This window comes from Anaerosporomusa subterranea, from assembly GCF_001611555.1.
GTDB lineage: Bacteria > Bacillota > Negativicutes > Sporomusales > Acetonemataceae > Anaerosporomusa > Anaerosporomusa subterranea.
Window position 1 is genome coordinate 172,430 of sequence record NZ_LSGP01000026.1, and the last position, 57,671, is coordinate 230,100.

Below are 57,671 nucleotides of genomic sequence, written 5' to 3' on the forward strand. Positions count from 1 at the left end.
CCATGAGAACCGATGTCGCTGATAGCCTGGGTATATCAAAAGTCTCTGATCTTGTTGGCAAAGCATCTGAGTTAAGCTTCGGCTGTACGCATGAATTTCTAGAACGGCCAGATGGACTTAACGGATTGCAAGAGAAATATGGAATACAGTTCAAACAGGTGAGCGGTATGGATCCTGGTTTGACCTACGCTGCGGTACGCGACAAGAAAGTCGATCTTATTGATGGGTTCGCTACTGACGGACGGATTCCAGCTTTCAATCTGAAGGTGCTAGAAGATGATAAACAATTCTTCCCACCTTATTTTGCAGCCCCGATTGTTCGCGAAGATACTCTGAAAAAACATCCGGAAATTGCCGACGCATTAAAACTGCTGGCAGGAAAAATTGATGATAAGGAAATGGCGGCCTTAAACGCCAAAGTCGATTTGGAGAAAAAAGACGCCAAAGAGGTAGCTAAGACTTGGCTAAAAGAAAAAGGGATTATTAAGTAAACCATAAAGCAAAAGGCCATCTAAATTTAGATGGCCTTTTGCTTTATTTACGACTTTATCGTCCCATACTGTTTCTCAAGAAAGGGAATTAATCCGCCTGCGGATAGGACATCCATGACTGGTTCGGATAAGGGAGCAGTCTTGTACTGTTCACCTTTGGTGATATTGGTTATTATCCCTGACTCAAGATCAATCTCCAAAGCGTCTCCGTCCTGGATTTTATCAATATCCGGACACTCTAGCACTGGCAGGCCAATGTTTATTGCATTACGATAGAAAATACGAGCAAAAAACTTTGCAACAATTGCGCCTACCCCTGCCATTTTCAAAGCAATCGGCGCAGTCTCGCGGCTTGATCCAGGACCAAAGTTATCTCCTGCGACTAAAATGTCGCCAGGCTGAACTTTGGACGCAAACTGCTCATCAATTCCTTCCATAGCATGTTGGGCAATTACTTCCATTGATTTTTCCAGGTATTGCGGCGGAGAGATTAAATCGGTATTAATATTATCACCATACTTGAGAACATTACCTCGAAGTGTATGCATTAGAACCACCTCCTACAGATACTTGCGCGGATCAGCGATTTTTCCTTCGATTGCGGTAGCAGCCACAGAGGCAGGTGAACCGAGGAAGAGATCAGACTCTTTGTGTCCCATTCTGCCGACAAAATTGCGATTGGTAGAAGATATTGCCCGTTCGCCACGAGCCAGAATTCCACTGTGCAGCCCAAGACATGCGCCGCAACTGGGAGCCAGTATCATAGCCCCCGCGTCAGACAATGTCTCAATGATGCCTGTGGTAATGGCCTGGTGATAAATAGAGCGGGAAGCCGCTGAAACCAGAAAACGAACGCGTGGATGAACTTTTTTCCCCTTAAGGATTTTAGCTGCTTGTGCCAAATCGTCAAATCTGCCATTAGTGCATGAACCAAGGTATGCCTGATGAATCACTTCACCTTCAGCCTCACTAACATCCACTACTTTGTCTACTTCATGAGGCAGAGCAATTTGCGGGACAAGCTTGCTGGCGTCAAAAGAATAGCGCTCGCTATAGATCGCATCTGGGTCACTATATTGTGGATCTCCACGCTGAGCGCCGATGGCAGACAAATAAGCAAATACTTTCTCATCAGGCGCGATTAGGCCAGTTTTGGCACCTGCTTCCACGGCCATGTTGGTAATAGTCATTCTTTCATCAACCGTTAGGTTTTCGATCGCATTGCCGGCAAATTCCATTACCTTGTACGTGGCGCCTGCCTGTCCAATTTCTTTAATAGTGCGCAAAATAATATCTTTGGCAAAAACACCAGATTGCAATTTCCCGTTCCAGGTAAACAAGATGCTTTCAGGTACGCGCAGCCAAATTTGACCTGATACCAGTACACCCAACATCTCTGTCGAGCCAATGCCTGTACCAAAACAACCAAAAGCACCGGCAGTTGTCGTATGAGAGTCGGTTCCTACCATCAGTGAGCCGGGAATGTCAAATCCTTTTTCAGCTAGTACTTGGTGGCAGGGGCCAAGGCCTTCATAATACTTTCCAATTCCGTATTCTGACGCCCAGTTCCGCGTAAACTGCAGAATCTCTGCCTGCGTAATGTTGGCTGCAGGGGAATAATGGTCCGAAATTATAACCACTTTTTCCTTATCCCAGACTGTGTTCCCTAGCTTTTTAATTTGGTCTGCAATGACAACTCTTGGCCCCAATAGGTCGTCCATCATGGCGGTATTGATATTTGCCCATACAAAATCGCCAGGTTTGACAGCGAGTTTGTTAGAAGCCTTGGCAATGATTTTCTCTGCCATGGTCATGCCCACGAAAATTCCTCCTTTGTTGTTGGGCTGTTAGCCAAAAGTAGCAGAACGCCCAAGTTGTAGTTTGCATTTTTCACCAAAAACTATAGCTTTTGCTAGATGGATTCTTTTTCGAAGTGGCGAAATCCTGCTGTTTACAATAACAAGAAAGAACGCCATTAGGCGTTCTTTCTTGTTATTGTAGTTTGATATTATTCGTTGCTTACTTGTTCCTGCCGCTTTTCCATCTGTTTGCCGACAGTTAGCACAAAGAGCGTAATCAACAACGGACATAGCCAAGACGCAATACTGATCACTGAGGTGAGGTAGCTGCCGACAATTTTGTCGCTCATGACCATTGAACCGGCAGTCCAAGCCAAAATACCAGCACCTGCGTAAATCAGAACTGGATATTTTGTCATCAAACTAGATATCCATTTGCTGCCCCAGACAACGATTGGTATGCTGATGGCTAGCCCTAATATAACCAGAGTCATATTGCCATGTGACGCACCAGCTATCGCCAGTACGTTATCGACCCCCATAATCGCGTCAGCAACGATGATGGTTTTTATCGCTCCCCAAAAAGAGGAGGAAGCATCAATGTGTTCTTCAGAATCGTCTTTTTTCAATAACTTAATCGCTACCGGAATCAGCAATAGACCGCCTATTGCTTGCAAGTAGGGTGTTTTCATCAACCAAACTGCAGCAAGGGTCATTAAAGTGCGGATTAGGATCGCGCCAAAAGTTCCCCAGTAGATTGCTTTGTTACGCTGATTAATCGGCAGGTTGCGAGACGCCAAAGCGATGACAATTGCGTTGTCGCCGGCCAGAACCAAATCAATCGCGACGATGGAGAGTAGGGCGGTTAGAAAGTCCATGTCTAGCATTAGCAAAGTCCTCCTTAAATGTCAATGTAGTTCCAATAGAGCTGGTGTTTTTTGGCAATCAAAAAGACCTCTGCCAATTAGGCAAAGGTCTGGCTACACTGACGTGCTCAAAGCCGGTGGTTTCCCACGAATTGTCGACTTTGTTACAGGTTTCCCTGCTAGCTACTCCCCTTTGTACTATTCTCTATTGTACAATAATTATTACATCTAAATGCAGGCTTGTCAAGCGATGAGAACAGGAAATTTCAATGAGAAATGGTAGACAAAAACAAGAGATCGTACTATACTTAAATACATGATTTAAATAGAAATTTAAAATGCTAAAAAAAGGAGGGGCAAATGAAAATAGAAGTTCCAATCGATAAACCAACAGTCTGCAAAATAATTAAGGCGGCTGTTCCCCTATTTGCAATGAAGGGCGTTGCAGCAGTGTCGGTGAAGGAGCTGGCTGAAGCTGCAGGCGTAAATGTTGCGTTAATCTCCTATTATTTTGGCGGCAAAGATAATTTGTATGCTTTTGTTCTGGAACATCAGTTGGCCATACTCGATGATTCACTGAATGTTATTCAACAGGAAGAAGCGTGCCCGGTTGCTAAAATCAGGCGAATGGCGATAACCATCGCTCATCTACATAAAGAAAATCCATACTTGGACCGCTTATTTTACAGCGAAATGACTAACCCGACGAAATGGTTTGAACCCTTTATTTTGAATGCTGCCGATAAACTTCATTCGTTTCTCAAAGACTGCATCGTTGAAGCCATCTCTCGGGGACAATTTCGCTCTGATTTGCAGCCGGATTTTGCGGCTATTTCCTTGCTTAAAATCTTAAATCTCTCTTTAATTACTCTGCTTGTGTCAAAAGAGTTATTGCCTCCGGCCGATGACCCGATTGAAGTATACATAATACAGGCACTTGACATTTATTTACGTGGGGTATCAAATCCATAATACGCCCCAAACCAAAATACGAGGAGGAATAACAATTGTTTCCCATATCCACGATGAAACGCTCTTTTTTTAGCCTAGTTGCGCTGACTGCCACTCTGTTGGCGGTTGGCTGTGGCGGAAAGCCGGCGCAGGCGCCGCAGGCTGTTGAGGTTAAAGCTATGCAGGTCATTCAGCAAGATACACCGATTACCTATGAGTTTATCGGCCAAGTGCAGCCAAAAACCGAAGCGCAGATTAAGGCCAGCGTGTCCGGCAACATCGTCGCTAAACATGTGGCAGGCGGCTCGACGGTTACCAAGGGCCAACCGTTGTTTGAAGTCGATTCTCGTCAGTATGAAACCGCATTGCTTAATGCGCAAGCGCAACTGGCGCAGTCACAGGCGGCGTTGAGCAATTCCAAATTAGAAACTTTGCGGTATAAGCAACTGGCTGCGCAACAGGCGATTGCCCGTCAAATTCTTGATACCGCCGTCTCGACCGAACAGCAGCACTCAGCTGTTGTTGCGGCAAATCAAGCCAGAGTGCGGCAGGCGGAAAATGACATGCGGGATACGGTGATTGTCTCGCCGATTGATGGCCGCATGGATGTCAATGAGTTAGATGTCGGTAACTTTGTACAGGCAGGTCAAACCGTGATTGCCACAGTTTCCACAGAGGACCCGATGCTTGTACAGTTTAGCATGAGCGAAATGTTATATCTGCAGTTAGCTCAGCATTATGTTGATGGTAATGGGATGACTAACGGCTGGGGGAAAGACCTAAAGCTGGTTCTAAGCGATGGTTCGGAATATCCTCTGACCGGGCAAATTCAACAGGTTGATCGCGGCTTAACGAAGAATACCGGTTCACTTACACTTAAGGCTACTTTTGCTAATCCGAGAAAGTTGTTGCTTCCTGGCATGTTTGCCCGGGTAGTTGCTCAAGGCGAGGTACGCAAGAACGCTCTGCTGATTCCACAAAGAGCGGTTCAGGAACTGCTTGGCAAAACATTTGTCACTATCGTGGGAGAAGGCGATAAAGCTGAACAACGCGAAGTAAGGATGGGTGTTCGTGTTGGCAATCTCTGGTTGGTTGAATCAGGGTTGTCGGCAACTGACCGTGTCTTGGCGGAAGGGGCCGCCAAGACCCAACCGGGAATGCCGCTAAAAGTTATCATGATTGGACCGGACGATTTAAAGACTCCGGTTAAGCAGTAGGGGGTATACCGGTGGCAAGATTTTTTATTAATCGTCCTGTCTTTGCGATCGTCTTATCGATTATCATTACATTGGCAGGATTAATTTCCGCCGTAAACTTGCCGATTGCGCAATATCCACAGATTACGCCGCCGACAATCAGTGTTCGCGCCGCGTACCCTGGTGCCAACTCTGAAGTAATCGATCAGACGGTGGCGCAGGTTATTGAACAGCAGGTTAATGGCGTAGACAATATGGTTTCTATGAGTTCGACCAGTTCAGACTCTGGCTCCTATTCACTAAATGTAAAGTTTGAGCTGGGTACAGACCCTGACATGGCGTCTGTCCAAGTCCAAAACCGGATTGCCCAGGCGAATTCGTCTCTGCCGCAATCCGTGTTGAATGCTGGAATTACTACCAAAAAATCCGCCCAGGATATGGCGATGGTTTTTACTTTAACCTCGAAGAATGGGCAGTATGATTCAAACTTTTTAAAGAATTATGGCAGTATCTACATCGTTGAAGATCTCAAGCGCGTTAAGGGCGTCGGCGATGTCATGGAGTTTGGCTCAGACTATAGTATGCGTATATGGCTGCGCCCGGATAAAATGGCTCAGCTTGGCATCACCGCCAGCGAAGTTGCCAGCGCGATTAACAAACAAAATATCCAGGCGCCTGCTGGTACAATCGGGCAATCGCCTTCACCTGCTGAGCAGGAGTTTCAATATTCGGCCCGTGTTAAAGGTCGTCTCACCGAAGTCAGCGAGTTTGAAGAGATTATCATTCGCAGCCAGCCAGATGGTTCGGTTGTTCGAATCAGAGACATTGCCACAGTCAATCTTGGCTCCAAAGATTATAACGTTGATGCCTATAACAACGGCATCACATCGGCAGGATTTGCCATTCAATTGAGCAGTGATGCCAATGCTTTGGAAACAATCGGCAATGTCAAACAGGTTATTGCCGAAGCGGCTAAACGTTTTCCGCCCGATATGGATTACAAGGTTATTGTTGACAATACCAAGTTCGTACAAGCATCTCTGACAGAGGTGGCCAAAACGTTTGCAGAGGCTTTGCTATTGGTTCTTGTCGTGGTATTTCTCTTTTTGCAGAGCTGGCGGGCAACGCTTATTCCGATGCTTGCAGTCCCTGTTTCTCTCATCGGTACTTTTGGCGCGTTTGTTGCCCTCGATTTCTCGATAAATACTTTGACCATGTTTGCGATGGTTCTGGCAATCGGCTTGGTTGTCGATGACGCGATTGTTGTTATTGAGGCAGTTGAACAAAATATGCGTGCTCATGGCCTGAGCCCGCTTGATGCAACCAAACGGGCAATGGAAGAAGTATCAGGTCCGGTTGTTGCCATTGCCTTCGTGCTTGCCTCGGTATTTATCCCGGTCGCTTTCTTTGGCGGCACGATGGGAGTACTATACAAACAGTTTGCCCTGACGATTGCCATTTCTATGGCCTTATCAGCAATTGTTGCTCTATCGTTGACTCCGGCGCTGTGCGCACTGATGCTGAAACCTCATAACCCAGACGCTCACAGCGGCTGGCTGGGACGTTTCTTTGATAAGTTTAACATCTGGTTTGACCAGACAGTGGAGCGCTATGGGTTTAGCCTTGGGAAAATCGTTACCCGCGGACGCCTGTGTGCAGCTTCAGTTGTGCTGGTGCTCGTTTTCTGCGTCGTCTTAGCGAATCGCGTCCCGTCTTCGTTTGTGCCCAACGAAGACCAAGGCTATTTCCTGAGTTTGGTATCATTGCCGGAGGCGGCTAGTCTAAATCGCACCAACGCAGCAGCTCTCAAACTCGAAGAACAAATTCGTTCTCAATCTGGCGTTGAAAATTCAATGGCTATCGTTGGATTTGATATGCTGGATGGCGCAATGAAGCCTAACTCGGCAACCATCTTTACTGGATTGGCTTCATGGGAAGAACGTAAGGCTCCTGAGCTTGCGGTCGATAAGCAAATTCAGAGCGTATTCCAGAAAGGCGCTCACTTGCCTGAAGCAACCGTTCTTGCTCTTAATCCGCCTGCTCTTCCCGGCATGGGTTCTGTCGGCGGCTTCACGATGATGCTCGAGGATAGATCAGGCGGCAGTCTGGAAGCATTAGACAACGTGTCCAAGCAATTCCTTGCTGCGGCGCGTCAACGACCGGAAATCGGCATGGCTTACTCCACATTTAAGGCAAATACACCAGGATTCCGCTTCAACGTGGATCGTGATAAAGCCGAAAAGCTCGGTATTCCGGTTAATGATGTCTTTAGTACGCTACAGACTTTCTTAGGCGGCTTACAGGTAAATGACTTTAATCGCTTTGGCCGAACCTTTAAGGTCATCATGCAAGCAGAACCTAAGTATCGTAATGATATCGAATCAACCCGCAATTTGTTTCTGAAAAGCTCCAATGGAACGATGGTACCACTTAATACACTGATCATTCCGGAACCGCTCAACGCAGCGGCAACGATTAAACGGTTTAATGCTGTCCGGGCGCTGCAGATTAATGGTCAGCCGGCGCCTGGATACAGTTCAGGCCAGGCCATTGCAGCTTTGGAAGAGGTTGCTAAACAAGTACTGCCGACAGGTTACACGTATACATGGGACGGCCAGAGCCGGGAAGAAAAAGTCTCCGGCGGCAGAGCACCGATTGTATTCGGCCTGGCATTGCTGTTCGTGTTCTTGTGTTTGGCTGCCCTGTATGAGAGCTGGAGCATTCCATTCGCCGTATTGCTTTCGGTTCCTACAGGAATACTTGGCGCTTTCTTATTTCAGTATGTGCGTGGTTTGGAAAACAGCGTATATATGCAGATCGGTTTGGTCATGCTGATTGGTCTTGCGGCTAAGAATGCTATTCTGATTGTCGAGTTCGCAAAAGTGAGAACCGACAAAGGGATGCATCCGGTGCAGGCAGCTATCGAAGCATCTAAACTTCGGCTGCGTCCGATCATCATGACATCGCTGGCCTTCATCATCGGCTGTCTGCCGCTGATGTTTGCCAGCGGCGCAGGGGCAGCCTCCCGTAATGCTATGGGAACTGCTGTCGTCGGCGGTATGACGATAGCGACAGTACTAGGGTTATTCCTGATTCCCTGTCTGTTTGTAATGGTGGAAATGGTTAAAGACAAGCTCTCAAGGAAAAAGTCAGTAAGTGTACCGCAGAACCCTGCCTAATACAAGAAAAGCTCCATCCACACTAACGGATGGAGCTTTTCTCTGTGTCGTGTTAAATCCGGACGCGTTCCTGAAGTTTGCCTGCGATTAAAACAAACACTGTAACCAGTAGTGGTACCAGCCAGTCTGCCGAATTAAACAAAGACAGGAGAGCAGTTCCAATAATATTGTCATTCATTACCATTGTACCTGCCGTCCAGGCCAAGATCGCCGCTCCGACATAGATGAGAACAGGATATTTCACCATCCAGGCGGAAATCCATTTACTACCCCATATTACTATAGGTACACTGACCAGCAATCCAAGGATGACTAGTAGCATATTGCCATGAGAGGCGCCTGCAATTGCCAAGACATTATCGATTCCCATAATGGCGTCGGCGACAATGATGGTTTTAATCGCACCCCAAAAACTGGAGGATGCGTCAATGTGCTCAGATGGGGTCTCTTGTTTCAACAAATTGACGGCTACCGGGATAAGCAGAAGTCCCCCTAGCGCCTGCAGGTAAGGTATCCGTAATATCCACACGGCAATAAGCGTCATCAAGGCTCGAATAATAATCGCGCCAAACGTGCCCCAATAGATCGCTTGGGTTCGCAGCTTCCCAGGTAATTTCCGGGATGCGAGCGCGATGACAACAGCGTTGTCGCCAGCTAAAACCAAATCGATAGCAATAATCGAAAGCAACGCGGCAAGAAATTCTGCGTCAAGCATCAATTATTCCCTCCTGCGTTAGTTTTGGTCGCAAAGCAGATATACTATTCTATTACAAGGGTGAAGAGCATAAACCAATGTTTTGCTTTTCGCAAGTATTTAATAGAAAAAACAGCAGCCTGTCCTACAATGGACGGCTGCTGTTTCTTGACTTACACGTCTAGCGGCGGCGTCGGTGTGATGAGAACCTTGTCAACGCGGGTGCGGTCCATATCAACAACTTCAATGCGCAATTCATTCCATTGGATAGAAGCGGTCGGGCCAGGTATGTAACCTAAATAGGAAACCACAAACCCGCCGAGAGTGTGGAAGTGATCACGATCCTCGCCAGGTAACTCATCAAGATCAAATAACTCCTTGAATTCTTCGATGGGTAGCATACCATTGATCAGCCAAGAACCGTCTTCACGCTGCACAATGTCCGGATCTTCATCTTCGTCAAAAGATGGCATGTCACCAACAATTTCTTCAAGAATATCGTCTAAAGTAACCAATCCGGAAACACCGCCATACTCATCAGCCACCAGCGCAATTTCTGCACCCGAACTTTTTAATAGCTCCAGGGCTTTCAATGCACGCATATTTTTCGGAATATAGAGAATGTCGCGAGCCAAAGCGGTAATATCGAATGTGTTGCCTGCAATGTGTTGAATAAGTAATTCTTTGACAAAGACCACGCCGATAATCTCGTCAATTTTGCCTTGAGCTACAGGTAACCAGGAATGCTTGGACTCTAAGCAAGTTGTGAGGATAGTTGCCGACGGCGCATCAACATTTAACCATTCGATCTGGGTTCGTGGAGTCATTAATGCGCCAATGCGAATATCGTTAAGCAAGAAGACCTTATCAACCATGTCTTTTTCAGTTTCTTCAAATACACCAGATTCTGTGCCCTGGTTAATTAAAATGCGAATCTCATCTTCTGTAACCGGCGGTTCGGTTGACGGTTTGATCGAAAACAATCGCAAAATCACCTGGGTGGAAAAACTGAGGAAATTTACTACCGGTTTGGTGAATCTGGAAAAGACTGACATGGGACCGGCCAAGGCAATAGCTATTTTTTCTGGGAATGCCATCGCTAAACGCTTAGGGACCAGCTCGCCGACAATGAGCGAGGCATAGGTGATACCTGCGACGACAAGCCCTAGACTAATCGCGTCACTATACCTAGCCAGAAATGGGATCGTCTTTAGCAGTTGGCTTAACACTTGCGATAGGGCACCGCCACCGAACGCGCCAGTAAGAATTCCAATTAGCGTAATGCCGACTTGAACAGTGGATAACATATGATTCGGCTCTTTTGCCAATTGTAAGGCAATGCGGGCGCCGGCGACGCCATCGTCTTGCATTTGTTCAAGCCGCGATTTACGGGAAGAGACAATGGCCATTTCCGTCATCGAAAAAATTCCATTTGCCAGGACTAATATAGCGATGATTAGCAGTTCAAGTCCAATACTGGGTGTATCCAATGGGACAAATCACTCCTTGTTAGAAGTTCAAGAAATTCAGCTGCGTTTTATTAGCGCAGTAATCGTGAAGGTGCGTTAGCGCGAAGCCCCACGAAGCGCGCAAGCGTCGCAAAGTGAATTATTATAAAAACCTTTGTGCGTTTTGCAATCTTAGTGCTAATCGCTCTTGCTCTCAAAAAAAGGCCTCACCAGCAACTCTTCTTTATCGTTTACCCTTTTTCACAGGCTGATTCGTCGCTGGCTCGCTAATTTTTTGGCCTTTTAAGCCAACCAAAATGAACAGCGCTGTGCCGATAATGATGACTGCCAAGCTAGTCAACTGAGCGGATTTGAGACCCAAGGCCAAGGTTCCGTAGTCACCACGGAGAAATTCAAGAAAAAAGCGGGCTATCGAGTAGAGAACTGCGTAGGCGATAAAAACTTGACCTTTGGCGTGGTTCGTTGTACGCAGAATCAGCAGCAATACAAAAATGATGATGTCGATTTGTCCTTCCCAAACTTCCGCCGGCCAGAGCGGCTGATTACCGTAGACTTGATGCGCCAACGTCGTATCCGGATAGACAATGCCAAAATTGCTGCCGGTGGGGCGGCCAAAAGCATCCCCATTTAAGAGGTTGGCGATGCGTCCAATGGCTTGTCCCATGATAACTGCAGGCGCAGCGACAATGTCGGCAAAGGCCCAGGTGTCAATGTGGTGTTTCTTAGTATACCAATAGCCGACCAAGGTTCCCAGCACTACACCGCCTTGAATTGCCATGCCGCCTTGCCAGACAAAGGGGATCTCCAACAGATGATGCTGGTAATAGTCCCAATCAAAAAAGAATACATCCCACAACCGGGCCCCGATAATACCGGCCAAACCGCAGTAAATCCCCATGTCTGGCACATGCTGATGCCAACGCCCGTCCTGCTTGGCCAAAAAGTATGCAGTCGCGGTAGCCAGTATGATGGCAAGGCTTAAGACCAATCCATAACTTCGGATGGGGAAATCACCGATAAAAAATAAATACTGGTGCATAAATACCTCCTGTGTTCCGTATGATGCATAAATACAGTTTGAGCGTCTGTCGGCCTGCAGATGCAGGAATCGGTGAACTGGACGCGAATACCTGAGATAATGGCAACAAGTGATGAAATTTCGGTGGAGGGAATTCAATGAGAAAACGCTTTCTAGTTATCGCTGCGATCGCCTTAGTTCTGACGGCAGGCTTCTGGTACTTCATAAAAGATACGACTGGTCAGACGCCCGCAGCTCCCGAAACGGGGATTACCGTTGGCAAAACAGCGCCGTCATTTACCCTCCAGACAATAGACGGACAATCATTCAAGATTGGAAAAACAGGCAAGATTACGGTGTTGAACTTTTGGGCTACCTGGTGTCCGCCTTGCAGGGAGGAGATGCCGGAACTAGAGGTATTTGCAACAAAGCATAAAAATGAGATTCTCTTTGGCGCGGTTAATTTGCAAGAGCCGGTAGAAAAAGTAAGAGCGTATCTCGACCAGAATAATTACACGATGCCTGTGCTTTTAGATCCTGATGGAAAAGCTGGTAGCGAATTCCTCATTCGGGCAATCCCGACTACAATTATTTTGGACAAAAATGGAGTTATTCAATTTCGTAAATCAGGGCCGGTAACTGCGGATGAATTGGAAACGGTTTTAAAGGAAGTGCAAGCTAAGTCCTAGAGGAGGCGTCTGATGATTGAACAGAATATCACGCTGCTGACAGCGTTTGCAGCCGGAGTGCTGTCCTTCTTGTCTCCTTGCGTTTTACCTGTTGTGCCCACGTTTAGCGCGTTTCTCGCTGGAACCGGTCCAGATGCGGGCGGCAAAAAAGATCGGTTTTGGCTTAACGCTGCTTTCTTTCTAGTCGGCTTCACAATGGTTTTTGTTATTATGGGTGCGACCGCATCCTATTTTGGCCAAATATTGATCGAAAATCAACGCTTAATTCAAAAGATCGGTGCAGTATTTATGGTGCTAATGGGCTTGCAACTAAGTGGCTTTTTCTCATTTGATCTGCTAAATAGGGAATATCGTCCGCTACTGCAATACACTTTCCATGGCCCTCTCGGCGCTTTTTTGCTTGGTGTTGCCTTCACGATTGGCTGGACTCCGTGTACCGGACCAATTTTGGCGACTATTCTCATCTATGCCGGTACGGCGGCTACTCTGTCGCAAGGTGCTTTCTTGCTGCTAGTGTACGCAATGGGCTTTTGTCTGCCATTTCTAGGTTTGGCGGCAATTATTCGAAAATATGTATTTTCTCTTAGCTCGTTGTATGAATGGCTGCCGGCTATTCGCCGCGGTGCGGGAATCATCTTGATTATCGTGGGGCTGTTCATTTTCTTTGATTGGTTGCAGAAGGGATTGGGGATCATCTGGGGTTTCTTCTAATTAAGAATAAAACTATTTTGGCCTTTCGCCGCTACTGAAGGACGCTTCTCTCTTGAAAGGGTATAAAATTATTATAACGGAGTTGCCTCCTGTATGCAAACTTACCCAGAAAGGACGCTTACTGATGGACGCAAAAATTACGGTAATTGCCCCGTTCCCAGGTATGCAAGCAATTGCTCAAGAGGTAGTAGCCGAACGAATGGAAGAATGGCCGGCCGGCATTGATGTCAGGCTAGGTGATTTAAGCGTCGGCCTGTCTGAAGCGTTTGCGGCGATTCGTGAAGGCGCTGATGTCATCGTCAGCCGTGGCGGCACGGCTTCGCTGATTAGCAGTCAAGTCGAGACACCGGTCGTGGAAATCCCGATTACAGCGTTTGACATCTTGCGTGCTCTCAGGCAAATTGGCGATTACAGCAGTCCAGTCGGTGTAGTCGGCTTTCGTAATGTGATATACGGCTGTGAGGATCTTCACGACATCTGGGGAGTTGAACTAAAAGAAATCACGCTTGGCAATGAGGGCGAGGCCCAGGAGAAAATTGCCAAAGCTGCCCGAATGGGGATTCGGGCAATTATCGGCGATGCTATTTCGGCTAGATTGGCTATCCGCTACGGACTGGAAGGGATTTTAATTCAATCTGGTAAGGAAGCCATCTATAAGGCGCTGAGGCAAGCTCAACTGCTAGCCAATGTTAGGCGCAAAGAGCAGGAACGAGTAGAACTTCTCCAAACAATCATCAGTTCATCGACTGATGGTATTGTTGCTGTTGACGGCAAGTCGCGCATCACAATTTTTAATCCGGCTGCGGAGGACGTTTTTCAGATGCGGTCTGCTGATGTGCTAGGACGTAATGTTGGCGACGTTATTCCCAATACTCGGTTGCCGTTAATTGTGGCGCGAGGGCAATCGGAAATCGGCGAAATACAACGAATTGGCGCTCGCACCATCGCGACGAAGCGAATACCAATCAAACTCGGCGGCAAGGTGGTCGGAGCGATTGCAAATTTTCAGGATGTGACGCAGCTGCAGCGATTCGAGCAAACAGTGCGTCAGAAACTATATGATAAGGGATTAGTGGCAAAGGTCAATATTGATCAGGTAATAGGCTGCTCATCGTACATGACCCAAGTTAAGGAAAAGGCGCGGCAGTATGCCACGGTCGATTCCACAGTGCTGGTTACTGGCGAAACCGGCACCGGTAAGGAGATGCTCGCCCAAGGCGTTCATAATCTCAGTCGTCGCAGACAAGGTCCCTTTGTAGCGGTAAATTGTGCGGCATTGCCAGAAACGCTACTCGAAAGCGAACTGTTTGGCTATGAGGAAGGCGCCTTTACAGGAGCAAAAAAAGGAGGAAAATCCGGCTTATTTGAACTGGCGCATGGGGGAACAATATTTCTTGATGAAATCGGTGAAATGCCCTTGGCGTTGCAAGCGCGTATTTTGCGAGTGCTGCAGGAACGAGAAGTGATGCGATTGGGTGGAGATCGTGTTATTCCAATCGATATCCGGGTAATTGCGGCAACTAATCAAGATTTGCTCTGTCTAATTCGTGAGCGCCGATTCCGTAGCGATCTCTATTATCGTCTGGATATTTTGCGACTTCACATTCCGCCGCTACGTGAGCGAAGAGAAGACATTCGCGTGTTGGCGGATGCTTTTCTACATAAGCACTTCGCTCTTAACCCCAAGGTAAACTGGATAGCCGATGAGGCGTATGCTTTATTGGAGCTCCATCTATGGCCGGGAAATGTACGAGAATTGGCAAATATCATAGAACGAACTGTGCTGCTCACACCTGGCCAATATATTACGGCGGATGATTTTCGCGCTACGCTTGGCGTAACAACGCAACTAGTAGACAATATAGATTTGGGGGATACGCTTCAAACGCAAGAAATGGCTTCGATCCGTCGTGTTTTACGGGAGGAACAATATAATTACAGCCGGGCGGCTACCCGCTTGGGAATCAACCGAACAACGCTCTGGCGAAAGCTACGTCAATAATATAAACAGGAGAATGGATTGCTGCAAATTGCAACGGCGTAATGTTGCGATTTGCAGCATTTTTTAAAGTTATAATGGAAGAACTTTTGCGAAACAAGAGAATTTATGCCTTCTGGCAAGCTCCTATACAACTCTCGATAATATCGGCGGATTGGCATGCTTTATGCTAACAATATTGCGTGAAGTGTATTACTAGGTAGAACGTGGGTGAAATGCATGCCTCATATTGCTATTATTGCTGATGATTTAACCGGAGCTAATGATACAGGCGTTCAATTTGCTAAGTATGGACTGCGGACGCATGTTGTCATCGTCGCTGCTGGTAACAATGCATTGCCAGACGAAGCTGATGTCATTGTAATCGATACTGATAGCCGAGGACTCGATTCGCTGGCAGCCTATGAACGAGTAGTTTGGGCAGCAAAGTTGATCAAGAACAGCAATATCCCCATTATTTATAAAAAGGTTGATTCAACATTACGAGGCAACCTAGGCTCCGAAATCGACGCTGTACTCGATGTATTCGAATTCGATTGTGCAATCGTTGCTCCGGCTTTTCCACGCATAGGCAGAATTACAGTGGGAGGATATCATTTGCTCAATCAGATTCCGCTTCAAGCGACTGAAATCGCTCAGGACCCTAAATCGCCTGTGACAGATTCGCGATTATCAGCTATTTTGAGAACCCAAAGCCGATATCGAGTAGCTCATATTGAATTAGCTGATCTTCTAGCAGGCGAAGTCGTGATACGAAGACTTCTTGAGAAGTGCGTGGCAGACGGGGTGAAGCTGATTTCTTTCGATGCGACAGATGAGATACACCTTAAAGCCATCACGCTTGCAGTGTATAATTCAGGAAAACACGTTCTCTGGGTGGGTTCTGCCGGAATGGCAGAATGTTTGCCAATGCTTTATCAGTTGCCTGTAGTTCACTCTTGCCAGACGCCAAAAAGTAAGGGTTTGCCTGTGCTTGTTGTGGTGGGAAGCGTTAGTAGTGTGACTGCCGCTCAAATTGATGCTTTTTTAGTCCGTCCGGATACCGCACTCGTGACTGTGAATGGGAAGAACCTTATCGAGCAGCCGAATTTTGAGGTTTCCCGTTGTGTCGAAACGGCTCGTCAACATATACAAAATCACCAACACGTAGCTATTGTCTCGTCAAATGGTCGTGAATCAGTTGAGCTGGTGCGCGCCTGTGGTGGACAATTTGGGCTTGATTCCATGGCGGTAAGTGATTTGATTGCTGAAAAATTGGGGGAAATCACCCGGCAACTGGTTGGTGAAGGCGTGGAAGGGTTATTCATAACGGGCGGAGATACAGCCGTTCAAGTTTGTGTTGCCCTTGGAGCAAGTAGTATGGAAGTCTGCTCAGAGGTGGCCCCGGGAATTCCCTTCGGTCGGCTCAGTTCTGGACAATATGCGGGACTAAAAGTAGTTACCAAGGCGGGAGCTTTTGGCGACGAGCAGGCCATCAATAAAGCTGTGGACACAATACAAAGCAAATAAGGAGTTGGGACAAATGAAACCGCTAATAGCGATTACCATGGGTGACGCAACTGGCATTGGTCCGGAGATTATTGTTAAATCACTGCAAGATAAAGAAATATACAACATGTGTCGTCCAGTTGTTATTGGCGATATAGGCATCATGCGACGCGCTGTTGGTATCATCAAAGCAGAACTTCCCTGCTATGCGGTGACAGAACCTTGCACAGCTGGCCAAGAATATGGACGGATCGATGTGATTGATCTGAACAATCTACCTGCCGACTTGCCTTTTGCAGTAGTCGATCCCCGCGCCGGCAAAGCGGCCTATGAATATGTGGAAATGGCTGTGAAGTTGGCGATGGAAGATAAAATTGATGCAATTGCCACCGCACCGCTAAATAAGGATGCGATGAACCAAGGCGGCTGTCATTTCCCGGGACATACAGAGATTTTGGCGCATCTGTCGAACACCAAAGACTATGCTATGATGCTGACTGGTGGCGCCTTGCGGGTCATCCATGTGTCAACCCATGTTTCAATACGGCGCGCCTGCGAATTGGTTAAAAAAGAGCGGGTTTTACGAGTCATTCAATTGGCTGATCAAGCAATGAAGCTGATTGGTATTTTGAACCCGCGGATCGCTGTCGCTGGTCTTAATCCTCACTCCGGTGAAGGTGGTATGTTTGGCAATGAGGATATTGAAGAGATCATACCAGCTATCGAAGCAGCGAAGAAAATGGGATTGGATGTAACCGGCCCAGTGCCGCCTGATACAGTATTCTTCCGCGCCGCCCACCGGGGTCATTTCGATATTGTTGTTGTCATGTACCATGATCAGGGACATATCCCGCTAAAGGTTCTCGGTTTTGAGCAGGGAGTAAACATCACAGTAGGTTTGCCGTTTATCAGAACATCTGTTGACCATGGCACCGCATTTGGCAAGGCGGGCAAAGGAACGGCTGATCATCTCAGCATGATGGAATCCATCCGCATGGCGGCTCTTATGGCGCATGCCAGAGCAGAAGGCAAGGGGGAAGGTATATGTCGCAGGTAACCATACGACTTCCCTATGGTGACCGAGAAGTCGAAGCTACAATAGCCCGTGAACGTTTGCTGGGGGTGCTTTCGCCGCATGACGCTCTGCCTGTTGCCAACCTGGAACAGGAAATTCGTCGTGCACTGGCTGACCCTATTGGCTCGCCGCCACTACGTGAGTTGGTGCGCGGTAAACAAAAAGTCGTTTTGGTCGCAGATGATAACACCCGCCTGACACCGACAGCGGCGATTATTCCGATTTTGCTTGACGAGTGCAACGCTGCAGGCGTCCTTGATGAACACATCAGTATTGTTATTGCATTAGGGACGCACCGTTTTATGACTGAAGACGAAATACTGGATAAATTCGGTGAAGAAACGGTCAGACGGGTTATTATCAAAAATCACCCATTTCGCGACCCGGACAGCCTCGTGGACCTAGGCTGTACTCAGAATGGAACCAGTATTAGTATCAATAAGGAAGTGTATGAAGCAGACTTTAAACTGGGTATTGGCAGTATCGTGCCGCACCATATACCCGGCTATGCAGGTGGAGCAAAGATTGTTCAGCCTGGAGTGTCAGGAGAGCAAACTACGGCCGAAACTCATTTGCTGAGTGTGCAAGAGCCTCGCTCCCTACTCGGTGTGGTAGATAATCCGGTTCGGCGCGAATTGAACGTCATTGCCCGCCAGATTGGTCTCAACACGATCTTTAACACCGTTCTAAACCGCTCAGGCGAAGTCGTCAAAGCCTTTTTTGGCGATGTAGAGAAGGCCTTCTTGCATGGAGTAGAGGCTGCTGAAGCCGTATATGCCGTAGAATTAGCACAAGAGGCTGACATTGTTCTAGCCAGTTCACACCCTTGCGATCTAGAATTTTGGCAGGCGCATAAGACCTTGTATGCAGCTGACCGGGCTGTGCGCGAAGGTGGAATCATCATTGTGGCTACTCCCTGCTATGAAGGTATAGCCAAGACCCATGCAGATATAGCAGACTTTGCCGGTAAGAAGCCGGAGGAAGTAAAAATGCTGATGGAACAAGGATTCATCCACGATCACGTTGCTGCAGCTCTAGCAATGGCATGGGGACAGGTGAGACGGAGAGCCAGAGTATTCTTTGTCTCAGATGGCATCAGTCCACACGAAGTAAGAAAGCTCAGCTTTACTCCGTTTGCTACGATACAGGAAGCGCTTGATGCCGCCACAGCCATACTTGGTGATTCAGCCAGCATTGTGGCGTTAACTCACGCGCCCGACATGCTGCCGGTTATTACCGGGCAAGGGAGGCGGTAGTGTAACAACAGTCAGTTAATCCCTGAGAGCAGTCTAGGTATTCTCATGAAAAAGGAGTGAAAACCTATGAAAAAAGTGCTCGCGATTATGTTGCTACTGGTATTTATGGTCGTTATCGCCGGTTGCGGCGGCGACAAGAAAGCTGCTCCGGCAGAGGGGAAAACCGAGTTCAAGGCAACCATGAAGTTGACATCAACTCAATCTGCCACTCATCCGTATATGCTCGGTGGAGCCAAGTTTGCTGAACTGATTAAAGAGCGTACCAATGGGCGGATCACTATTACTTTATATCCTGATTCTCAGCTTGCTAAAGGCGAGCGCGAATGCCTGGAAGCATTACAACAGGGTACAATTGATATTTATGTTGGTTCGACCGGACCGGTCGGCGGCTTTAGTCCCTCTATGCTGATTACTGATTTACCATTTCTGTTCCGAGATGGGGCTCATGTGGATAAAGTACTTGACGGTCCGATTGGTCGGGCACTTCTCGATGACCTAGATAAATCCGGTTTGAAAGGGTTGGCTTTCTGGGAAAATGGTTTCCGGCATCTGACTAATTCGAAAACAGCAGTCAAGACACCGGAAGAGGGCAAAGGTCTCAAAATTCGCACTATGGAAAATAAAGTTCACCTTGCAGCGTTTAAGGCAGCTGGCCTAAATCCGACGCCGATGGCTTGGGGCGAACTTTATCCGGCCTTACAACAAAAGGTTATTGACGGTCAAGAAAACCCGGTGGCTGTGTTCAGTAGCGCAAAGTTCTATGAAGTGCAAAAGTACTTCTCTCTTACCGGTCATGTATATTCCCCGGCGCCAATGATCATCAGCATGAAGAAATGGCAAGCCATGCCTAAGGCTGATCAGGAGATATTCGCGAAGACCGCGCTTGAAGTTGCTGCTTATCAGCGTAAGTTAAACCGCGACAGTGAGGAAAAATCGCTAAAAGAGATGGAAGGTAAAGGTCTGGTTGTTGTCCGCGACGTTAACAAAGATGCCTGGATAAAAGCCATGCAGCCTGCGTTTGACGAATACGCAAAACAGTTCGGCAAAGATAAGGTTGACGCTATACTTGCGGTGAAGTAGCTGGTTTACGGGCCGGCGGCGTAAGTCGTCGGCCGCTCATAGTATGCGCGCGCAGAGATAGAATTGGGGTGAAGGTATGTACTGGTTTCAGAAGAGCAATCTCTTGGTGCTGAAACTGTGCCGGTGGGGCGTCATTGCGGCTATGGGGACGATTGCATTAGTCATACCCTACGAGGTTTTTGGCCGTTATGTCCTTGGCAAGATGTCTATTTGGTCAGGCGAACTTTCCACCTATGCTTTGGTGTGGGCTTCGATGATGGGGGCTGCTGTCGGTCTAAAAAAGGGTTATCAGGTTAGCATGAACTATGTCATTGAAAAACTGCCACTCAAAGTTGCGCGGATTGCTCAAGGAGTCGGCTATGCATTTATGTTTTTTTTCCTGACGACAATGATATATTATGGCCTTGAACAAACTGTAATTAATCACAGCCAAACCTCGCCTGGCATGGAAATTCCTATGTCTTTACCATATGTTGCTTTGCCGCTAGGCTTTTTTGCCATGCTGTTGATTAGCTTAGAAGAGTTTTTGCTGTTTCTTGGCGTTACAGACCGAATCGGCAATGGTAACGAAAAGAGTCCTGACCATGTGAGCGAGTCCATGTAGCGGGGAGGAAAGAACTATGCTGTTGATTTTTCTTATTGCCTTCATTATTTTGTTATCCCTTGGCATCCCGATCGCTATTGGTTTGGGTGGTTCGGCTATGCTATATGTCTTGCTGCAGGGTGATGTATCGCTTACCATGTTGACGCAAACTGCCTTCGGCGGCATGGCATCCTTTCCGTTGCTGGCTATTCCCTTATTTATGCTAGCTGGAAACCTGATGAATGAAGGCGGTCTGACACAAGACCTGGTGCGCTTCGCTCGTCTGTTGCTTGGACACATCAGCGGTGGATTGGGCATGGCCACAATCCTTGCCAGCGGGATTTTTGCCGCCATATCCGGCGCGGCTGTCGCTACAGCGGTTGCCATCGGCGTTGTTATGCTGCCAGCGATGAAGAAAGCAGGCTATGATGAAGATGTTGCTGCGGCTGTCACGGCAACGGCATCTTGCATGGGACCAATTATCCCACCTAGCATTCCGTTTATCGTCTATGGTGTCATCGCCAATGTATCCATTGGTGCCTTGTTTTTGGGCGGAATTATTCCCGGGATTCTGTTGGGAATTGGCTTGATGATCTATATGGGCATTGTGGCTAGAAAAAGGGAGTATCCCAAAGAACCCCGCGCTTCATTTAAAGAAGTCGTCATTGGTGCATGGAAGGCGCTGCCGGCGTTATTGATGCCTGTTATCATCATGGGCGGTATCCTTGGCGGTATATTTACGCCAACCGAGGCGGCTGGAGTGACTGTTATTTACGCGATTCTTGTTGGCGGTCTGTTTTATAAACGTCTGAAGATTAGCCGTATCCCAGATATACTTCTTGCTGCAGGTTTGGAGTCAGCTATGATCATGATGCTTTTGGGTATGTCAGAACCCTTTGCCTGGATTGTCGCAGCTGAACAAATGCCCCAGGCTATTATTGAAGCCATATCGCAAGTAAGCACATCCCCATGGGTGGTGTTGTTGCTTGTCAATATAGCGCTAATTTTAATTGGAATCCCAATGGAGACAGCGCCTGCCTTGACAATTGTTACCCCTGTACTTGCGCCGATGGCGGATAAACTAGGAATTGATCCGGTACATATGGGTTTGGTTGTTTGCTTTAATTTGGTGCTTGGTCTAATAACCCCGCCAGTCGGCGGCGTTTTATTCGCCATTTGTGGCACGTCTGGCATCTCACTAGAGAAATTGAGCAAAGCAATTTGGATTCCATTCTTAATTGGTATTGTCGTGCTACTATTAATCACCTACATCCCTTCGCTTTCAACATTTTTGCCCAACTTGTTAATGAGCCGGTAGTAAATACCTTCCCTCCTTGACTTTACCTGCCAGATTTTCTACAATATAAATAAGCCAAATATGGCGTAATGACAAGAAATGGAGGTTTTTATATGAGTGCCTTACATATTGAATCCGAAGCAGATTTTGATAAACTAGTTCTCCAGTCAGATAAACCTGTTCTTGTCGACTTTTGGGCGTCTTGGTGCGGTCCCTGCAAGATGGTTGCCCCGGAGGTAGAGGCAGTTGCTGAAGCTTATGCTAACAAAGCGGTTGTTTGCAAGGTCGATGTAGACGCGCAGTCTCAGGTCGCATCTCGCTATGCTGTCAAGAGCATTCCAACCTTGGTTATTTTCAAGAATGGCAAAGAAGTCAATCGGGTTGTGGGGTATCGCCCGCGTAAGGATTTGTCAGCATTGTTAGACACAGTACTCTAATGGTAAAACTCCCGGATTTCCGGGAGTTTTTTTATTTTATCCTAAATATTCTGTGCAAAAACTCCTTCATTTTGGTATGCTGATACCGTAATGGTTTCAGGTCAGAGGAGGGTTCTAAATTGAACGGACAAACTGGACATACAGTGTTAATTGCAGATGATGAGCCGAGCATTCGGGAAATTCTCGCTCTGTATTTTTCTAAAGAAGGCTTTACCGTCGTCGAGGCAATCGATGGCGCTGATACGATTATTAAAGTGCAGCAGGTAAAGCCTAATATCATCATCCTTGATCTTATGATGCCGGTGCTTGATGGGTTGGAGGCGTGTAAACAAATTCGTAAAATATCGCCTGTTCCAATCATCATGTTAACAGCAAGGGCGGAGGATGAGGATCGGATCATGGGTCTGGAATTAGGCGCAGACGACTATGTATCTAAGCCGTTTAATCCCCGCGAAGTAGTAGCCAGGGCCAAGGCTGTGCTAAGACGCGTTCCGGATGCCGGCTTTGTCGCCGCGTCTGTCCTTTCTTTTCCCTATCTGGAAATTAATATTGCCGAGTATACGGTAACGTCATATGGGCAAACCAGCGCCTTTACGGCGAAAGAAATGGAACTGCTGTGGCATCTTGCATCCCATCCCGGCAGAGTCTTTTCGCGTGATCAACTGCTGGAGGCGATTTGGGGCTATAGTTATTTTGGCGATACCCGGACGGTTGATACCCATATCAAACGCATCAGACAGAAGATCGGCGCTAGGGAGGACACTCCCTGGGATATCAAAACAATTTGGGGAGTGGGCTATAAATTTGAGGTGAAAGCATGAGGCAGTCGCTGCAAAAAAAACTGCTGTTTAGTTATATGGCAGTCATCGTAGCTCTGCTTATTCTTGTATCGGTCGGTGTATCTGTTCTGATTCGAGACTATTTTGTGCTGAGTAAAAAGCAGGAATTGCTCAACAAAGGGCAAGAATTGGTACGCATAGTGGAAGAATACAGTCAGGGAAAGCTCACAGACGCTCAATTGGTAGCGTATGTAAACAGTGTAGATAGTTTTCTTGACGCGCGAGTCTGGGTCGTTGACGCCGCTGGACGGGTTGTCGCGATCTCGACCCCGCCTCGGTTGCAGAATCACCACATGAGAGGGCCGATGGGGCATGGGATGATGGGTGGTCGTGAGCCCGGGAAGGGACAGGCTATGCCGTCCGCCGGTATGCTGCGCTCTGTTTTGGACGAGATGGCACCTGTCTTTCAGGGCCAGGAATGGACTCGCATATTTGAACACCCGTTTTATAATGAACAGATGTTGATGGCTGCTGTGCCGCTACGCAATAGTGATGGATCGGTGGCTGGAGCTGTGCTGCTACATGCACCTATCCAATCAATCAACGAATATATGTACAGGATATATCTTTATATTGGTGTCATTGGCTTAGTCGCTATACTGTTGGCCTTGGCTATTACGACTTGGTTATCGCGTGGTATCGTTCGGCCATTGCGACAAATGCAATTGATCGCCGGTGCGATGGCCAGAGGAGATTATCAGACACGCGTTTCAGTTACTAGTGAGGATGAAGTTGGGGAACTAGGCAAATCGTTGAATTCATTGGCGCAAGATCTTGCACACTTTGTCAGACAGACAGAGATGGTCGAAAAACTACGACGAGACTTTGTTGCCAATGTGTCACATGAACTGCGGACGCCGTTGACTATCATTAAAGGCTATAATGAAGCCATGCTGGATGAAGCGGTGACAGACCCCGTTACAATCAAAAAGTATCAACATTTGATCCGTGAGGAAAGTGAACGTCTCGAACGCCTAATCTATGACCTGTTAGATCTTAGCCGGCTTCAGTCCGGCCATCGCCAGGAACTGGAGCCGATCCCGCTGGCTGAATTGGCGGAGGCTGCTGCTGCTAAGTTCCGTGGACAAGCAACTGCTAAAGGTATAACTCTCAGTGTTGAAACCGAAGCTGTTATGGTCGCCGGCAATGGCGATAGGCTGACTCAGCTTATTGTCATATTAATGGATAATGCGCTGAAATTTACTCCTGCCGGCGGTTCAATTCGGTTAGTAGTGAAGGAAGTTCCAACAGGAGCTCAATTGAGCATCACAGATTCCGGTGTTGGAATTCCGACCGAGGATCTGCCATATATTTGGGAACGATTTTATAAAGTAGATAAAGCTCATAGCCGGACGGAGAGCGGAACCGGACTGGGCTTGGCTATTGCCAAAGAAATCATTGAACTGCACCAAGGAACTGTAGTTGTAAATAGTCGCCCCAACGAGGGAACAGTATTTACAGTGAGTTTTCCGGCTGAAGATCGGCTTGTGAAATCGTAGTGAGCCGGTGATAGGAGTTTCCTAGATGACGAACATTGCCATAGTAGGGATTGGCAACATATTACTTAGCGATGAAGGACTTGGTGTACGTGTTGTTGAAGAATTGCAGCGCGGCTATGTCTTTTCACCAGATATTCATGTTGTTGATGGCGGCACGTTGGGGCTGGATCTAGTCCAGCTCTTATCAGGCTGTGAGAGGCTAATTGTTGTCGACGCAGTGGCTGGTGGTCAACCGCCAGGTAGTTTGTATGTGCTTCACGGTGATGAAATTGCTGATTATTTCCGGGGAAAGATATCTCTCCATGAGGCGGGAATTCGGGAAGTGCTGCGTATGCTCGAAGTCATGGAGAAACCGCTGCCAGAGGTTGTGATTTTGGGGCTGGAGCCTGGTTCGATTGAGTGGGGATTTAGCCTTAGTCCGGCTGTTGCTGATAATTTGGCGCAGGCGGTTGACGCGATTGTTAGGCAACTAGGGGTTTGGGGAATCGCTGCCTTGCCAATAAAATGCCTGTAATGCTTAATGGGAAAGGGAGTTCAACGTGGCAGAAATTGCATTTATCATTCCTAGCCGGGAGATTTGCGCCGTGTTAGAGGATTTGCTCATAGGCAGTGAGGATATTGAGGTTGTCTACGCTCGCTTAGAAGAAGGGGTGATGGCCGCACGCAAGGCAGTTCTTGGCGGCGCCAGGGTGTTGGTCAGTCGTGGCCTGACTTATCGGCTGATTGCCGAACGTTTGTCAGACGTGTCGGTGATCGAGATACCCTTTTCCGGGTACGATTTACTGCGGGCGTATCAGGAGGCAGTCAAACTGTCCACTCAGGCGGCGGTCGTCGAGTCGCTCACAGTTCTTGAGGGGATGGCAAGCATTGAGGCTATTCTATCCGCCCCGGACGCGATCATTAAAGTTAACATCGATGACTATCCGGAATATGCATCAGCCGTAAGTATGGCGATTGACCTTCAAGCCGACTGTGTAATTGGCAATCAGGCGGTAGTCTTTGAGGCCGAACGGCGCGGCGTCAAGGGCGTTCTGCTGCGATCAGGGCACGAGGCGCTGCAAATTGCTTTAGAAGCAGCGCGTCAAATGCTGGCACTGCATGGCATCCGGGATGCTAACGCCAGGCAAACCGATGTTATCATCAATACAGTGGACTCTGGTGTGCTTGCTTTAGATGCACGTGGCGAACTTACGGCAGTCAACAGTGAAGCCAGGCGATTATTAAATATTGACGGCGATGCCGCCGGTGAGTGGGTTGATCGCATGCGTCAATACCTTAAACTCGGTGAAAAGCTGACAGGAAAAATCGAACGGATCGGCTCAATGGAACTGGTTGTCAACTATCTGCCTATTGTTGCCGGCGGTTCTGTAGTCGGTATAGTTGCCACACTGCAGGAATTGCGCCGACTGCAAGATATCGAGCATAAGACCAGACAGGAGATGTCGAGCCGGGGCCGGGTCGCTAAATATACATTTCTTGATATTGAGACTCGCTCGTCAGAAATGCAGCGGGCGCTTGAAGAAGCAAAACGGTTTGCCTGCTTTGACAGCACGGTACTCATACAAGGCGAGACAGGGGTTGGCAAGGAATATTTCGCCCATGCCATTCACCAAGCAGGTACTCGGCGCAAGGGTCCCTTTGTAGTGGTAAACTGCGCCGCAATTCCGGAGAACATTCTAGAAAGTGAACTATTCGGCTATTCAGAAGGTGCATTTACCGGCGCCAAGAAGGGCGGGAAAATGGGCCTGTTTGAGCAGGCGCACGGCGGGACCATCTTTCTCGATGAAATTGGGGAGATGTCCGAACTCTTACAAGCTCGTTTATTGCGTGTACTGCAGGAACATGAAGTATACAGGCTGGGCGATGACCGTATTATTCCGGTTAACATCCGAGTCATCGCCGCTACCAATCGTGACTTGCAGCGGATGGTACGGGAACGGAGATTTCGCGAAGACTTATATTATCGGCTGGATGTGCTGACTCTTGACATACCGCCGCTCCGTGAACGTACAGAAGATATTGCTTACTTTGTCCGCAACTTTATTCGCGAGTTTAGTAGCCAATACCGGACAGCGGTAGAAAGAATAGAACCTCAAGCCATGGAGCTGCTCACAGACTATGATTGGCCAGGTAATATTCGTGAACTGCATAATGTTGTCGGCAGATTGACAGCGTTGTCGCTAGGCAAGTCGATTACTACCCAGGACGTGTTGCGGGTACTGGCGAAACGCATGGATTTATCCGCTCCGCCGCCTGCCACCCGCAGCCTTAAAGGAGCGGAGGATGAAGCGATTCGTGAAGCACTGGCTAAAACCAACGGCAACAAACAAAAAGCCGCCGAGATTCTCGGCATCGGCCGGGTTACTCTCTGGCGGCGATTAAAAGAGCTAGAAGGTCAACAATAAGAAGCTAATGTTTCACAAGGTGTGTTCCAGTTTGGAACATACCTTTTCTAGTATAATTCCTTAGCGTATTCTTTTTCTTTTTACGGTTAATCATTCTCTGCGTGTGCCTTGTGAGGTGCTCCGCATATTCTGCGGTTCGGCGACTCCGTTCTTTATGGTTGTTTTCTCTGGCTTTATGGCATGCTTTTTGCATTACCTGTTGCCATGATCTCAAGTATGAAATGGAGGCCTCATTCATGGATAAAAGCCATCTTCAGCAATTAGTCACGATTGCCGGCGAAAAATCTATTCTAACTGCGAAATCCGACATTCTCTGTTATTCCTATGATTCATCGTTAGAGTCACAATTGCAGCAGTACCTGCCATCGGCGGTATTTATTCCGGATAAGGCGGAAGCGATTCCGCCAGTGATGAGCTTTTGCCACCAACATGCAATACCTGTCATTCCCCGCGGCGCCGGCACCGGTCAAGCGGGCGGTGCAGTCGCAAAATACGGCGGCTTGATTATCGACTTGTCGCGTCTGAACAGAATCATCGAGATAGATACCGATAACCTCCAGGTAATCGTTGAGCCAGGTGTCGTTCATGCGGATCTTAACCAGGCGCTTGCCCCGTTGGGATTTTCCTTTCCCCCTGATCCCGGCAGCACGAAAATGGCGACAATCGCTGGCATGATTTCATATAACGCCAGTGGTATGCGGGCGATGAAGTATGGAACAACTCGAGAGTATGTACTAGGTCTCGATGTCGTGCTGTCAGATGGCCGTGAAATTCGCACAGGTGGTGTTGCCTGTCGTTCGCTCAAGACAGTGTCCGGCTATGACCTGACTAAACTGTTTGTCGGAGCGGAAGGCACCCTCGGCATCATTACTCGGGCCAGGCTGAAGATCATGCCGTTGCCGGAGAAAAAAGGTATCGCGATTGCCGCCTTCAATCAACTCGGTGATGCAGGGCGGGCGGTTGTCGAGGTTTTCCGTAATAAGATTGTTCCTTCGGCAATTGAAATACTTGATAAATCGGCGATTAAGGCGGCGTGTTTGTATAAGCCGAGCATCAAATTGCCTACTGACGTTGCCGCCGTACTGTTCTTTGAAGTGGATGGACCAGCGGCTGCCGTTAGTTACCAGGCACAGCGGGTCGCCGAAATCTGCGCCCCGATTGCTGCCCATGTAGAGTGGACAGATGCGCCGGAACAGGTGAAAGTACTCTGGGAGGCGCGCGGCGTCGTTGGCGCCGCCAGCGGTCGGGTTCGTCCCGGTGCTACTCGGGTCTATATTGGAGAAGATATTTGCGTGCCAATTACCAATGTCGGCGCTGCACTTGAGGGAATTCAACGTATTGGTGAAAAATATGACACGATTATTGTAACCTATGGACACGTAGCAGATGGCAATTTCCATTCCGCTCCAGTCATTGACTTAGAGAGTGAAGAAGAAATCCGCCGCGTTCGCCTGGTTGCGAACGAAATTCATGAATTGGCGTTAATGCTGAACGGAACCGTGACCGGTGAACACGGTGTCGGCCTAGTTCGTGATCAATACATGGAACGCGAGCATGGCGCCGCGCTTGAGGTCATGAGGACCATTAAAAATGCCCTTGACCCGAAAAACATACTCAATCCGGGCAAGATGGCGCTTGGAGGTAGGTGACAGACATGGAAAATAATGCAGCGCTTAAACGGAAAGTTAGCCAATGCGTTCGCTGTGGTCAATGTCGCTTCGCCTGCCCGATCTTCCGAGAAGCGGGTATAGAGTCGACGGTTGCTCGAGGCAAATTGGCGCTCTTACGTGATTATCTGGAGGGAAAAGATGTTCCGATAGAGGAAATCTCAGCCATTCTCTCGAAGTGTCTATTGTGTAAGACCTGTTCCGCGCAATGCCCTAGCGGAGTGCATGCGGACGAACTGATTCTAGCCGGCCGAGAACTTGCTGTGGCGAAAGTCGGATTATCGCCGATAAAGAAAGCAGTATTCGCCGTATTGCGGCGACGCGCGGTGTTTGATCTGTGCTTAACCGCCGCTGGACTGCTTCAGGACTTAGGCATTAAACGAAATACAGACGGACGTCTCGGCGCCGTCCAACGATTTCCGATGCCAGGCTTAAGCAAGCGCCGGGTTATTAGTCCTTTTGCCGCGAAGTCGTTGCGTAAACAGTTGCCAGAAGCGGTTCACGTTACCAATGCCAAAGCTCGCGTCGCTTTCTTTACCGGCTGCATGGCTAACTATATCTATACAGACTCCGGCAAAGCGACAGTTGATATCCTGACCGCTAATGGCATTGAGGTTGTGTTGCCAAAATTGCAACATTGCTGCGGATTTCCCCTGTTTACATCTGGTGACGTAGATAGTGGCAAACTACTGGCCAGGCACAATATTGACATATTCGCCAGTCTGGAAGTTGATGCAGTCATTACCATCTGCGGTTCCTGCGGTAGCGCTTGGCGGCATGAATATGCGCGTTTGCTTGCTGATGAACCGGAGTATATGGAGAAAATTGGGCGGATTGCTAAGAAGACTTATGACATTGCTGAATACCTGACTGAAATCCAACCCATGGACCCTAACCTGCTGGGTGAAGTGAATCTGACAGTGACCATACATGACCCCTGCCACTTAGGACGAGGCCTGGGGGTGATCAAGCAGGTGCGTAAACTGATTACCGCCATTCCCGGCGTAAAACTGAAGGAAATGAAAGAACCGGATCGTTGTTGCGGCGCGGGCGGTAGCTTCAATTTGACCTATTATGAATTATCACGTGACATTAATAATCGAAAACTCAACGATATTGCCAGCACAGCTGCGGATGTCGTGGTCACTGGCTGCGGTTCGTGCCGTATGCATCTGATTGACGGACTGTGTCAGAGGGAAATGCCGCAAAACGTTCTGCATACTACGCAGCTCGTTGCTAAGGCACTAGCGGAAAAACAGAAGAAACAATTGGAGGAATCGGTGTGAAGCTTTTACTCAGTGCAGTATTATGGGAAAAGCAATGCAAAGAGGGTTTAAGTCAAACCGAACTCGTTGGCTGGGCAAAGGATTTGAATTTGGCTGGTGTGGAGTTCCGCCCGTTTTGGCGTGATCAAGAATCCGAGGTCGACCAAGTTGCCGCTCTCATCGCAAAAACAGGACTGACTGCAGTTTATGCGGCAAATGATGGAATTTTGGCGGTAGACCAAGCTCAGACAATTCAAGCGTTGGCAGCTCTACGACAGTCGTTGGCCATCGCAGTACGCCTTGGAGCGAAGGTATTACGGATGAATGTCGCAACCGGCGCATTTGATGCCAGCTTAGCAAAAACTGACTGGTGGCTGGCGGCCATGCGGCAGATTCTGGCCGATGCCGAAAAAGCCTCTATTTTGCTGGCTGTTGAAAACGGACCCAGCAAAGACAAGGGTGACGCAGGCCTGCTGGCAGACTTGTTAGTGACAGTTGGTTCGCCAAACTTCAAGCTCACCTTTGACACAGCCAATTGGCTGTACTCGGGTGTTCAGCCGGAAAAAGCGTTGGAACAATTCTTGCCGTACATTGGCTATGTGCATTTGAAAGATGCAGTTTCCGAGCAGGGAGTCATGAAACACAGCCATCCTGGTACTGGTTTGGTTGATGTGCGTGGTCTTTATAAACAGCTACTATCTAATGGTTATAATGGTTTAGCGGCGCTTGAATTTCCCGGTGGAGACGATCCGTTGGGGCGGGCTCGGATCGTGGCAGACTATCTGTGCGGATGATCCGCTACTAGGAAACCGTTGCAAAACCTCCATCTGCGTTGCACCGCGAGGGGTATGCCGCCAACTCTAGGTCGCTAAAACGCCAAGAGTTGCGCGATCACGACTGCGTTTGCTTGCTTGCTTACCTTTTGTACGCCGCGCGGCGCAAGCCTCGCTGTTCCTAGCAGCTGAAGCTTTTTCAACTAGTCTCATGATTTGTTGGATGTCTGTTGCTTTTGCAACAGACTCCTAATGACGATTTGAAGTTTCACTTAATTAACTCATGTATGTCTGGATAAAAAAATTATAAAAAAACTTATTTTCCCCTCTAGACAAAATAAAAAAATGTGATATTATAGATTTATAAATCTCAGATAGTAAGTGAGTCGCTGTTGACTCCCCTGTTTTATTACAGGGGAGATTTGTCTTTTTTTGAGACCTAGCGACTACATTATTTCCCGTAGGTGCAAAATAATATAAATAATTTGGAGAGGTGAGGTTTTTATGAGAAACGATTTAATGTACGTTATCCCCGCTGGCAGCCATACTTCTGAAGCGATTGTCGCGATACTCGATTGTCATCCCGAGATTAAATTTGTCTCACTCGTCGGTATTGACCTGGCTGGGAACGACACAGACGAGAAAATTCCTGTTAAAATTTTCAAAAAGGATATCAACGATTTCTTTACCGGTAGTGCAGTCCAAACTGATGGATCGTCTGTCGTCTTGACTGGTATCGCCTCCTTAAATAACGCCAAGGTTGATATGCTGGCTGATCCAACAGTCAACTGGTTTGTTGATTATAATTATGAACATATAGATATCCAGACCGGCAAGCCGGTCGGCACCTTGCGCATTCCCGCCTTCCTGGAACATGACGGAGTACGCGTTGATTCCCGCTCTATACTAGCCCAATCATTGCAGTACGTCTCTAAGGAACTGCTAACACTACTGAAAAGCGGCAAGAAAATCTCCGGACTTGAGCATGTTAATGGCGAAGACGTAGAGGAGATCATTTTTACCTCTGGAACAGAGTTAGAATTTTGGATTAAGACCCCGGCTGAGAAGGCTCCTGTTGAAGAACTGTCTGCCACTCAGGCTATGCAGGAGAACTATTGGGCTCGTACCCGTGGCGATGCCCGCACTGCCCTGGAAGAATCGCTGTTGATGATGGCGAATTACGGCCTGGAACCGGAGATGGGACATAAGGAAGTCGGCGGATTAAAGGCACAGATTGACGAGAGCGGCGCTGTTACTCACGTGGTCGAGCAATTGGAGATCGATTGGCGTTTCGCTAATGCCATGCAGGCTGCCGATAATGAGCTTCAAGCGCGCATTCTGGTGAAAGAGGTATTCCGGGAAAATGGACTGGAAGTATCCTTTAAAGCGAAACCGATTATTGGTGTTGCAGGTAATGGCGAACATACCCATGTCGGATTTGCTGCTAAAATGAAGAATGGTAAAATTGTCAACTTGTTCGCGCCAAATGACATGAAAGCTGATTTCATGAGCGCAGTCGGTTATGGTGCCATCATGGGTGTTCTGAAAAACTATGAAGCCATCAATCCATTCGTTTCAGCTACTAATGATTCGCTTAATCGTCTTAAACCCGGCTTTGAAGCGCCAGTCTGTATCGTAACTTCGCTCGGACACAACCCGGCGGTGCCGTCCCGTAACCGTACCATCCTGGCCGGTCTTGTCCGTGATGTCAATAACCCGTTAGCTACTCGTTTTGAAGTCCGCGCTCCGAATCCCTTCACCAACACGTACATCGCGCTCAGCGCATTCTATTTGGCGATGGTTGATGGCGTTAAGGCCGCTGTGAGTGCCGGAAAAACGACCGAAGAACTCTTGGCAGAGCTTTCAAAAGATGCAGGTACGCCTGGATTCTATCTGGAGAAAGATCGCGCCTACCGCAGCGAGCATGATGTATTTGAAGACTATAGCGCTGAAGAGCGGGATCGACTGTTTGGTAAACCGCCTGCAACCGTTTGGGAAAACATGAAGGGTATTGAAAAGTATCCGGATAAGGTAGCTGTTATCACTGCCGGTAATGCCTTCCGCAAACCTCTGGTCGATGCATTCGTGAATGGTGCGTTGTTGCGTTGGAAAACAGAATTAACTACTCGCATCATTCCAGAAAATCTTGACATGATCCGCGAGTACCAATGCCTGCATAATCAAACAACCGGTACCGATGTTGATGATGAGAAGTGGGCAAAGATCAATGCTCTGCGCGTATACCTAGCTAAAGATTCGAAGGCGCAAAAGAGTCTGTTCTGCCGCCTCAAATCAGCCCTGGCAGCCGGCGAGTATGACGCCGCTTCCGATATGCAAATTGAGATGTCCGCTAAAATGGAAGAGTTGAAGTCTATGTACAGCAACTACAAAAAGAACATGATTGACTGCTGCATAGAATAATTTACGATGGATGATATTGATCGACGCATCCTCGAATTGCTGCAAAACGATGGTCGCATGACGATGAAAGATTTGGGAGGGCAAATTGGCCTAACCAGTCCTGCGGCCATCGAACGTGTGAAAAAATTGGAAGAAAGCGGTATCATTCGTGGTTATGCTGCAGTCGTAGATGTCAAGAAAATAGGTTCATCGTTGCGAGCCTTTTTCTTAGTGAATTGCTCTTGTAGTTGTCGCCAATTTGCTGAATTTGCCGCCGCGCACGAACAGATTCTTTCTTGCCACCGCATTTCAGGCAAATATTGCTATCTAACTGAAGCTGTTGTGAATGGCATGGCCGAACTGGAAGAATTGCACGAACAATTGCTAGAACTTGGCTCTGTCGAAACCCTTATTGTCTTGTCTTCACCATTTGATCACAAGACAGTCCGGCTTCAGAACGCTAACCTGCCGAAAGCGGCAGGCAACGCTTAATAAGGAAGATAACAAACAAAACGGCCCATTCCCAACTACGAAGGGAATGGGCCATTCTTCTTTGATCAGGCTTTGAAAGCTACAAGCACGCTTTAACTGCGGCCATCACCTTATCATACTGTGGCTGTTCACTAATAACCGGCACATACTCCACATAGCGAACCACGCCTTCGCGGTCAACCACAACTGTGCCACGGGACAGCAGGCGTAGTTCTTCGATCACGAACCCATACTTCAAGCCGAAGTCCAGATCTTTGTGGTCGGATAGCGTTTTTACGGTGCTGATATCCTTGGCAGCGCAATACTTTTTCAATGCAAATGGCAAGTCAACACTGACAGACAGCACAACTAAACCATCAATTTTTGCTGCATCTTCATTGAACCAACGGGTCTGTATGTCGCAAACCGAGGTATCAATCGAAGGTACTACACTGATGACGACAACTTGTCCTTTGAGCTCGCTTAATGAAAATGGGGTCAGATCAGTAGTTAGAGCGGTAAAATCAGGGGCTTTTTCGCCCACTTTAACTTCGTGGCCGACCAAGGTAATCGGCTTCCCAGCAAAAGTAACAATTCCTTGACGTTTTTCCATTACTAACAGCCTCCTCAGAACTTTTGACTATATTTTACCATAGGAGTAAAAAGAAATCAATAACTATTATCCGTTAGAAATTAGTTACCTCGCCGCCAGGAATGGGGTAATACTGGCCGGAATTAACATCAAAGGTTTCACCTGGTTCAATCTCTGCCCGGTGCGAATAGCCGCGGAGCTCCCAATAACCAGTGCGGTACTTTTCGAGAAATTCAATCCGACACAACCATTTGCAGCTTTTATAGCCCCACAATTGAGGCACGACCATACGTAGCGGGCCGCCGTATTCAGGCTCTAACGCCTGTCCACCTGCTCCCCATGCCAGCAGAGCCTCGCCCTCCTCGAGATCCTTCAGCCAAACAACGGTAGTATAGTCGGCTGGACTGGCGAATAATACATAGCGTGCTTTCTCTTGTACCCCGATCGACTTAAAAAAGTCTCGCCACAAGATACCATTCCAGTCTGCCCGTACAGACCAGCCGCTAACCGAGGTTAAGCGGCGATTGACTGTCGCTATCGGGAATTGTTGCTTGAGCTCCGCCAAGCTAAAAGAAAGCGGTCGGTCGACCAATCCGCTTACCTCAAGCCGAAAAGTTGCAGGATCAATGTGTAATATTCCTTCAGCCGCAAAGATGGGAGTCTTTAGGTCAGCTAATATACTCATTGCTTATTCCTCCAATAAAGCCATCTTCCTTTTCGCAGCTTGTGCTTGCTGCTATACGCACTGGTAACTTCTGCCCCTCAGCGCACTCTGTGTACTCTGAGGTTCGTGATTTCCGTTACCCTAATTATCCCATGGTTTTTCTTACCACTATCATACCATAAAACAGCAGGAAAGGAGGTCGCGCGCGGCAAACTATATATAGACACGATGGAGGATTTATGAGAATTAGTAAAGACTGGCGACTATTAGCCCCGTTTTTTTCACAGCACTGGAAACGTTATGTTTTCGGCATTATGCTGTTGATCGTGGTCGATGCCCTGCAACTGCTTATTCCCCGTTTAATTGGCCAGGCTGTGGATGCAATCGCCGCTGACAGCAGTTCTCTGACTCAGGTGTTGCTTACGCTTTTGTTAATCGCTGTCATTATTGCTGGTCTCCGCTACGGGTATCGGGAATGCATTATGGGGGCCACCCGGCGGTTGGAATATTTCCTGCGGGAGATAGTGTTTAATCATGCTTTGCGCTTACCTTTAGAATATTATGATCGACAGGGCCCGGGCGCATTGATGGCATTATTGACGAATGATGCATCAGCGGTGCGTATGACTTTCGGCTTGGGCTGCATTCTCTTGATTGACGCTGTATTTATGGCAGCCTTATCGTTAGCTATCATGGGTAGCTCGATTAACTGGAATTTGACTTTGCTTGCGACTCTGCCACTGCCAGTCATTTTGTTGGTAGCTACCTACATGGGCAAAGCTGTGCATCAGTCGTTTCGCACAGTGCAGGAGAGTTTTTCCGCATTGACCGACTATTCGCAAGAAGTATTTGCAGGCTTTCGGGTCATTAAAGGGTTTGCGTCAGAAGAAACCGTCAGTCATCGCTTCGCTGCTTTGAGTCAGAAGAATATGGATGCAGGCATGAGATCGTCAAAAGTCCAGGCGGCGTATATTCCGTTGACTCATGCTCTGCCATTATTGTCCTATGCGATTACCTTATACTTTGGCGGTAGACTAGTGATTAATGGTGGAATGACCATTGGTGATATGGCCGCATTCCAAGGCTACTTGGGGCTGATCATCTGGCCAGTCATGGGATTGGGTTTTCTATTAAATACGTTGGAACGGGGAGCGGCCTCGCTCGCGCGTATCGCTAATATCCTTGATGTTCCTGCTGTGGAGGCCGACGAATGTGACGAGAATTGTGCCGAACTGTTAGATGCGGGCGTTGAGCTGCGCAATCTAACCTTTTCTTATCCCGCCGCGATTGCCCCTACATTATCAAATGTAAGTCTGCAGGTTGCTCCCGGGGCATTTGTCGGCGTGGTCGGACGAACAGGTAGCGGCAAATCCACTTTGCTGAAAGTGTTGCTTCGCTTATATGATGCCCCGCCAGATAGTGTTTTCATCGGCGGTAGAGAAATTCACGGAATAGGTTTTCGACCATTACGGACGGCAATTGGCTATGTACCGCAGGATAGCTTGTTATTTTCGCGCACCATCGGCGAAAATATTGCGTTTGACAAAAGCTATTCACGCCGCGAAATTGAGGAAGCTGCAAGGCTGGCTGTCGTTGACGAAGATATTGATGAAAAGCCGCAAGGCATGGAAACTGTCTTAGGTGAAAAAGGAACCAGGCTGTCAGGCGGGCAGAAACAACGCGTAGCCATTGCTCGCGCCTTGATAAAGAACCCCGCGATCTTGTTGCTCGATGACGTGTTTTCGGCGCTCGACTACCGGACCCAGGACAGTTTGCTTTCGCAGATGAAACTATTTCTTGACGGGCGGACCTCAATTGTTGTGTCCCAGCGGGTCGCGGCTGTACGCAACGCCGATTTGATTGTCGTAATGGACGCAGGCAGGATTGCCGAGCAGGGGACACACGGAGAATTATTGGCCCGGCAAGGTCTGTATTATCGGTTATACGAACAACAGATCGTGAATGGAGACGAATAATGGCTCGATATTTCCAGACAAAAGACTATGAGAGAACTGTACCAGTAAGTATGAAGCTTCTCAAGTTTTTATGGGGTATGTCGCAACCGATGCGACTGTATATGTGGGTTGCGCTTGTTGTTATGCTGCTGGCGACCGGCTTTGACTTGATCCGTCCCTATCTCATGAAGGTCGCAATCGACAGCCACATGCAAACCGGCAATATCGAGGGCCTTGCCCAGTTGGCAGCTCTATACGCTGCTAGCATTGGCGCAACTGCTATGTTTTCCTATATTCAAACTGTTCTGCTGCAATATATCGGCCAGACCATCATTCTTGGCGCCAGACAAAAGATATTTCGTCACCTGCTTTACCGCCCCTATGCTGAGCTGGAAGGACAGCCTGTCGGTCGGATGGTGACTCGAGTTACGAATGATACAGACGCATTAAAGGAATTATATACTGATGTCATTGTATCGTTTGCCAGTAATATTCTTACTCTGATTGGCATTATGCTAGTTATGCTAGCTCTCGACTGGCGGCTGGCTCTGGTTTCTTACGCCATGCTGCCACTTATGGTGGCTTCAACGTTATTGTACCAACGCTATGCCCGGCTTGCCTATCGCCTGGTCAGAGAAAAGACCGCATTGGTAAACAGCTTTGTGCAAGAAAATCTAAACGGTGCACCGATTGTCAAGGCGTTCGCCCGCTTCCAGATAACTGGGGAGGAATTTCGCAAATTGAGCGATCAGTATTTAGCCGCCGGTCTTAAGGAGATGCGGACTTTTGCGATATTCCGGCCGCTAGTTGACCTGATTTATACCCTAGCCGTGGCTATGGTACTTTGGCTGGGCGGCTGGGACGGGAAAACTGGTCTCGAAATTGGCGTCTTGGTTGCATTTCTTCGCTATGTGGAGAAATTTTTTTGGCCAATCAGAGACTTAGCTGAAAAATTCGGTTCCCTTCAGTCCGCATTAGCTGCGGCGGAACGAGTGTATGACCTGCTGGCCGAAGAGCCATCTCCTGAAATGACGCCATGTACTGAACCACTTGGTACCTTTCGGGGTAGTGTCAGTTTTGAGGACGTGTGGTTTGCCTACCAAAACGAGGACTGGGTTTTGCGTGGTGTAACAATCAATATAGAACCAGGCGAGTTTGCCGGTGTAGTCGGCTTGTCTGGTTCTGGGAAAACTACGCTAGTGAACTTGCTGTTGCGGTTCTATGAACCGCAGCGCGGCGTCATTCGCCTGGACGGAATCGACATCCGGGATCTGCCGCTGCCAGTAATAAGACGGAAAGTGGGCGTTGTTTTTCAAGATGTTCATTTATTTCAAGGCTCAATCGCAGACAACATTAGTCTATATCATCAAGAAATTAGCCGCAGTAGCGTCGAATCTGCTTCCCGTATAGCCAGTCTGCATGCAACGGTGGCCCAGATGCCACAGGGTTATGACACTCTGATTGGCTATCAAGGCGCTTTGCTATCGGCAGGTCAGAGGCAACTTCTCTCTTTAGCCAGAGCACTGGCTTCACAGCCCGATATTTTGGTGCTGGATGAAGCGACTTCGAATATAGATAGTCAGACCGAACAGCATGTTCAAGAAGCGCTTGCCGCTATATCTGAGCAACGCACGATCTTAGCAGTAGCCCATCGTTTGTCCACAATCCAGCAGGCAGACAAAATCTTTGTCATGTCTCGTGGACGAGTGGCGGAAGCAGGCAGACATGCAGATTTGTTGGCTAAGCGGGGATTATATTTCCGGCTTTATAGCAGTCAATAACATATGTTCCAAATTAATCGCATTCGCGGCAAATTGTATTGTCCTAGTAGCTCGTCGCACTTAAAGTTTGAGATTAGATTGCGAGGATTTTTTCGTCCTGCGAGGCGGAGAAGCCGCGCATATCGGACATATGCAAGGCGACGACAACGAAGCAGGACGGAAAAAGACCGCAATATAAGCCATATTTTTAAGTGCGACGAGTTACTAGTGCATTCTAGGCAGGAGGTTCCGTGTTAAGCGCAGAATGATTTCAATAAAATATTAAGCAAAAAAACCGAAATACAGGAGGGGATATTCATGGGAAAAGGCATGGCAAAGCACCTGACAAAACGCGCATATCACAAACATGATTCTGACTCCCTAAACCGTACAGCACTTCTGGTCGGAGGCGTATCGGCAGTGGTTATTTTACTCCTGATTATCGGTTCACGATTATTGTAAGCACGTTCATCTAAAGGAGAGAAATCAATGACAAATACATGGCTGCAAAAATGTATCGAAGACATCGCGAAATTTGGCGCAGGCGAGCGCGGCATGGACCGCTTGGCCTTCACTGAGTCTGACCGCCAGGCGAGGCAATATGTGATAGACCTAATGCTGGAAATGGGCATGACAATCCGCGAGGACGCATTTGGCAATGTGATCGGCCGATTGGAAGGGACCGATCCCCATGCCGCTCCAGTTGTGACCGGCTCACACATCGACACAGTTCCAGACGGTGGAAAATACGATGGAGTTGTCGGTGTGGCTGGCGCGTTGTATGCAGTAAAAAATCTACAAACACGCGGCCCGCTAACCCATCCGGTCGAAATTGTTGTCTTCATGGCGGAAGAATCTAGTCGTTTCGGCTTTGCGACAATGGGCAGCAAGGCAATGGTTGGGCAAGTTAACCAGACGCTTTGGAGCAAGGCAAAAGACAAAGATGGAGTGACTTTAGCTGAGGCCATGCGTACGTTTGGTCTCGATTTTGCTAATATCAAGAAAGCTGTTCGTAAACCCGGCGATATCAAGGCTTTCGTAGAAATGCACATTGAACAGGGACCTGTACTTGAGGCTACTGGCAAAAAGATCGGCGTGGTCACAGCCATTGCGGCGCCGACCCGCCTAAAAATCACTGTCAAAGGTTTTGCGGCTCACTCGGGTACAACACCGATGGAAGACCGCCAGGATGCATTAGTCAGCGCGGCTATGATTGTACTGGCTATTCAGGAGATAGCGCTGGAACAGTCGCGTCATGGCACCGTTGGAACAGTGGGAAATTTAAAAGTCCACCCGGGAGTAATGAATGTTGTTCCCGGCCTAGTGGAGATGTGGGTCGACATTCGAGGCGTCAACCATGAAAGCATTATCGAATGCCTACAAGATGTAAAAGATGCGATTTCGACAATTGCCGAAGGACAGGAAACGCCAGTAGCGATTGACATCCTTACCTCGGATAAGCCGGTTCAATTGCATGAGGAAGTCCGTACAGTCATTACCGAAGCCGCCAAATCCTGCGGCGCTTCCTATCAAGACATCCATAGCGGCGCCGGTCATGATGCGATGAATATCGCTCTGCTCGCACCCACAGGCATGATTTTCATTCCTTGCCGCCAAGGTATCAGCCATAATCCTGAAGAATACGCCGACCCGGAAGATATACAGATTGGCGCCGATGTATTGGTCGAGACCTTGTACCAGCTAGCGAAATAGGAACTATTTATGCAGATCAATGTATGCCTGACCCCAGGCGAATACGTAATCGAACAGTATAGAGACTGGAACGCTGTGGTCATTGATGTGTTCCGGGCGACCAGTTCCATGGCGGCGGCATTCGCTAATAAATGTGCGACCGTTATTCCGGTTGAAACGGTAGAAGAAGCGCTGCAGAAAAAGCAAACTCAACCAGATGCACTGCTTGCTGGTGAACGCAATGCGCTGAAAGTAAACGGTTTTGACCTAGGAAACTCACCGCCTGAATTTACCGCTGATGCAGTTCGCGACAAAACGATTATCATGTCAACAACGAACGGTACTGTTGCACTGGTTAAAGCCGCAGAGTCCGCTGCTGTATACACTGCATCGTTCGTCAACGCAGCCGCAGTTTGCCGTACACTGCGTGAACACAGCCGTGATACTGTTCTTATCTGCGCCGGTCGCAAAGGCGAATTCGCGTTAGAAGATGCCCTCTGTGCAGGACTGCTGGCAGATCGTCTGGCTGATTTGGCGGCTCTTAGTGACTCGGCTCAATTTGCACGCTCGGCTTACCGGGAAGTCAGTCCGCAGTTGTTGCAGCGTGTATCTGAATCGCGCCACGCTCGTTACCTATCCGAAATTGGCTTAGGCAAGGACGTTGCCTGGTGTTTGCAGTATGATATTTTTGATGTTGTCCCTTGCTTTAGTAAAGGAAAAGTGAGAGTTGTTCCGGGTTAGTAGCCATTCATCCCAATCTCCTGTCATTATTAAGGAAGACTCTTTTTGGAAGATCGCCTGCTTTCTCGTGTCATCGCGAGCAAAGCAAGGCGATTTTCTTCGTTTCCTCGCCTTTTCCCCACCCCTATAAAACCTTTCATGATTGCTGCGATGACGCCCTCACTGCCAAATACTGCTTGTATATGTTATGAAAACATTATGATATACTGAAGAGGCCAAAAAATATACACTCACCAGAAGGGAGAAGGTTATGCAAAAAATATTCGTCGCAGTACTCGCGGCTGCTATGCTGCAATTAGCTACCCCGGCCGCTCCGGTTTCCGCTGCATCATTAGAACAACGCCTTTTCGAGCTGGTTGCGCAGAACCCCAATCTCCTGCAACAAGCCATTGAAGTAAAACAAGACCTGGATCAAGGCAATAAAGATGCCGCGTTGAATAAAGTAGCCGCGGCTGTGGTCGCTAATAATAACAGTGAAGTTGTTTCTATGCTGGCAGATGGAACCCTAGTTGAAACCGTTAGCACCCAAGTTCGCCAAGGGGTCGAGGGTCGAGTCCGTCAACAAGTAGAAGAACAGGTTGTCCCTAAATTACTGCCATACCAGAGTCAAATCTCAACTGTGGCCAAGCTCCTCAATATACAGTCGCCGCTAACTCCGTCCACTGTTGTCGAAAGCGACACTCAGACTGGCGCACCAGACAACTATAAAAAGGTTGTCGATATGACTGCCACTGCCTATGCGCCCGGCTCTGAAGATAACGGCAAATGGGGAGATCTCACCTATATGGGTGGCACTGTCAAGAAAGGCGTCGCTGCAGTAGATCCAAGCGTTATTCCGATGGGAACTCGTCTTTGGGTTGAAGGATATGGTGAAGCCATTGCCGAAGACCAAGGTAGCGCGATTAAAGGCGACCGGATTGACCTGGCGTTCAACACCAGACCGGAAGCTTTGGATTATGGAATACAAAAAGTCAAAGTTTACGTGTTAAAATAAGCAAAAGAAGGTAGCCATAATGGCTGCCTTCTTTGTTTACTCAGCTTCAGCAATAAATATAAGGAACGGGGAACACTAGCGCCACGAGACGACACTAGCGTTACTACACGATAATCGAATAAGGGTGTTTTTGTGTCGCTCGTGTATCGCCAGTGCCGCTTGTGTTCAACGTACTATGGATACTCAGTTACACAGATCGTGTAGCGGTTCATCTCAGTTTTCCAGAAACCGTTTCGCTTCCGTTAGCGCCTCATCCAGCACTTCTTGCAGTTTATCCGGACTGGTCGTACCACCCTGCGCCAGGCGCGGGCTGCCGCCGCCTTTGCCGTTCAATTTGGCAAGCGCGGCTTTTAGCAGTTTACCCATATCCAGTCTGTCTGTATTTGTAGCGAAAACCAGATGCGCCTTGGCTGCACCTGGGCTGATGGCGGCGACGAATGCGGCCGCTGGGACAGTGGCGGTAAGATTTTTGGCCAGTTGTGCTGCGTCATTTGGTGGTGCATCTTGCAAGCAATGGGCAACCATGTGGATGTCTTTATATAGCGGAGCTGTTTGCAGTAAGGCGGCTGCCTGAAACTGACTAAGCTCTAAACGGACTGTAGTTAGCTCTTTCGTCAGAGAATCTATTTTAGCTAGACGCTGCACAAACGCTTCTGCTAATTCTTTTACTGGAACGGACAAATTGCTAGCCATTTCCTGAACCAAATGATGTTTTAACTGATAATCGGTCAACGCTCGTTCGCCGCAGACAAAGTCGACTCTGACTGCATTATTCTTTCTTTCCCAGCCCAGGATTTTAATCATACCAATTTCACCGGTAGATTTGACATGCGTACCACCGCAAGGACAGCAATCAATATTCCTGACGCTGACCAACCGTAGTTGGGCGAAATTCTTAGCTGGCGGCTTGCGTAGCTGATAGCGAACCAAGTCTTCAACCTTAACCCATTCGGCCGTGACTGGCATGTTTGCGTATAAAGCCAAATTCGCCGTTGCTTCCGCTTCGGCCATTTGTTCTGGCTTCAAATCGGCGATTGCTACATCGATCTGCGTCGAGTCTGTGCCTAAATGAAAACCAACCGTCGCTGCTTGGCACTTATCATCAAACACGGCAGATAGAATATGTTGTCCACTATGCTGCTGCATATGATAAAATCGTCTGGACCAATCAATTCTCCCAGTCACCGTTTCAGATGCAGGCGGCTGTTGCATCACATGGATGACAGATTCACCTTCCTCGCGAACAGCCGTGACCGGCAGGCCGTCGATGTCACCGATATCGCAAGGCTGGCCGCCACCTTCCGGATAAAATGCAGTCCGGTCGAGAACAATCTCCCAGCCGTCGGCAGTTTGCCGCGACTCGAGAACTACAGCTTGAAACTCTTGGATATACGCATCTTGAAGATAGAGCTTGTCTGTCATACTATCAGTCCTTTCTTATACCATTATAGCCCAAATCGGCAGCGCGAAAAATAGCTGAAGCCGGGATATCTTGGGCACTAGCCACATATATATTTCTGAACGAATCAGCAGTAATGAGGTGGCGGGGCTGTGTATATCACGCGCAAGAGACAGACGTTTTTTTGGTGCGGTGTTTTGCTAGTGGGAATTATTATCAGCATGATTGGCTTTGATTATATGGATGAGGTTGACTTTGCTGCTTTGCCTTCTCAGCCATCCGCAACGCCGACAGGTCAATTGAGTCTTATCATCAAGGTAAATGAACGCATTCTTGAAGTTCACCAAGATGGGCAGTTTTTTAAAAAATACCGAATTGCTGTCGGCAAAAGCGAGACACCTACCCCGATTGGTGAATGGAAAATCGTCTGGAAAGATTATAACTGGGGTACTGGGTTTGGCACCCGCTGGATGGGACTGAATGTTCCATGGGGAATATATGGAATTCACGGCACAAATAAGCCCTGGTCGATCGGGCAATTTGCCAGTCACGGCTGTATACGCATGCGAAACAAGGATGCCGAGGAACTATTTGAATGGGTGAATATCAATACTCCGGTACGGATCGAGGGCCGTAAAATCAAAGTCCAGCGTCAGCTAAAACATAAAACAATGGGCTCTGATGTGGTCGCTTTACAAATGAAGTTAAAAGAGCTTGGTTATCTTAGTACTCAGGAGCGAGCAGACGGCATCTTTGGCCGAGCAACTGATGAAGCGGTAAAACGCTTCCAAAACGAGCGCGGTTGGCCCGAAGATGGAGTTGTGAACAAACAGTTACTTGATATATTAGGACTATAAAAAGGAAAATAGCATGAGTTTGGCGTATTTAATAATGATATATCTATATAGGCAGATCTCTGATAACTAGTCGGACACTTTTTTTACTGCAACGAAAGGACTGTTTTTTCATGCATATAGCCGCTCGCAAAGGGCAAGCCGGAAAGGCTTCTGGAACTGATTCCAAAGATGCCCTGGATTTAGCCAAATTCAAAGAATATCTTGTAAACCATTATGATAGCAATCCCTTTGTCAACCTGTTAAAAATGAGCATTGCCGATGTAGGCGAAGGCAGGGTGGAAATCACCATGCCTGTCATTCATGATATTCATACTAATCTTTACGGAGTCGCTCATGGTGGCGCTCTTGCCTCTCTGGCAGATACAGCCATGGGAATCGCTTGCGCCACACTCAGAAAGCGAGTTGTCACCTTGGAATTGAACATCAACTATATACGTGGTGCTGCCGTTCAACCTGCTGTTAAGGCAATTGGCGTTGTCGTCCACAATGGTTCTCGCACAATCGTAACGGAATGCGAGATTCTCGACCAAGAAAATGCGTTGCTGGCTAAAGCCAGAGCAACGTTCTTTATTATCGGTCAGTTTGAAGGAGCTTAATATGCAAGATATTAGCATTCAATCCCATTCCGGAACACTTGCCGGCGTACTACATCCGGCGCCAGATCCTGAATCTGACGCTGTACTAGTTATTTGTCACGGCTTTCGCGGCAGCAAAGACGGCGGCGGTCGGGCGATCATGCTTGCAGACGCGGTGGCTGCCATTGGCGTAACCGTAGTTCGTTTTGATTTTACACCGCATGAAACCTTGACTCAACAAATTGCCGAAATTAGTAGTGTGGTTGAGTTTTGCCGTGAATGTATCGGAACACGGATATTTCTGTTAGGACGCAGTATGGGCGGCAGCGCTGCTCTCGCATTTGCGGCGCAGGATGGCGCAGTGGCGGGCTTATGTTTGTGGGCAACCCCTTGGAACCTAGATGAGACGTTTCAGCTTTCTTTAGGTGAGTACTATCATAAGCTGGCTCAGGGCGAAGGAGTCGTGCTTGAGGACGAATACGGGCGGGCTTCCCTAACCCCGAAATTAATTGAAGATATGCGACACTATGATTTGCTGAGCTGTGTGCGTGAGATTGGAAACACTCCGGTCCTAATTCTACATGGTGATAAAGATGAAATTGTACCACTGCGCCAAGCCAAAGATATCTACCAACTCGCGACTGGTCCCAAACGCTTGACAGTTATCGAAGGCGGCGATCATCAATTTACTTATCATTATGAACAACCGCAGCGTGAGCTACTTAACTGGCTCAAACAGACGATGAGTGGAACAAAAGAATAACTTTGCTAAATGTAGGCAACACTATCAGAAGGTTATGCAACAATTCTGATGAGTGGAGTGTGCACCAATGATATCAGGGAAGCTGATCTCTTTGCTAATTGCGGCCCTTTCTGGTGTATTAATGGCTGTACAAGGGTCGCTAAATACTTCTCTTAGCAAAACGATCGGTCTAATGGAAATGGCGTTTGTAGTCAATGCAACCGGCGCTGCTGCATTGGCGGCTACGCTTTTTTTGTTTCGTATGGGAAACGGCGACTTCGGTGTATTTAGCCATGCGCCTTGGTACTCCTTCTTAGGAGGCATTATCGGAGTTGCTATCATTTATCTAGTCGCGGCCAGCATTCCTGCTGTTGGCATGTGTAATGCGACAACCGCTATTATCGTCGGTCAAGTTCTTACAGCCATTCTTATCGACCACTTCGGAGCGCTCGGATTGCAGAAATATCATATTGGTTGGGAACAGTTTGTTGGATTAGGGCTGTTAGCTGTAGGGGCAAAGCTGTTAATGCGGTAACAGGAACAATCAGATGATTTCACAGGGTGTAACATATCTCGTTCATTTCTTTCAATTATCGTAGTAACAAAAGTTATTAGCAGGTGACAAAAAACATTTTATACGATATACTTATCTTTAGGATTTTTCGCCCATTCTGCAGAAGATATAAATATGCAGTTTGCAATAAGGAGGATCAGGAATGGATTTTAACTTTACTCCCGATCAGCTTGCTCTGAAAAAAATGACGCAAGAATTTGTCGCTAAGGAAATAACACCCTATGCTCTTGAGATGGACCACAACAACGAAATGCGCCCTGGCCTGCTAGAAAAACTCTTTGAGGCCGGCATTCTAGACATCACAGTTCCCGAAGAATACGGCGGACCGGGAGTAGACGCCCTTTCCATCGCTTTTGTTTATGAAGAATTGGGTAAAGGCTGCGCCGGAGTAGCTACCTCGGCGGCGGCAAACGCACTGGCCTCCTATCCAGTGTTGCTGATGGGAACCCATGAACAAAAAGAACTTTTTTATTCGTATATTACTAATGGTAAACTCGGCGCATTTGCGTTGACCGAGCCGGCAGCTGGCTCTGATGCAGGTGCAGTCGCAACCACAGCTGTCAAGGACGGCGACGACTACATTCTTAATGGTACCAAATGCTTTATTACCAACGGCGGCACAGCCGATGTCTTTGTCATTTTCGCCAATACCCGCAAATCTGCCGGTATCCGCGGCCTAACCGCGTTTATTGTTGAAAAGAAAACCCCTGGTTTCTCAGCTGGCAAAAAAGAGGACAAGATGGGCATTCGCGCCTCGAATACCTGTGAGCTTATTCTTGATAATGTGCGCATTCCCGCAGCCAATCGCCTCGGCCGCGAAGGCGAAGGCTTCAAAATCGCCATGAAGACCCTTGATGCTGCCCGGCCTTTCGTTGGTGCTGTGTCTGTTGGTCTCTGCCAGGCAGCCTTTGACGCCGCAGTCAAATATTCAAAAGAACGCCAACAATTTGGCAAGCCTATTGCCTCATTCCAACTCGTCCAGGCAATGATCGCTGACATGGCCATGCAACTCGAAGCTGCGCGTCTGTTAGTTTACAAAGCCTGCTGGATGAAAGACCAAAATGTAGAATACACCAAAGAGTCTGCTATTGCCAAATGCTTTGCGGCCGACGCTGCTATGAACATTACCACCAATGCTGTCCAAGTCCTCGGCGGCTACGGTTATAGCAAACATTACCCTGTAGAGAAATACATGCGTGATGCCAAGATCATGCAGATCTATGAAGGCACTAATCAGATTCAAAGATTGGTTATCGCGAACAACATTCTTTACTAGAATGTCTTGACAAGCTAGGTTCACCATAATATAATAGTTTATGTCGCTAGGGGTTATAGCTCAGTTGGTTAGAGCGCTTCGTTGACATCGAAGAGGCCAGCGGTTCGAGTCCGTTTAACCCCACCAGTAAAATCAAGACTTCGCAGTATTTTGCGAAGTCTTTTTATTTACCTAGACGTGTAACGCACTTTAATGAACTGGTGGATAATGGTAGTATAATCGTAAGAATATACTAATGTTGTAGGAAATATGTAAAATAATATCGTCGAAATTAAATAATCTTATAAGAGGATTAAGATTGGTAGCGCATGGTGTGGGGATTGCCATTTGTTACATTACCATATTTAAAATAGGAGGTTTATAATGCAAGGCTTAATTGATGTAGTCCTAGAATATATAGAAAAGGAAAAGACTAGCTATGCTATTTTCATTAATGGACGGTGGGGTACTGGGAAAACCCATTTCTGGGATAAATCATTAAAACTGGCAATAAAGGAAAATAAAAAGAAATCTCTTGACCCTATATATGTATCCCTCTATGGGATTGCTTCTGTTGAAAAAATTTCGGAGAAGATATTTTATTCAATACATAATGTTAAGTCTGCAGCAGATTGGGTGAATGCCGCTAAGTCGGTTGCTGAAAAGTACAGTGGTATTTCGTTCAAAGTACCGTATGATAAGATGATTGACTACTCTAAATATGTTGTGTGTTTTGACGACCTAGAGCGAGTTAATATGGATATTAAAGAAGTATTGGGATATTTTACGAGTTTAGTGGACAGGCAGTCAGCAAAAATTATAATTATTGGCTATGAAGAAGAATTAGAAAAACACTTCTTGACAACAAATATTGAAGCAAAGATGGAAGTTGCCTTATCTACACTTAAAGATGACGAACGCCAAGATAAAAATAAGTTAATAGCTAAAACAAGAGAGTTGTTTAATGACTATAGCGTTTTTAAAAGGATTAAAGAAAAGTTGATTGGAAAGACCATTGAATTTACTCCAAATTTTGATGGCGTGATAAAGGAAATCACATCTGAATACAACGGCAAATACGGAGAATTTTTGAAAGATAATATAAGCCTAATTCTTGATACATTTATTGTAAGCGAAACTAGAAACTTACGAATACTAAATTATGCTTTAGATGATTTTCAGAAGGTTTATCTCCATATTATTACCAATCATAAGTCGGTCTCGGCTGAATTATCGGTAGATATGCTTAAATTCTATCTGTCATCCGCATTTGAGATTATGACAGGAGTCTATACAAGGGACGATTATAATAGCTACACGTCAAATAGCTATTGTGTCCTTGAACTTTCTGAAGAACAGATGGAAAGCATATCTGATAAAAAGGGGGAGCAAACAAAGGCGAAATCTCTAGCCCCTTTCTTACAGAAGTATTATCCAGCTTCATACAGCGAATATCCTTTTTACCCATCAATTTGGGGAATGATTTTCAATGGAATTTTTGACAGTGTTCAATTCGACAAAGAAATTGAGACTAGATACTATCCGCAGAGTGAAGAGGATATAGTTGAAAAGTTCTCAAGTTCTTACTGGGAATTTTCGGATGAAGAATTTGCAGAAACAGCAAACTCTATCTTAAGGCGTATTGAAATGGGCGAGGTACATTTTTCGCAGTACCCTAAATTGTTTTTTGCTTTTGAAGCTTTAGTCAAAACAAAATCAGTGCCACTGACAATTGAGGAATTAAAAACTCTTTTTAAGACAGGTATGGACATTATCGGTAGAAACGAGTGCATCCCAGTTAGTTTCGATACGAACTTTGAATTGTTTGATAAGAATGTTACTGGAAATTATAAGGAGATAAAGAACTATGCTTTTGGAATAAACGAACGTCTTGAAGGAAAACAAGTACATGCTACAATAAATGAATTAGAAACTTTACTTAAAACAAACGTAGATGAATTTTGTAGACTGGTTGGCTCAAAAGAAGGGGAATATAGTCTGCTGAAAATATTTAAGTTTTTATCTGTTTCTATTATTATGGAATTTGTTAAAAATGCAGAAAATAAGGATTTAATCAAATTTAGGAATGCAATGGAACGAAGATACGGTTTTTCGAATATAAGTGATTATTATATGGAGGAAACTGAGAATCTACTAAAACTTAAAACTGAGATAAGTGCATTACTTATAGAGCGTCAGCAGTCGGGTATATTCTCGCTAAAGGTACACCTCATACTGGTATTGTTAGACACAATTTCATCTGTGATTAGTCGACTTGACCGTGCATAATCATAGTGGTAACACAGCAAAATTGCCTAGCCGCAGCACGTCTACATTCGTAAATTTAGATTGAAATCATGTAGTTTACGGCAGAAATAAAAAAGCCCACGAAGCCATATACTATACGCATCGAAGGTCATTTTGAATGTAAGTCTTGGAATTACCTTGTTTGCTTGACATCGAAGAGGCCAGCGGTTCGAGTCCGTTTAACCCCACCAGTAAATCTAAGGCTTCAAGGCAGAATGCTTTGAAGCCTTTTTTGTGTTCATTTAGGCAATCGGTAAAGTAAGGGGCAAGTGATTGACCGTAAAAACGCGAAAGGCGTTATGCGCATGCGCGAAGGGGACTGAGCGAGTGCCGCTAAAGCCGCGTTTGTGTCGCTAGGCCGGTTCATATACCCTTTGACGGCGCACGTAGTACGCATGGCATTTTCGCGGTTCAAGGTCGTCTTCTCTCCGACTAAAGACTACATCAGTGGTCTTTCCGCTAGTCCATTTTTGGCTTGAATTTTATCGCAGCAAGTGGTAGTCTATACATGGTTACGTTTCCCGCAAAAAAAAGTCGGTATTGTGCTGCAAACTGAACTGGGAAACAAGGGATGTCTAAATTACGACTTATATCCTAAAGGGAATAAGAGCGGAGGGAAAAAAGAAATGGAAAACAGAGAACAAGCACGTCCTATTATGCGCACAAGGCAACTTACCGTTGCCGGTATGCTGGCATCAGTCAGCGCTATCCTCGGCCTTACTGGCTATGGTTTTATCCCCTTGCCGACAATTAAAGCGACGATAATGCACATTCCAGTTATTATTGGCGCTATTTTGGAAGGTCCTGCCGTAGGTATGATGGTTGGCTTGCTGTTTGGATTGTTCAGCGTCTTCCAAAACATGACAGCACCGAATATCTTATCATTTGCACTGCTTAACCCGTTAGTATCTGTTGTTCCTAGAATCTTAATCGGGTTAATGGCATATTATTGCTACAAGCTGGTTCCGTCACGCAATGAATCGGTTCGCATCGGCGTTGGCGCCGCAGTGGGATCTCTAACGAATACGATTGGCGTCATGGGGATGATTTATTTATTATATGCCGCTGACTTTGCAGCTGCCCGGGGGCTCAACTCTGACTCAGTGCATACAGTCATTTGGGGAATTATTCTGGCAAATGGCATTCCAGAAGCGGTTATTTCTGTTCTGATTACGATACCGGTAGTGGTTATGCTAAAAAGGTCTACTGGACGTCGATAGGACAGATATGGCGTTATGTTGACCGGGACTTCTTAGACGCGATTAACTGACAATCAAGCTATTGATTCGATACCCTGCCTTGTTTTCAAGGTGGGGTTTGTTTTTTTCGCAGCCTGCAAGACTCGCCCTCTAATGGTGTCTTAGTGGAGAAAAAGGAATATGGATGAGGGCTCACGGTTATATTATGAAGGCGATTTGAAGAACGGTAGTCGGACGAGGGGAGTTGCTACGTATGGAAAGTCTGATGGAGGAGCTCGTGCGCTTTGACTGTGAGCAAACACTGGAGCGCTTCGTTTATGCCGAGGAGCATGCACAATGAGATTGCCAAACCATATTGGTATTATTCCGGATGGAAATAGACGATGGGCAGAATCTAAAGGATTGTCTAAAGAAAAAGGATATGGACCAGGGATCAATCCGGGTCTGACCCTTTTTAAGCTATGCCAGCAGGCTAAAATTAAAGAAATTACCTATTATGGGTTTACTGTGGATAATACCAAAAGACCGACTGAACAAAGAATTGCATATACTGATGCTTGTATTAAAGCAGTAGAAATACTCTCCAAAGAGAATGCGGATTTGCTGGTACTTGGAAATAGTGATTCGCCAATGTTTCCGAAAGAATTACTTCCATTTACTGCCCGAAGGACCTTTGGCGAGGGGGGGATAAAGGTAAATTTCCTCGTGAATTACGGGTGGGAATGGGACCTGAACTCCTTGAAGATGGCTGAACCAACGCAACGAAACATTATAAATTGTGTAAAGTCTGCTGAAGTATCTAGGGTGGATCTGATTATACGTTGGGGAGGGAGGCGGCGGTTAAGTGGTTTTCTACCTGTTCAATCCATTTATGCTGACTTTTATGTAGTGGATGATTACTGGCCGGATTTCAAACCGGAGCATTTTTTCCAAGCATTGCAGTGGTACAAGGAGCAGGATATCACACTAGGCGGTTAGTGCAGATCGTTGCCTACATCATTTAACGAACATTTTAAAGGTCCTCGACCGAAGGGTAGGGGGCGTTTTCTTTTGCCTGCCTTCCCTATTCTGAGGCGGCTAGCTGAATAATACTCCATCACGACATTATCCCCGAGGCATATGATATACAGAATATCCATGTATGAAAAGAGGGATAGCGTGATGCAAAAGATCATGACAGTTTGCGGCTCAATCGCACCAGAACAGCTCGGTTTCACCTCTATGCACGAACATATTCTTTCAGACTGCTCGATGTTTCGAAATAGGGTCAGAAAACCCTGTTTTGTTCAAAATCGCCACATTGTAAAACCGGAAGACAAGCTGACTCTGGCAAATCGCTCTGCTTTGCGTCATGATATCGTGTCATCGTTAGACAATATGAAGCTGGATGACGAACTGACGATGACTGCTGAAGTTGCTGATTTTATAGCCGGTGGCGGTGATTCAATTGTTGAAGTGAGCGCACCTGGGATTCGCAGTACAGCAGCTGACCTGATCGCTATTCAACGGATAGCTGAGCGTACTGGGGTTAATATTGTGGCTTCCACGGGCTTATATGCGGAAGATACCTGGCCCGTTCTGTACCGTATCATGACCTATGACCAATTTGTACGATTCTTGCAGCGCGAGATTGACCAAGGCATTGGCGATACGGGAATCTTACCTGGGCATATTAAGGCCGCCTATGAGGTGTACACTCCGCAATTAGCCACCTATTTGCGAGCGGCAGCTTTCGTAGCCGGTGACACAGGCCTATCGCTGCAAGTTCACCTAGGTCCAGACGTCACGCCTGATGAGGTCCGGCAGAACGTGGCGCAGCCGCTTCTTCAAGGCGGCTGTATTCCGGAAAAGACGATTCTGTGTCACGTTCAGTATCTGATGGGTGTTCTTTCACTGGAATACCTTGTGAACAATCCTGGCCACGTACCCTTTGACATCAGTCTGCTCAGAGAACTGCTTTCTCAGGGCTTCATTCTTTCCTTCACACCGTTAGGCTTTGAGGCAGATAACGAATCATTGGGGCTTGCCCATTACCCCGATTGGTATGCGTTGTCAGGCATGATGGCTTTGATTAAAGAGGGCTACGCCGGCCAATTAGTCATCGGCAACGATGTATTTACTAAACTGGCTACCCGTCGCGGCGGCGGGGAAGGCTATCGGCGCCTTGCCGACTTTGTTGTGCCAGCACTAAAAAAGTGCGGCGTTTCCAGCGAAGACGTCCACAAGATTATGGTAGAGAATCCGGCCCGGATTCTGGCTTTTTAGCGTGGTTTTCTATTTATTACCGCTTACTTTTGATAACGTTTGTTCCTGAACTAATTATAAACATGTGTTCTGAGAGGCGAAGCGAGTGAACCGTACAATGATAATGCCGTCTTTGTCTATAAATGTCATGTGTAGCATGATATCAGTAGAGAGTACCCACGTTGCGAAAGCGTGGGTAATTATTTTGGCTCTTGCCTTAACAAGCACGATTGGGAATACTATAGATGATCATCCACTATGTAGGGCATTCCATACCCTGAGCTTGGGAACAGGACAATTGACGTTCCTTGTCGAAAATAGGAAAATGTACAGAGTATTCCCGACTATCGGGGTATTGACATACAGAAGGTGGAGTGACAAACGTGAATAATGCGTTCGCCCACTACACGGAGGCACTGATTCATTTTAGTGTACGGTGATTTATTCAAGGGGGGAATAGATATGAACGAAAACGGCGCAATGGTGGTCTTCAGTGGCGGTCAAGATAGTACAACCTGTTTGTTTTGGGCGCTGGAACGATTTAAGAATGTTGAGGCAGTAACATTTGATTATAATCAACGGCATAAACTAGAGATCGAATGTGCCAAGAACATTGCCAAAGAATTTGGCGTGCAGCATACGATTCTAGATATGTCGCTGCTAAGTCAGTTGACAGCTAACGCTCTGACTCGTGAAGATATTGCAATTGCCAAAGGCAGCGATGGAGAGTTGCCCACGACATTTGTTGATGGGCGAAACATGCTATTTCTCACGTTCGCTGCAGTGCTGGCAAAACAGAAAAATCTCAGGCATATAGTGACAGGAGTCTGCGAGACAGACTTCAGCGGATACCCCGACTGTCGAGACATTTTTGTCAAATCACTCAATGTGACCTTGAATTTAGCCATGGACTACCAGTTTGTGGTACATACGCCGCTGATGTGGATCAATAAGGCGCAGACTTGGGAGATGGCGGACGTCATGGGTAAACTTGATTTTATCCGAGAAAAAACGTTAACCTGTTATTACGGGATTCTGGGGAGCGGGTGCGGGCAATGCCCGGCCTGTGTTTTGAGGAATAATGGGTTACAAGAATACTTAATCTCAAGGGGAAGATAACATGAAAATAAAAGCAAAAAAGGGATTCCATTTTGATGCCGCTCACTGCCTGCCTGGGCATAGCGGTAAATGTGCTTCGATGCATGGACATACCTACCGACTGGAAGTTGTCGTTGCGCGAAAGGACGGCGGGATTATTGCTGATGGATCAAGTGAGGGAATGATTATCGATTTTGGCGATCTAAACCGAATCGTCAAGGAAGAAATCCTTGATAAGGTTGATCACCAATGCTTGAACGATCTGTTTGACTTCCGCACCACGTCAGAGAATCTCGCAGCCCACTTCTTTACTATCTTGAATGAGCGACTACATGCAAACGACATTGTCCTAGAACGAATCCTCTTGTGGGAAAGTAACACTTCGTGTGTTGAGGTTGAACGATGACGATTGTCAGGTATCCGATCGTCGAGGTTTTCGAGAGCCTTCAGGGCGAAGGGACGCATTCGGGTATCGGCGCGACATTCGTCCGGCTTGCAGGATGCAACCTACGCTGTTCGTGGTGCGATACGACCCACTCTTTTGCTGTTGATAAAGCAACGACGTACACCACGGGTGAGTTAATCGAAGCCTTTTCGTTCAAACAGCCGCTTGTCGTAATCACCGGCGGCGAACCCACTCTTCACGATCTGGGACCGCTGGTGCGCGAGCTTCATAACCGGAAAAAGTATGTTTGTATCGAAACGAATGGAACAAACCCCATACCTATAGAATGGGGGATAAACTGGATCACGGTATCGCCAAAACCGCAAAGTGGATACACGATCACATGTCCGGCGGATGAACTGAAATATGTGGTTGATGATGAATTCAAACTCGAGTTTATCCGATTCGATCTTGTGAAGCAGGGGCGAGTATTTCTTCAAATCGAGAGTGGTCGCCTAGAATCCGCAAAAAAGGCCTACGATATGATCATCAGGAATCCGGACCTGCATTTGCGCTTGGGGGTTCAACTACACAAGGTGGTTGGATTTGAGTAAGACGAATTGTATAAAGAATCATGGATCGTTCAGTTGATAAGCAATGAGAGGCTAAAACTCTTGTGTTTATCTTTCTGCCTGTCGCAGACCAGTGGTGACAATGTCCTATGTAACTAGGTGTTGGCCGCTCAGTGGCCAACACCGCCCCGGCTTCGATAAAACAAAAGGCTCTTTGCTTGCAGATTTTCTGCAGCCAGAGGGCCTTTCCTGTTGCCGGGGTTGCATGCGACAGCGCTTCACTCGAGGGTACAAGACATATTAAGGTGGTGTGTATATGAAGCAGGCTGAATAGTTATTGCTGGAAAATATTTCATCAAAGCATTACCTCTGTTTACAGGATTTATCATTTGTTCGGCGAAAAAGGATAATATTGAACAAAAAGTCTGTTATAACTTCTGCCTTTGCTGAGCGGCGCGGGAAGCTTGAAGGGTAGCAAGGGACAATCGTGAAAGGCGGTTAAGTACTGAACAAAGGAAGCGAGGCAAGGTCTATTGGAGAATCAAAAACGAAAACAGGCGGAAATCGTTCTTCTTATCATTATTGTTATCTGGGGGATTAATACTCCAGTAATAAAGATTGGCCTTATGGCGGTGGAACCGCTCGCTTTCAATGCCATGCGGTTACTTATTGCCGCTGCATTATCTTGTGTGGCGTTGTTGTTGTCAAAAACATACAGACCAATAACTAGGAAAGCGTGGAGGCAAATAGCCGCGATAAGCGTATTAGGGTATTTCATGAACCAAATCCTGATTGTATTTGGCATACCTCAAACGACCGCGGGAAACGCTGCATTGATGTTAGCAACTCTGCCGGTGGACATAGCGTTAATAAATCGCATACTTAAAATTGAACCTATATCTCGGAAAACGGCCATAGGAATTTGCATTGGGTTATCCGGCGTATTTCTTGTTGTGCTAGGTTCCGATAAGGAATTGAGCTTGTCCGGACAGCATCTTGCGGGGGCCTTACTCATTCTGTCAGGCCAGTTTTGTTATGGGTATTATACAGTGCTGTTCAAGCAGATGAATGATGAGTATTCAATCTACCAGATTGGCGCATGCGTTATGACTGCCAACGCGTTACTATTCTGTTTGCTTGCATTGCCGAACCTGTCCCAAGTCCAGTTCACCAGCATTCCCACTTCGGCATGGTTTAGCATTATCTTCTCCGGGATCTTTGCTTTATCTCTAGCAAACATTGTCTGGATCTGGACAGTCGGGATTCTCGGTAGTACGAAAGCAGCATTGTATCAAAACCTTTGTCCCATAGTGTCTATTGCCTTTGCATGGGTCTATTTAGACGAAGGCTTTGGGACTTTGCAATGGATTGGCGCAGCAGTAGCTTTCCTCGGGCTATATTTAACGCGAAATTTACCATCCAGGCGGTGTCTGAAACTAAGGACAGACGAAATTTAATCCCCCGTACCGCGAAGAATGGCTACCCTGGTGGCTTGATTGTCGGCGGTCTGCTTGGCCATCTGATTCCTGGAGAGTTGTTTCAATCTGCATATAAAGAGCAGGGACTGCATGCCAAAATCTGTCCCGCTGATTACCTGGTCGAGCCACGACGGAGGGTGAAATGTGAATAGAGCGACCCACGTTTTTATGCACGTGGGTCGCTCTATTGTGGGGAACGACAAGAAAGGACCTACTAGCACGAAAGGCGCGACGGAGAACTCTAGAATTTTGGTAAGACCGGAGTTAGCGATGCCAATCATTATCAACACAGTGCGAGAGGGACGATGCGCATCGAAAGCCCGAACAGGGATTAGTGTCTAATAGAAAGGTAGGTCGCAAGGCCAAGGGTAGAGCCAACGACGAGACTGGTGATGAATCCCACACTAAGCATATTCGCTGGTAGAAAGAGAAAAGAGTAGCCGACAAGTCCAATCGCTATCCCCCAAAGGATATGGGCATACAACTTTTTCATTGTGTTGTTTATCAGACCTGTTATCAACCCGATAGCAGTAGTGATGAAAACAATCGGAGACAAAACGACGTCCCAAATACAGCCGTTCCAGATTAGAAAATACCCTGCCATGATCATACCAAGAATAATACCAGTGATACTGCCGACAATAGACTTCTTCGTACAAAAGCCTCCTTTGCAAATATGAATTACCATAGTATATAATATGCATGATCAAGATAGATGCAATAGGCGGCTAGAATTGGCTAGCCGATTCCCTCTAGTCGATATTGGGATACGGCTCTCAAAGCGTTAACCGTTCGAATGACGGCGCACTGAAGGTGTTTTCGGCGAGGTAGCAGTGACATTCGGAGATTTTCTCATGCGCCAAGCCTTTAGGGAAGCACGACTTATAAACTGATTTTAACAGGAGGTGTAAGCCAATGACTAAAAAATCAATAGTTGCTTTAGTCACGCTCTTTTTATTGGTGTTCTTTGCTAACATGGCTATGGCGAAGG

At 47.2% G+C, this 57,671-nt stretch carries 53 protein-coding genes and 1 tRNA gene (2 of these 54 running past the window's edge); 44 read left to right on the forward strand and 10 right to left on the reverse strand.

Going from position 1 to position 57,671, the window contains the following annotated elements; genetic code table 11:
- A protein-coding gene (locus AXX12_RS17655; RefSeq protein WP_066245586.1) for a glycine betaine ABC transporter substrate-binding protein crosses the window boundary here: on the forward strand, nucleotides 1-491 show its 3' portion. The gene continues 406 nt to the left of window position 1, outside the view; only the last 491 of its 897 coding nucleotides appear in the window; its start codon lies beyond the left edge, outside the window; it ends in the stop codon at nucleotides 489-491.
- Between the two features lie 47 nt (nucleotides 492-538).
- Here AXX12_RS17655 and AXX12_RS17660 read toward each other — a convergent pair whose 3' ends face one another.
- The 3 genes from AXX12_RS17660 to AXX12_RS17670 all read right to left on the reverse strand — a co-directional run bounded on the left by AXX12_RS17660 (nucleotide 539) and on the right by AXX12_RS17670 (nucleotide 3,177).
- Nucleotides 539-1,039: a 3-isopropylmalate dehydratase small subunit gene (locus tag AXX12_RS17660; protein WP_066245588.1), complete on the reverse strand. Its 501-nt coding sequence runs from the start codon at nucleotides 1,037-1,039 to the stop codon at nucleotides 539-541.
- A 12-nt stretch (nucleotides 1,040-1,051) separates the two neighbouring features.
- The gene (locus AXX12_RS17665; RefSeq protein ID WP_231881949.1) at nucleotides 1,052-2,305 is read right to left on the reverse strand and encodes a 3-isopropylmalate dehydratase large subunit; all 1,254 of its coding nucleotides are present in this window, start codon (nucleotides 2,303-2,305) and stop codon (nucleotides 1,052-1,054) included.
- 194 nt (nucleotides 2,306-2,499) lie between these two features.
- Nucleotides 2,500-3,177, reverse strand: a complete 678-nt coding sequence (locus AXX12_RS17670) for a TerC family protein (protein ID WP_082816966.1) — start codon at nucleotides 3,175-3,177, stop codon at nucleotides 2,500-2,502.
- A 339-nt stretch (nucleotides 3,178-3,516) separates the two neighbouring features.
- Between AXX12_RS17670 and AXX12_RS17675 the strand changes: the two genes are divergently transcribed.
- From AXX12_RS17675 to AXX12_RS17685, 3 genes are read left to right on the forward strand one after another with little or no spacing between them, the layout of a single operon-like run.
- Entirely contained in the window at nucleotides 3,517-4,128 is a 612-nt protein-coding gene (locus tag AXX12_RS17675; RefSeq protein ID WP_066245593.1) for a TetR family transcriptional regulator, read from the forward strand.
- Nucleotides 4,129-4,163: 35 nt separating this feature from the next.
- Nucleotides 4,164-5,324 (forward strand): efflux RND transporter periplasmic adaptor subunit, encoded by a 1,161-nt coding sequence (locus tag AXX12_RS17680; RefSeq protein ID WP_331711630.1) that lies wholly within the window; start codon nucleotides 4,164-4,166, stop codon nucleotides 5,322-5,324.
- An 11-nt stretch (nucleotides 5,325-5,335) separates the two neighbouring features.
- A complete protein-coding gene (locus tag AXX12_RS17685) occupies nucleotides 5,336-8,482 on the forward strand; it encodes an efflux RND transporter permease subunit (protein ID WP_066245597.1) in 3,147 nt (1,048 codons plus the stop codon).
- Between the two features lie 52 nt (nucleotides 8,483-8,534).
- Here AXX12_RS17685 and AXX12_RS17690 read toward each other — a convergent pair whose 3' ends face one another.
- The 3 genes from AXX12_RS17690 to lgt all read right to left on the reverse strand — a co-directional run bounded on the left by AXX12_RS17690 (nucleotide 8,535) and on the right by lgt (nucleotide 11,684).
- Nucleotides 8,535-9,197, reverse strand: coding sequence for a TerC family protein (locus AXX12_RS17690; protein WP_066245599.1), 663 nt, complete (start codon nucleotides 9,195-9,197; stop codon nucleotides 8,535-8,537).
- 152 nt (nucleotides 9,198-9,349) lie between these two features.
- Nucleotides 9,350-10,666 (reverse strand): hemolysin family protein, encoded by a 1,317-nt coding sequence (locus AXX12_RS17695; RefSeq protein ID WP_066245601.1) that lies wholly within the window; start codon nucleotides 10,664-10,666, stop codon nucleotides 9,350-9,352.
- Between the two features lie 202 nt (nucleotides 10,667-10,868).
- On the reverse strand, nucleotides 10,869-11,684 hold the full coding sequence (gene lgt, locus AXX12_RS17700; protein WP_066245602.1) for a prolipoprotein diacylglyceryl transferase: 816 nt from the start codon (nucleotides 11,682-11,684) through the stop codon (nucleotides 10,869-10,871).
- Between the two features lie 137 nt (nucleotides 11,685-11,821).
- Between lgt and AXX12_RS17705 the strand changes: the two genes are divergently transcribed.
- The 19 genes from AXX12_RS17705 to AXX12_RS17800 all read left to right on the forward strand — a co-directional run bounded on the left by AXX12_RS17705 (nucleotide 11,822) and on the right by AXX12_RS17800 (nucleotide 33,618).
- On the forward strand, nucleotides 11,822-12,352 hold the full coding sequence (locus tag AXX12_RS17705) for a TlpA family protein disulfide reductase (RefSeq protein WP_066245603.1): 531 nt from the start codon (nucleotides 11,822-11,824) through the stop codon (nucleotides 12,350-12,352).
- Between the two features lie 12 nt (nucleotides 12,353-12,364).
- Nucleotides 12,365-13,063, forward strand: coding sequence for a cytochrome c biogenesis CcdA family protein (locus AXX12_RS17710; RefSeq protein WP_066245606.1), 699 nt, complete (start codon nucleotides 12,365-12,367; stop codon nucleotides 13,061-13,063).
- A gap of 124 nt (nucleotides 13,064-13,187) precedes the next feature.
- The gene (locus tag AXX12_RS17715; RefSeq protein WP_066245724.1) at nucleotides 13,188-15,065 is read left to right on the forward strand and encodes a sigma-54-dependent Fis family transcriptional regulator; all 1,878 of its coding nucleotides are present in this window, start codon (nucleotides 13,188-13,190) and stop codon (nucleotides 15,063-15,065) included.
- A 216-nt stretch (nucleotides 15,066-15,281) separates the two neighbouring features.
- Complete coding sequence (locus AXX12_RS17720) at nucleotides 15,282-16,571, forward strand: four-carbon acid sugar kinase family protein (protein WP_066245607.1); 1,290 nt, start codon at nucleotides 15,282-15,284, stop codon at nucleotides 16,569-16,571.
- A 13-nt stretch (nucleotides 16,572-16,584) separates the two neighbouring features.
- Complete coding sequence (gene pdxA, locus AXX12_RS17725) at nucleotides 16,585-17,607, forward strand: 4-hydroxythreonine-4-phosphate dehydrogenase PdxA (protein ID WP_066245609.1); 1,023 nt, start codon at nucleotides 16,585-16,587, stop codon at nucleotides 17,605-17,607.
- Entirely contained in the window at nucleotides 17,595-18,881 is a 1,287-nt protein-coding gene (locus AXX12_RS17730; RefSeq protein WP_066245611.1) for a nickel-dependent lactate racemase family protein, read from the forward strand. The genes pdxA and AXX12_RS17730 overlap by 13 nt, the downstream gene beginning before the upstream one ends.
- A 66-nt stretch (nucleotides 18,882-18,947) precedes the next feature.
- Entirely contained in the window at nucleotides 18,948-19,961 is a 1,014-nt protein-coding gene (locus AXX12_RS17735; protein WP_066245613.1) for a TRAP transporter substrate-binding protein, read from the forward strand.
- Between the two features lie 76 nt (nucleotides 19,962-20,037).
- Nucleotides 20,038-20,565 carry a TRAP transporter small permease gene (locus AXX12_RS17740; protein WP_066245617.1) on the forward strand — a complete coding sequence of 176 codons (528 nt, stop codon included), beginning with the start codon at nucleotides 20,038-20,040 and terminating at the stop codon, nucleotides 20,563-20,565.
- 16 nt (nucleotides 20,566-20,581) lie between these two features.
- Complete coding sequence (locus AXX12_RS17745) at nucleotides 20,582-21,862, forward strand: TRAP transporter large permease (protein ID WP_066245619.1); 1,281 nt, start codon at nucleotides 20,582-20,584, stop codon at nucleotides 21,860-21,862.
- Nucleotides 21,863-21,954: 92 nt separating this feature from the next.
- Entirely contained in the window at nucleotides 21,955-22,278 is a 324-nt protein-coding gene (gene trxA / locus AXX12_RS17750; RefSeq protein ID WP_066245621.1) for a thioredoxin, read from the forward strand.
- 119 nt (nucleotides 22,279-22,397) lie between these two features.
- Nucleotides 22,398-23,099 (forward strand): response regulator transcription factor, encoded by a 702-nt coding sequence (locus tag AXX12_RS17755; protein ID WP_074431399.1) that lies wholly within the window; start codon nucleotides 22,398-22,400, stop codon nucleotides 23,097-23,099.
- On the forward strand, nucleotides 23,096-24,616 hold the full coding sequence (locus AXX12_RS17760) for a sensor histidine kinase (RefSeq protein WP_066245622.1): 1,521 nt from the start codon (nucleotides 23,096-23,098) through the stop codon (nucleotides 24,614-24,616). The genes AXX12_RS17755 and AXX12_RS17760 overlap by 4 nt, the downstream gene beginning before the upstream one ends.
- Before the next feature lie 25 nt (nucleotides 24,617-24,641).
- Nucleotides 24,642-25,130 carry a HyaD/HybD family hydrogenase maturation endopeptidase gene (locus tag AXX12_RS17765; RefSeq protein WP_066245623.1) on the forward strand — a complete coding sequence of 163 codons (489 nt, stop codon included), beginning with the start codon at nucleotides 24,642-24,644 and terminating at the stop codon, nucleotides 25,128-25,130.
- A gap of 25 nt (nucleotides 25,131-25,155) precedes the next feature.
- Nucleotides 25,156-27,021, forward strand: coding sequence for a sigma 54-interacting transcriptional regulator (locus AXX12_RS17770; RefSeq protein WP_066245625.1), 1,866 nt, complete (start codon nucleotides 25,156-25,158; stop codon nucleotides 27,019-27,021).
- Nucleotides 27,022-27,257: 236 nt separating this feature from the next.
- Nucleotides 27,258-28,670: an FAD-binding oxidoreductase gene (locus tag AXX12_RS17780; RefSeq protein WP_066245629.1), complete on the forward strand. Its 1,413-nt coding sequence runs from the start codon at nucleotides 27,258-27,260 to the stop codon at nucleotides 28,668-28,670.
- A gap of 5 nt (nucleotides 28,671-28,675) precedes the next feature.
- Nucleotides 28,676-29,974, forward strand: a complete 1,299-nt coding sequence (locus AXX12_RS17785; RefSeq protein WP_066245632.1) for a (Fe-S)-binding protein — start codon at nucleotides 28,676-28,678, stop codon at nucleotides 29,972-29,974.
- Entirely contained in the window at nucleotides 29,971-30,747 is a 777-nt protein-coding gene (locus AXX12_RS17790) for a sugar phosphate isomerase/epimerase family protein (RefSeq protein ID WP_066245633.1), read from the forward strand. The genes AXX12_RS17785 and AXX12_RS17790 overlap by 4 nt, the downstream gene beginning before the upstream one ends.
- A gap of 483 nt (nucleotides 30,748-31,230) precedes the next feature.
- Nucleotides 31,231-33,147 carry a type I glutamate--ammonia ligase gene (locus AXX12_RS17795; protein WP_066245635.1) on the forward strand — a complete coding sequence of 639 codons (1,917 nt, stop codon included), beginning with the start codon at nucleotides 31,231-31,233 and terminating at the stop codon, nucleotides 33,145-33,147.
- A 6-nt stretch (nucleotides 33,148-33,153) separates the two neighbouring features.
- Nucleotides 33,154-33,618, forward strand: a complete 465-nt coding sequence (locus AXX12_RS17800; protein ID WP_066245637.1) for an Lrp/AsnC family transcriptional regulator — start codon at nucleotides 33,154-33,156, stop codon at nucleotides 33,616-33,618.
- A gap of 79 nt (nucleotides 33,619-33,697) precedes the next feature.
- Here AXX12_RS17800 and tpx read toward each other — a convergent pair whose 3' ends face one another.
- Complete coding sequence (tpx, locus tag AXX12_RS17805; protein ID WP_066245640.1) at nucleotides 33,698-34,210, reverse strand: thiol peroxidase; 513 nt, start codon at nucleotides 34,208-34,210, stop codon at nucleotides 33,698-33,700.
- A 73-nt stretch (nucleotides 34,211-34,283) separates the two neighbouring features.
- Nucleotides 34,284-34,874, reverse strand: a complete 591-nt coding sequence (locus AXX12_RS17810) for a molybdopterin-dependent oxidoreductase (protein ID WP_066245642.1) — start codon at nucleotides 34,872-34,874, stop codon at nucleotides 34,284-34,286.
- Between the two features lie 218 nt (nucleotides 34,875-35,092).
- On the opposite strand from AXX12_RS17810, the gene AXX12_RS17815 reads away from it, so the two are divergent.
- The 6 genes from AXX12_RS17815 (at nucleotide 35,093) to AXX12_RS17835 (ending at nucleotide 41,995) form a co-directional block, all read left to right on the forward strand.
- Nucleotides 35,093-36,829 carry an ABC transporter ATP-binding protein gene (locus tag AXX12_RS17815; RefSeq protein WP_066245643.1) on the forward strand — a complete coding sequence of 579 codons (1,737 nt, stop codon included), beginning with the start codon at nucleotides 35,093-35,095 and terminating at the stop codon, nucleotides 36,827-36,829.
- Nucleotides 36,829-38,589 carry an ABC transporter ATP-binding protein gene (locus AXX12_RS17820; RefSeq protein WP_066245645.1) on the forward strand — a complete coding sequence of 587 codons (1,761 nt, stop codon included), beginning with the start codon at nucleotides 36,829-36,831 and terminating at the stop codon, nucleotides 38,587-38,589. The genes AXX12_RS17815 and AXX12_RS17820 overlap by 1 nt, the downstream gene beginning before the upstream one ends.
- 297 nt (nucleotides 38,590-38,886) lie before the next feature.
- Nucleotides 38,887-39,030, forward strand: coding sequence for a hypothetical protein (locus AXX12_RS19500; RefSeq protein WP_156478715.1), 144 nt, complete (start codon nucleotides 38,887-38,889; stop codon nucleotides 39,028-39,030).
- Nucleotides 39,031-39,057: 27 nt separating this feature from the next.
- Nucleotides 39,058-40,281 carry a Zn-dependent hydrolase gene (locus tag AXX12_RS17825; RefSeq protein WP_066245646.1) on the forward strand — a complete coding sequence of 408 codons (1,224 nt, stop codon included), beginning with the start codon at nucleotides 39,058-39,060 and terminating at the stop codon, nucleotides 40,279-40,281.
- A 9-nt stretch (nucleotides 40,282-40,290) separates the two neighbouring features.
- Entirely contained in the window at nucleotides 40,291-41,001 is a 711-nt protein-coding gene (locus AXX12_RS17830) for a 2-phosphosulfolactate phosphatase (protein ID WP_066245649.1), read from the forward strand.
- 250 nt (nucleotides 41,002-41,251) lie between these two features.
- On the forward strand, nucleotides 41,252-41,995 hold the full coding sequence (locus AXX12_RS17835; protein ID WP_066245651.1) for a 3D domain-containing protein: 744 nt from the start codon (nucleotides 41,252-41,254) through the stop codon (nucleotides 41,993-41,995).
- 213 nt (nucleotides 41,996-42,208) lie between these two features.
- On the opposite strand, the gene AXX12_RS17840 is transcribed toward AXX12_RS17835, so the two are convergent.
- Entirely contained in the window at nucleotides 42,209-43,417 is a 1,209-nt protein-coding gene (locus tag AXX12_RS17840; RefSeq protein WP_066245653.1) for an alanyl-tRNA editing protein, read from the reverse strand.
- Between the two features lie 129 nt (nucleotides 43,418-43,546).
- Here AXX12_RS17840 and AXX12_RS17845 point away from each other — a divergent pair, with 129 nt between their 5' ends.
- The 14 genes from AXX12_RS17845 to AXX12_RS17910 all read left to right on the forward strand — a co-directional run bounded on the left by AXX12_RS17845 (nucleotide 43,547) and on the right by AXX12_RS17910 (nucleotide 56,659).
- Nucleotides 43,547-44,251, forward strand: coding sequence for a L,D-transpeptidase family protein (locus AXX12_RS17845; RefSeq protein ID WP_066245655.1), 705 nt, complete (start codon nucleotides 43,547-43,549; stop codon nucleotides 44,249-44,251).
- A 110-nt stretch (nucleotides 44,252-44,361) separates the two neighbouring features.
- Entirely contained in the window at nucleotides 44,362-44,847 is a 486-nt protein-coding gene (locus AXX12_RS17850; RefSeq protein WP_082816968.1) for a PaaI family thioesterase, read from the forward strand.
- Between the two features lies 1 nt (nucleotide 44,848).
- A complete protein-coding gene (locus AXX12_RS17855; RefSeq protein ID WP_066245657.1) occupies nucleotides 44,849-45,589 on the forward strand; it encodes an alpha/beta hydrolase in 741 nt (246 codons plus the stop codon).
- Nucleotides 45,590-45,656: 67 nt separating this feature from the next.
- Complete coding sequence (locus AXX12_RS17860; protein WP_066245658.1) at nucleotides 45,657-46,103, forward strand: DMT family transporter; 447 nt, start codon at nucleotides 45,657-45,659, stop codon at nucleotides 46,101-46,103.
- Between the two features lie 181 nt (nucleotides 46,104-46,284).
- Entirely contained in the window at nucleotides 46,285-47,418 is a 1,134-nt protein-coding gene (locus AXX12_RS17865) for an acyl-CoA dehydrogenase family protein (RefSeq protein WP_066245660.1), read from the forward strand.
- 49 nt (nucleotides 47,419-47,467) lie between these two features.
- Nucleotides 47,468-47,544 (forward strand) — tRNA-Val (locus AXX12_RS17870).
- A 237-nt stretch (nucleotides 47,545-47,781) separates the two neighbouring features.
- A complete protein-coding gene (locus tag AXX12_RS17875) occupies nucleotides 47,782-49,686 on the forward strand; it encodes a P-loop NTPase fold protein (RefSeq protein WP_066245662.1) in 1,905 nt (634 codons plus the stop codon).
- A gap of 644 nt (nucleotides 49,687-50,330) precedes the next feature.
- Nucleotides 50,331-50,924, forward strand: coding sequence for an ECF transporter S component (locus tag AXX12_RS17880; RefSeq protein ID WP_066245664.1), 594 nt, complete (start codon nucleotides 50,331-50,333; stop codon nucleotides 50,922-50,924).
- A gap of 315 nt (nucleotides 50,925-51,239) precedes the next feature.
- Nucleotides 51,240-51,881: an undecaprenyl diphosphate synthase family protein gene (locus AXX12_RS17885; RefSeq protein ID WP_066245665.1), complete on the forward strand. Its 642-nt coding sequence runs from the start codon at nucleotides 51,240-51,242 to the stop codon at nucleotides 51,879-51,881.
- Nucleotides 51,882-52,064: 183 nt separating this feature from the next.
- Entirely contained in the window at nucleotides 52,065-53,168 is a 1,104-nt protein-coding gene (locus AXX12_RS17890; RefSeq protein WP_231881950.1) for a phosphotriesterase family protein, read from the forward strand.
- A gap of 441 nt (nucleotides 53,169-53,609) precedes the next feature.
- Nucleotides 53,610-54,266 (forward strand): 7-cyano-7-deazaguanine synthase QueC, encoded by a 657-nt coding sequence (queC, locus tag AXX12_RS17895; protein WP_066245669.1) that lies wholly within the window; start codon nucleotides 53,610-53,612, stop codon nucleotides 54,264-54,266.
- A 1-nt stretch (nucleotide 54,267) separates the two neighbouring features.
- The gene (gene queD, locus AXX12_RS17900; RefSeq protein ID WP_197470782.1) at nucleotides 54,268-54,651 is read left to right on the forward strand and encodes a 6-carboxytetrahydropterin synthase QueD; all 384 of its coding nucleotides are present in this window, start codon (nucleotides 54,268-54,270) and stop codon (nucleotides 54,649-54,651) included.
- Nucleotides 54,648-55,244, forward strand: coding sequence for a 7-carboxy-7-deazaguanine synthase QueE (locus tag AXX12_RS17905; protein ID WP_066245670.1), 597 nt, complete (start codon nucleotides 54,648-54,650; stop codon nucleotides 55,242-55,244). Before queD ends, AXX12_RS17905 begins: the two co-directional genes overlap by 4 nt.
- A 491-nt stretch (nucleotides 55,245-55,735) precedes the next feature.
- Nucleotides 55,736-56,659, forward strand: a complete 924-nt coding sequence (locus AXX12_RS17910) for a DMT family transporter (RefSeq protein WP_082816970.1) — start codon at nucleotides 55,736-55,738, stop codon at nucleotides 56,657-56,659.
- Nucleotides 56,660-57,011: 352 nt separating this feature from the next.
- On the opposite strand, the gene AXX12_RS17920 is transcribed toward AXX12_RS17910, so the two are convergent.
- Nucleotides 57,012-57,368, reverse strand: a complete 357-nt coding sequence (locus tag AXX12_RS17920; RefSeq protein ID WP_066245674.1) for a hypothetical protein — start codon at nucleotides 57,366-57,368, stop codon at nucleotides 57,012-57,014.
- Nucleotides 57,369-57,595: 227 nt separating this feature from the next.
- On the opposite strand from AXX12_RS17920, the gene AXX12_RS17925 reads away from it, so the two are divergent.
- A protein-coding gene (locus AXX12_RS17925; protein ID WP_066245676.1) for a hypothetical protein crosses the window boundary here: on the forward strand, nucleotides 57,596-57,671 show its 5' end (the start). The gene runs 455 nt beyond the window's last position; the window shows 76 of its 531 coding nt (coding positions 1-76); the start codon lies at nucleotides 57,596-57,598; the stop codon falls past the right edge of the window.

What these genes read in the sequence shown, in the direction of transcription:
- AXX12_RS17660 (WP_066245588.1), bottom strand. Translation starts at nt 1,039, where the DNA reads ATGCATACACTTCGAGGTAATGTTCTCAAGTATGGTGATAATATTAAT.
- AXX12_RS17665 (WP_231881949.1), bottom strand. Translation starts at nt 2,305, where the DNA reads ATGACCATGGCAGAGAAAATCATTGCCAAGGCTTCTAACAAACTCGCT.
- AXX12_RS17670 (WP_082816966.1), bottom strand. Translation starts at nt 3,177, where the DNA reads ATGCTAGACATGGACTTTCTAACCGCCCTACTCTCCATCGTCGCGATT.
- AXX12_RS17675 (WP_066245593.1), top strand. Translation starts at nt 3,517, where the DNA reads ATGAAAATAGAAGTTCCAATCGATAAACCAACAGTCTGCAAAATAATT.
- AXX12_RS17690 (WP_066245599.1), bottom strand. Translation starts at nt 9,197, where the DNA reads ATGCTTGACGCAGAATTTCTTGCCGCGTTGCTTTCGATTATTGCTATC.
- lgt (WP_066245602.1), bottom strand. Translation starts at nt 11,684, where the DNA reads ATGCACCAGTATTTATTTTTTATCGGTGATTTCCCCATCCGAAGTTAT.
- AXX12_RS17705 (WP_066245603.1), top strand. Translation starts at nt 11,822, where the DNA reads ATGAGAAAACGCTTTCTAGTTATCGCTGCGATCGCCTTAGTTCTGACG.
- AXX12_RS17710 (WP_066245606.1), top strand. Translation starts at nt 12,365, where the DNA reads ATGATTGAACAGAATATCACGCTGCTGACAGCGTTTGCAGCCGGAGTG.
- AXX12_RS17715 (WP_066245724.1), top strand. Translation starts at nt 13,188, where the DNA reads ATGGACGCAAAAATTACGGTAATTGCCCCGTTCCCAGGTATGCAAGCA.
- AXX12_RS17720 (WP_066245607.1), top strand. Translation starts at nt 15,282, where the DNA reads ATGCCTCATATTGCTATTATTGCTGATGATTTAACCGGAGCTAATGAT.
- pdxA (WP_066245609.1), top strand. Translation starts at nt 16,585, where the DNA reads ATGAAACCGCTAATAGCGATTACCATGGGTGACGCAACTGGCATTGGT.
- AXX12_RS17730 (WP_066245611.1), top strand. Translation starts at nt 17,595, where the DNA reads ATGTCGCAGGTAACCATACGACTTCCCTATGGTGACCGAGAAGTCGAA.
- AXX12_RS17735 (WP_066245613.1), top strand. Translation starts at nt 18,948, where the DNA reads ATGAAAAAAGTGCTCGCGATTATGTTGCTACTGGTATTTATGGTCGTT.
- AXX12_RS17740 (WP_066245617.1), top strand. Translation starts at nt 20,038, where the DNA reads ATGTACTGGTTTCAGAAGAGCAATCTCTTGGTGCTGAAACTGTGCCGG.
- AXX12_RS17745 (WP_066245619.1), top strand. Translation starts at nt 20,582, where the DNA reads ATGCTGTTGATTTTTCTTATTGCCTTCATTATTTTGTTATCCCTTGGC.
- trxA (WP_066245621.1), top strand. Translation starts at nt 21,955, where the DNA reads ATGAGTGCCTTACATATTGAATCCGAAGCAGATTTTGATAAACTAGTT.
- AXX12_RS17760 (WP_066245622.1), top strand. Translation starts at nt 23,096, where the DNA reads ATGAGGCAGTCGCTGCAAAAAAAACTGCTGTTTAGTTATATGGCAGTC.
- AXX12_RS17765 (WP_066245623.1), top strand. Translation starts at nt 24,642, where the DNA reads ATGACGAACATTGCCATAGTAGGGATTGGCAACATATTACTTAGCGAT.
- AXX12_RS17780 (WP_066245629.1), top strand. Translation starts at nt 27,258, where the DNA reads ATGGATAAAAGCCATCTTCAGCAATTAGTCACGATTGCCGGCGAAAAA.
- AXX12_RS17785 (WP_066245632.1), top strand. Translation starts at nt 28,676, where the DNA reads ATGGAAAATAATGCAGCGCTTAAACGGAAAGTTAGCCAATGCGTTCGC.
- AXX12_RS17795 (WP_066245635.1), top strand. Translation starts at nt 31,231, where the DNA reads ATGAGAAACGATTTAATGTACGTTATCCCCGCTGGCAGCCATACTTCT.
- AXX12_RS17800 (WP_066245637.1), top strand. Translation starts at nt 33,154, where the DNA reads ATGGATGATATTGATCGACGCATCCTCGAATTGCTGCAAAACGATGGT.
- tpx (WP_066245640.1), bottom strand. Translation starts at nt 34,210, where the DNA reads ATGGAAAAACGTCAAGGAATTGTTACTTTTGCTGGGAAGCCGATTACC.
- AXX12_RS17810 (WP_066245642.1), bottom strand. Translation starts at nt 34,874, where the DNA reads ATGAGTATATTAGCTGACCTAAAGACTCCCATCTTTGCGGCTGAAGGA.
- AXX12_RS17815 (WP_066245643.1), top strand. Translation starts at nt 35,093, where the DNA reads ATGAGAATTAGTAAAGACTGGCGACTATTAGCCCCGTTTTTTTCACAG.
- AXX12_RS17820 (WP_066245645.1), top strand. Translation starts at nt 36,829, where the DNA reads ATGGCTCGATATTTCCAGACAAAAGACTATGAGAGAACTGTACCAGTA.
- AXX12_RS19500 (WP_156478715.1), top strand. Translation starts at nt 38,887, where the DNA reads ATGGGAAAAGGCATGGCAAAGCACCTGACAAAACGCGCATATCACAAA.
- AXX12_RS17825 (WP_066245646.1), top strand. Translation starts at nt 39,058, where the DNA reads ATGACAAATACATGGCTGCAAAAATGTATCGAAGACATCGCGAAATTT.
- AXX12_RS17830 (WP_066245649.1), top strand. Translation starts at nt 40,291, where the DNA reads ATGCAGATCAATGTATGCCTGACCCCAGGCGAATACGTAATCGAACAG.
- AXX12_RS17835 (WP_066245651.1), top strand. Translation starts at nt 41,252, where the DNA reads ATGCAAAAAATATTCGTCGCAGTACTCGCGGCTGCTATGCTGCAATTA.
- AXX12_RS17840 (WP_066245653.1), bottom strand. Translation starts at nt 43,417, where the DNA reads ATGACAGACAAGCTCTATCTTCAAGATGCGTATATCCAAGAGTTTCAA.
- AXX12_RS17850 (WP_082816968.1), top strand. Translation starts at nt 44,362, where the DNA reads ATGCATATAGCCGCTCGCAAAGGGCAAGCCGGAAAGGCTTCTGGAACT.
- AXX12_RS17855 (WP_066245657.1), top strand. Translation starts at nt 44,849, where the DNA reads ATGCAAGATATTAGCATTCAATCCCATTCCGGAACACTTGCCGGCGTA.
- AXX12_RS17860 (WP_066245658.1), top strand. Translation starts at nt 45,657, where the DNA reads ATGATATCAGGGAAGCTGATCTCTTTGCTAATTGCGGCCCTTTCTGGT.
- AXX12_RS17865 (WP_066245660.1), top strand. Translation starts at nt 46,285, where the DNA reads ATGGATTTTAACTTTACTCCCGATCAGCTTGCTCTGAAAAAAATGACG.
- AXX12_RS17875 (WP_066245662.1), top strand. Translation starts at nt 47,782, where the DNA reads ATGCAAGGCTTAATTGATGTAGTCCTAGAATATATAGAAAAGGAAAAG.
- AXX12_RS17880 (WP_066245664.1), top strand. Translation starts at nt 50,331, where the DNA reads ATGGAAAACAGAGAACAAGCACGTCCTATTATGCGCACAAGGCAACTT.
- AXX12_RS17885 (WP_066245665.1), top strand. Translation starts at nt 51,240, where the DNA reads ATGAGATTGCCAAACCATATTGGTATTATTCCGGATGGAAATAGACGA.
- AXX12_RS17890 (WP_231881950.1), top strand. Translation starts at nt 52,065, where the DNA reads ATGCAAAAGATCATGACAGTTTGCGGCTCAATCGCACCAGAACAGCTC.
- queC (WP_066245669.1), top strand. Translation starts at nt 53,610, where the DNA reads ATGAACGAAAACGGCGCAATGGTGGTCTTCAGTGGCGGTCAAGATAGT.
- queD (WP_197470782.1), top strand. Translation starts at nt 54,268, where the DNA reads ATGAAAATAAAAGCAAAAAAGGGATTCCATTTTGATGCCGCTCACTGC.
- AXX12_RS17905 (WP_066245670.1), top strand. Translation starts at nt 54,648, where the DNA reads ATGACGATTGTCAGGTATCCGATCGTCGAGGTTTTCGAGAGCCTTCAG.
- AXX12_RS17920 (WP_066245674.1), bottom strand. Translation starts at nt 57,368, where the DNA reads ATGGTAATTCATATTTGCAAAGGAGGCTTTTGTACGAAGAAGTCTATT.